Raw genomic sequence first — 57,671 nt, forward strand, 5'->3', positions numbered from 1 at the left:
ATGGTGCATCTATGGTGGGAAAATACATACATGATAGTGAAGTAATAAATAACACTTTTGACTGTCACTATTTAAATCTTGCATTAGCAAAAGACCTAAACGACATAGGAAAAGGTGGCATGAGAAAGCTGAAAGATTTCTATAAACAGCTGAAACAGGTCAGACTACTAATAAAATCTATAAAACCACAACAATGTTACGTGACCCCTAATGCAAAAGGTGGTGCATTCTACAAAGATTTTCTTGTAGTTATGCTCTTAAAAATAATGCGACAAAACGTAATTGTTCACTACCATAACAAAGGCGTTGCAACAAGACAAAACAGATGTTTTGATAACTTATTATACAAAATGTTCTTCAAAAATCTGAAAGTTATTCTGTTATCAGAGAATTTATATCAAGACATAAAGAAATATGTAAAGTATAAAGATGTCTATATTTGCCCTAACGGAATACCTATTCACGAAAATCTGCCTATAGTTCCTCAAAAAGAATTCAACATTCTATTTCTATCAAATATGATGAAAGAAAAGGGTGTGTGGGATTTATTAGAGGCATGTACGATATTAAAGAAAAAAGGGAAACCTATAAAATGCCATTTTGTAGGCAAATGGAGTGATATCAAAGAAGAACTGTTTACAGATGAAATTAACAAAAGGGAACTCACAGAATACGTATTTGCTCATGGAGCTAAATACGGTAATGAGAAAGATGTATTCCTACAAAAAACTGATGTATTTGTATTCCCAACCTATTACAATAACGAATGTTTCCCATTGGTATTGTTAGAAGCAATGGAACAAGGCCTTCCTTGTATCAGCACTAATGAAGGCGGTATTCCTTCCATTATAGAAAATGAGAAAACCGGATATATAATAGAAAAGCATTCGCCCAAAATAATTGCTGAAAAAATAGAATATTTAATGGAACATCCCCAGCAATGTGCCAACATGGGAAAAGCAGGAAGAAAAAAGTTTCTTAACGAATTCACTCTAGACAAATTCGAAGTACGAATAAAAAATATTTTAGAAGATTGTATAATCACAGCGTAACATTTCAGTGAAAAAAAGATTATTTGATATACACCCTTGTGTAACCACTCATCACATCGGACAAAAATATATTTTACTAACCAACAAAGATACCAATACAGATCTCACCCAAATTGCCGTAACCCAACTAAAAGCTGGAGAAGTAGCAGAAGAGCACCTACACCCCACCATGGAAGAATTCTTCCTGTTTCAAAAAGGAGATGCAATGATGACAGTTGGCAAGGAACAGATAGCATGTAGCAGTGGAGACTTTATCAGCATACCTACTAATACCCTGCACGCTTTAAAAGCAATTACGGATATTGAAATCATAACTATAGGTTGTGCTGTTCATTGATATAAAAGCCAAGGCAGATAGGCTATGTTTAACTGCCCAATAACGTAGAAATAAAATAATCAATATATAGAATCGGTATTAGATATGTTAGAGAAAAACGCTAAGATTTTTATAGCCGGTCACCACGGACTAGTGGGTTCGGCTATTTGGAATAACCTGTTACAAAGAGGATATACAAACCTGGTAGGACGTTCGCACAAGGAGCTGGAGTTGCTGGACGGAGTGGCCGTAAAAAGATTTTTTGACGAAGAAAAACCGGACGCTGTGGTACTTGCCGCCGCCCATGTAGGGGGAATCATGGCCAACCTGCAATACCGGGCGGATTTCATTTATCAGAACTTGCAGATACAACAGAATGTTATAGGTGAGAGTTTCCGGCATGGTGTGAAAAAGCTACTCTTTTTGGGAAGTACCTGCATCTACCCGCGTGAAGCTCCGCAACCGATGAAAGAGGAAGTATTACTGACTTCTCCATTGGAATATACCAATGAACCGTATGCGATTGCAAAAATAGCTGGACTGAAGATGTGCGAAAGTTTCAACCTGCAGTACGGAACGAATTACATAGCGGTGATGCCAACCAACCTATACGGTCCGAATGATAATTTCCATTTGGAAAACAGCCATGTGCTGCCTGCCATGATACGTAAGATTTATTTAGCCAAATGCCTGAACGAAGGTAATTGGGATGCGGTAAGGAAAGACATTGATTTACGCCCGGTAGAAGGTGTGGACGGAAGTTATACCAATGAAGAAATAGTAGCGAAACTGGCAAAATTCGGAATTACACAAGAAGCTGTGACGCTGTGGGGTACAGGAACTCCGCTGCGTGAATTCCTATGGAGTGAGGAAATGGCGGATGCCAGCGTACACGTATTACTGAATGTTGATTTCAAGGATACTTATAATCCGGAAACAAAAGAAATACGTAACTGCCATATCAATGTAGGAACCGGAAAGGAACTCAGCATCAAGGAAGTAGCCGAGAAGATTATGGCTGAAATAGAATTTAAGGGCGAATTAAGATGGGATACAAGCAAACCGGACGGTACGCTGCGCAAACTGACGGATGTAACCAAATTACACAATTTAGGCTGGCACCATAAAGTGGAAATAGACGAAGGTATTCACAGACTGTATCAATGGTATCTGAAAGGTATCTGTATCAACCATAAAACAAACTGAGCCGGATAATACGATTACCGATAAATATATACATTTTCACATTTTTTCTTGCTTATAATATACATTTGACTTAATTTTGCCGCATAAATCATACTTAAATATTAGTGTCTGTCCTATTTACCTTCTGTGTGACAGGCAATAGCGTAGCGTACTCCACGGTAAACACATTTTTCCAATATACATGTTGAAATTAAGAACAGTTTCGCTTCTGGGCTGCAGAAGTGAGCTTGATGCGTTGCCTAAAGGCAAATTGCTGATAAATACAATCAATGCTCACTCGTATAATACAGCTCAGAAAGATACGGCATTTGCCGAAGCATTACTGAAAGGTGACGCCTTGATTCCCGATGGTGCAAGCATTGTATTGGCCTTTAAGCTTTTAAGACATAAAAAGATAGAAAGAATTGCCGGCTGGGATTTATTTCTGCACGAAATGAATAAATTAAACCGGAAAGGCGGTACCTGTTTCTTCCTGGGCAGCAATGACGACACATTAAGGAAAATCAAAGTAAAAGCCGTCAGGCTATATCCCAACATTCAAGTCGAAACCTATTCCCCACCCTACAAAGCTGAATTTTCCGAAAAAGACAACCAACAGATGATAGAAGCCGTAAACCGTGTAAATCCGGATTTACTATGGGTGGGCATGACCGCTCCCAAGCAGGAAAAATGGGCATACACCCATCTGAAAGAGCTGAATGTAAACGGTACGATAGGTACCATAGGCGCCGTATTCGACTTCTTCGCTGAAAACATACAACGCGCTCCATTGTGGTGGCAGGAGCATAGTCTGGAATGGCTGTACCGCCTGATAAAGGAGCCCAAAAGAATGTGGAAAAGGTATATCATAGGCAATACCCTCTTTTTAGGATACTTATTAAAAGAAAAAATATCAAATTAATAAATACACAAAATGAAAAAAGTAGCACTGATTTCCGGTATCACCGGACAGGACGGTTCGTTCCTCGCCGAGTTTTTGATTGAAAAAGGTTATGAAGTTCACGGCATACTGCGCCGTTCGTCTTCTTTCAATACAGGACGTATAGAGCATCTGTATCTGGACGAATGGGTACGTGACATGAAGAAAGACCGTCTGGTAAATCTGCACTACGGAGATATGACGGACAGCAGTTCATTGATTCGCATCATCCAGCAGGTACAACCGGATGAAATATACAACCTCGCCGCGCAGAGCCATGTAAAAGTGTCTTTCGATGTACCCGAATATACGGCGGAAGCCGATGCGGTAGGTACACTGCGTATGCTGGAAGCCGTACGGATTCTGGGTATGGAGAAGAAGACAAGAATTTATCAGGCTTCTACCTCGGAACTGTTCGGTAAAGTGCAGGAAGTGCCGCAAAAAGAGACTACTCCTTTCTATCCGCGCAGCCCGTACGGTGTGGCCAAGCAGTACGGATTCTGGATTACGAAGAACTACCGCGAGAGTTACGACATGTATGCAGTAAACGGTATTCTCTTCAACCATGAGAGCGAACGCCGCGGCGAAACATTCGTAACCCGCAAAATTACACTGGCAGCCGCACGCATAGCGCAAGGATTCCAGGACAAGCTGTATTTAGGAAATCTGGATGCACGTCGTGACTGGGGTTACGCCAAAGATTATGTGGAATGCATGTGGCTTATCCTGCAACATGACAAACCGGAAGATTTCGTGATTGCCACCGGTGAAATGCATACAGTGCGCGAATTTGCCACCCTCGCTTTCAAAGAAGCCGGTATAGAACTGCGCTGGGAAGGTGAAGGCGTGAATGAAAAGGGTATCGATGTGAAAACCGGCAAAGCGTTGGTGGAAGTAGATCCGAAATATTTCCGTCCCTGTGAAGTGGAACAGTTATTGGGTGATCCGACCAAAGCAAAGACATTGCTGGGCTGGAATCCTACAAAAACAAGCTTCCCCGAACTTGTAAGAATCATGGTGGCTCATGATATGAAGTTCGCAAAGAAATTGTATCTGAAAGCACAAATGGAAGAATAAATACATTTTTCTCATTTTCCTTGTTTTGTACAAACAGAATGTATACATTTGTGTCGTTTTTCGTTTTCTTCAATTTGTCTGTCTGTGAAACCATTACCTATGTGACAGGCAAAAGCGTAGCATACTCTCCCGAGGTATAATGCCTATAAAAAAATACTTATTACTATTTTTCCTGTTTTTCTGTTGTACAGTGATACGGGCGCAGTATTCCATGGGAAATACCGGCTTGTTGAACATACCCACGGCGGACATGCGGGAAACAGGTACTTTCATGGGCGGGGCTAATTACCTGCCGGACGGAATGACCCCTTTTAAATTCAATACGGGTAATTACTTCGTTAATATCACGTTTCTATCCATCTTAGAACTGAGTTACAGATGTACGTTATTGAAAACCACCCGGTATGACGGAAAAAGAGGATATTTCCAACAAGACCGTTCAATGACGGCGCGTGTGCGCCCGTTGAAAGAAGGAAAGTATCATCCTTCCATAGTGATAGGTACCAATGACCCGTTCAAAGATATGGGCACCAACTATTTCGCTACCGTTTACGGAGTGCTTACCAAGAGTTTCTCGATAGTGAAAGGCGACAGGCTGGCGCTGACTGCCGGATATTACTTCCCGCTGAACAAACACAGTGTGCAGGACGGACCGTTCGGCGGCATCAGCTACTCTCCCGCCCGATGCAGAGAAATCAGTTTCATGGCGGAATACGACTCCGATGGGTTTAACGTAGGCAGCGCCGTCAGGTTATGGAAGCATTTGTCCGTACATGTTTTTACCAGAGAGTTCAACTGCATAGCAGGCGGAATCAGGTATGAATGTACGCTGATACATTAACGACAAGGCTACCGGTCAGAATGAAAAGAATATACATCGTTGCATTTCTGATGCTACTGTGCACCACGGCAGATGCCCAAATCATGGCGAAGCTGAAGGAAATCGGCATGGAGAATATCCGGTGCGTACAGACGCCGGAAACGACAACAGTGGCTTTTGAGAATAATGTATACCGGGGAACATACACCGGCATAGGAAAAGCCGTTACAGCCTGCCTTGACGGTATACCCGGCGGTAACTTGCAGATGGTGGTACTGGAAAACAGAATCCCCCGTTTATATATCGATATGCCGGACTCACTGGTACATGCCTACAAAAAAGGAGACATCGGCCTTGCGCAAGTATACCAACGGATGCGGATATCCGTTGATACAGACAACGCCATGAAGGTATTGGAGAAAAGCGAAAAACCGGAAAATACCTCGGCATGGAAAGTGGACGTCGTTATCTATCCGGACCTTTTTCTCGAGAACAATACCTTTGATGAGCTTTATACCTATGCGATAAACCTGAATCCGGCAGTGGAAATGGCTCTATGGAAAGGAGCCAAAGCGACCGCACAGGTGATACTTCCCATAGCGACCAATCTGACCGGAGAAATGAAACGGGTACGGCCGGGGATAATCACCATATCGCAGGATGTACGGTTGAAGCATAACTTATTCGGACGTCTCACTGTGGGAAACTTCACCGATAACCGCATAGGCGCCCAACTGGCGATAAAATACCGTACCGACAACGGACGTGCAGAGGTCGGGGCCCAAATGGGAGTAACCGGGTTTTCTGCCGTAACAGCCGATGAGGGTTGGTACATCGGTACCAAAATGCGTGTGAACGCATCGGTCACGGCATCTTATTACGAACCGCATACCAACCTGCAGTTCGACCTGAGCGCCAACCGCTACGTATTTGGCGACTACGGCATAAGAGGTGATTGCACACGGCATTTCGGGGAATATGCAATCGGTCTTTTCGGAATATATACAAGCGGAGAAATAAACGGCGGCTTCCATTTTGCAATCCCTTTGCCCGGAAAGAAATGGAACCGAAAAGGATTCTTCCGGGTGAAACCCGCCGACTATTTTGCATGGACTTACAGCATGGTGGCGCATGGGAAATATATCGACGAACAAATGGGAAAAAGCTATTATACCCGCCCTGACGAAAACAGAAGCGGCGGATTCTACCAACCTGATTATATCCGTTATTTCCTGATTAAGGAAGCGAAGAAAGCCCAATCAAAATCAATAAAATAAATAAATCAAATAAATTAGTTTTTAAAGACAAAATCATGAAACAGAAAAGTTTTTTATTCGGAAGCCTTTTGTTATGCGCAATGGCTTTCAGTACAACCGGTTGTAGTATCGGCGGAGATGACAAAACAAATGAAATTGTAGACGATCCTCTAAAAGATAAAACCGAATACTACATTGTAGGACAAGTGAGCGACAGTAAAGGAGTAGTGGCAAACGCTAAAGTGGAAACCGGCAACGTTTCTGCGACAACAGACAGTAAAGGAGTATATAAACTGACTGTGAACGACGCCACCGCATACAAAGTAAAATTTACAGCAAGCGGCCTGCAGACTTTCGAAGCAGAGACAAGCATCGCATCTTCTGCCAAAAACCGTAGCCAGGTGACCTTGAATGTAAGAATGGCAAAAGAGATTGTATATGATGAGAATCATACCGAAACCGCAACACCTGCTGCTGATGCGGTAGTTACGGCACCGAACATTGTAGACACCAATGCCGATCCTGCCACTATCACTATTCCGGCAGGTACGGTAACAGAAAATACAAAAGTTGCGGCGGTTGTATATGAAGAAGCTAAAATCGCAACAGGAAATGAGACTCAAGTACCGGTAAGCAATGTAGCCGTTAAAACAGATCCGGCCGATATGGTGGCTAAACAAGCTGTTACCATCGCCGTGAATAACCTTGCTGATGATGCGACGGACGGTTATTTCGATACCGATTATATGTCTGCCGTTAAAAAAGACGAAGTTGCTACAAGAGCGGACAAATCTTTAGGTAAACCGGTATTCAACGCCGGGGACAACAGATATGAAATCACCATCCCTGCCGGAGAAAAAATAGCAGGAAAGTATGAGATGAATGTGAAATTCGACAAAAGCAGCAAAACATCGGGTACCGTGGAATACAATGCCGTGAACGGAAAAAGCGAAGTATTGAAACTGGAAAACAGAGAATTCAATGCCATGACCGGTGTGAAACTGAATGTAACGGTGAAAAACGGCTGGACATACACCACTTCTCCGGCCACGGCATTGGCTGCCAAAGGAGCTTCTCAGAAACTGGCCGCCGCAATAGAGCGATACATCGAACTGCAGGAAGGTAAGGAAGGCGTATATGAAACAGCAACCGAACTGACTACCAACATCAGCGGTAACCACGTATTGTATTACGGAAACAAAGCCAACATCCTGGCAAAGACTTACACATTCCATGTCATGATTAACGGCCAAAGCACTCCGGTGGAAGTTAACTTGAACAGCTACAACGGATACACGGAAGAATATACCAACGGCCCCATCAGCCAACACTCCGGCGGTAGTACCGGTAAATAACCGCATACACGAGAGTTAATCAAAACTATTATTTAAATAACACATACCTATGAGTTTACGTAATTTTTTATCAAGTAGAACCGGAAAACGTTTTTACAACTTTTGCTATTGTTGGGGTGCTTGTCTGGTAATTCTAGGTGCCATCTCCAAAATCGGTGATTTCCCATACGGTAACATACTTTTGGGTATAGGCCTGTACACCGAAGTATTTATCTTCTTCATCTCAGGATTCGACGAACCCACCAGAGAATATAAATGGGAAAGAGTATTTCCTATCCTGAACGACAAACTGGCGAATACCGACCCGAAAGTTGCTTCCGTGAACTTCAAACTGTCCGGAAACGGTGAAAACTACAAACAGGAAATGGCTAAGCTGGAAGAGAACGTGAGAGCATTGAACGAAGCCCATGAAGCCCAGTTGAAACAAGTGAAGCAACAAATGGACCTGCTGAACAAACAATACAAACAAATGCAGGATACAATGAACGTAAAAACAACAAAGTAAAATAGCTGTTATGTCAAAATATGTAATGCCGCCAAGGCAAAAAATGATTAACCTGATATATATCATCTTAATCGCTATATTGGCCATCCATATATCTAAAGATGCCATAGAGGGTTATGATATTATCAGCAATGACTACCGCCCGCAAATAGCACAGCTCCAAACATACAACGAAGAATTAAGAGTACGCCTGGAGCAGGAAAAGCCGGAAGTCACGGGACAGGTACAATCTGTCAAAGAGAAAACCAATGCCATTCGGCAAGAGTTGAACGACCTGAAAGAAAACATCATACGGACAGCCGATAAAGACGAATATCAGAGCGGTATCCTCAAGAACCGCGATAACGAAAAGGCGACTCCTGATGTACTCCTCAGCAACAAACGGGGTAATAATCTTAAAAACAGCATCGCAACCTACAAGCAGGAAATGGAAAGTATGCTTGCCGGTGACGCGCAGAAAAAACTCGTAAGCAGTTATATGAACATCACTCCTCAAACCGACAACGCTTCATGGGAAGAGGAAACGTTCTCGCATCTGACTGCCAATGCAGGTATCACCATGCTTGACAAAATGGAGATGGAATTGCTGAGCTGCGAAAAGGAAGTGTTGCTCGCCATGACAAACGGAACGGGAATACAGACTTCGGAAGTAACCCCGGAAGCCGGCAAACCTCAAAAGGAAGCCGAAAAAGAAGTTGAAAAGGAACCGGCAGAGCTTTCGGATAACCAAATCTTCGTAAACGGAGTACCTACCGACATCCTGGCCGACGGAACCCTGAAGAAGCCTTTTGTACAAATGGCTCCCGAAGCCGCCGTATTATACAAAGGATACGACAATAAGCTGCAACTGACGAGCATCGGTATTCCTCAAGAGCAACTGAAAGTTTCCATGAAGAACGGTAAGGTAGTGATGCGCAACAACCGCTACATCGCCCTGCCCGACAACAACAGCCGTACCGCCGTCATTACCGTGAGCGATGGAGCCGATGTATTGGCACGTTATGAATACGAGGTCAGAAATCTGCCCGCTCCGCAACCTTACCTCTCTTATTCCCATAACGGTAAAAACACGTTATACAAGGGTGATGTACCTCTTGGCAAAAGTCATTTGCTCGGCATGAACGAACTGGTGGCGCAAGCCAATGAAGGCCCTCAGGTGAAATATAAAGTCGTATCTTTCGAAACGGTATTCATCGAAGCCGGAAGCAACAAGGTTATTACCCTTAAAAACAAAGGTAACAAATTCTCCGGCGAGCAGAAGAAAGCCATCGAACAGTTACAGGCAGGTGATAAATTCTACATCACATCCATTACCGTGTCCGGCGGACAAAAGACAGATGAGCAAATCGGCTCTATCAACGTAGTACTCTATTAAAAAAGTAAAGTTATGAAATTTGGATTTAAACACATTATATTGGCTGCTGCGCTGATGAGTGCCGGTAGTCTTACTGCACAGGAACAAAATGACAAAACATCGTTCCAAAAGTACAACTGGTTCGTAACCGGAGCCGTTAACGGAGAATGGCTGTCCAATACTACCGGAAACATGATTGTCGGCGGCAAAGTGGGAGCCGGTATCCAACTGACCCGCTACTCGGCATTCCGCATCAACGCGTTTGCCGGAAAGAACCGTGTAAAGACCATGCGCGCCCAGCAATACGGAGCCGAATTGGACTATATGCTGACCTTGGTGGGAAATAAAGGATACCAGCCTTTCAACCTGGCGGCTATCGTCGGAGCCAGCTACAACTACTTCAACACGAACAAGCTCGACATCGATAACAAGAACGTCAGCTCCATCGGTGGAAAGATAGCGTTACAGGCGTCGTACAACCTGAACAGAAAGCTCAGCCTATTCATTGAACCTTCGTTTACCATCCTGCCCAAATACTACAAGGGCAAAGATGCCGATGACGTATTTGTACAATCCGGCGTGAATATCGGTGTCACATACAGCTTCAAAGACAAGTACAAAACATCCCGGAAGGCTAAGAATGAGGCTTTCGCCGACAAAACCGACATACAGGAAATCAAAGACAAGATGAACCGTATGCTGGAAGAAATCAAGCAACTGAAACAGGAATCGCAAAACACTCAAAAGGTGGAAGCAGGAAAGAACATCGTTATCGAGCCTGCCCAACAGAAAGGTATCATTTCCGTAGATATCCACTTTGACGAGTTCAGTTCCTTCATCAGCGAAGAGCAAGCCGGCAAGCTGAACAATATCGGCGAATGGATGACCGAGAATCCTGCCGTTATCAAGATTGTAGCATTCAGCAATGACGTAAAGGACAAGAAAGCCGAAACCGAACTGCGCAACAAACGCACGGAAGCCATCAAGAAAATGTTGGTAGAGAAGTACAACATCGCTCCCGAAAGAATTGCATCCGCCGCTCCCGAATCCATGGGCTATGCAAACAAGACCGGAAACAACGCGATGATTATCTTCATTCCGAGCAACTTATAAACAGAAATTCACTTCTATGACTATCGCCATTGATTTTGACGGCACAATCGTAGAACACCGATACCCTAAAATCGGAAACGAAATACCTTTCGCCATCGATACGCTGAAAATGCTGATTAAGGCTCATCATCGGCTGATACTATGGACCGTACGTGAGGGGAAACTGCTGGACGAGGCTGTGGAATGGTGCAGGGAACGGGGCGTGGAATTTTATGCCATCAACCGTGACTACCCCGAAGAGGACACCGCCCATCACGGTTTCTCGCGCAAAGTAAAAGCGGACATCTTCATCGACGACCGCAACTTGGGCGGCCTGCCCGACTGGGGAGACATCTACCGCATGGTTCAGGAGAAGCTGACGTACGAGGAGCTGTATCGTGACAATGATAAAACTCCCCCCTCAAAAAAAGGCGGACTCTGGAGTTTCCTCAAAAAGTAACCGTTTTTTTGACTTATGTCAAATCGTACTCCGAAAAGACTCTTTAAATTTGCAGCGTCATTTAGAAAACGATAGAGTAAATTAGTTTTTATAAGAGAGAGAGATTAGTTTTTAGGGTACACTAAAAAAATTAGGCAACATCTGTTAACAGATGTTGCCTTTTTTGTTATATTTGTGCCTAATGAAAAACAACACCCATATTACGCCGTTTGCAATCAGCCTGTTCTCCCTGCTTTTCCTTAGCGCTTGCAAAGATAATCCCCCCAAGGAAGGCCTACACCTGCCCCAAGAATTATTCAGAGAAGGAGACATCGTATTCAGAAGAGGCACCGGATTCACCAGCCGCATAGTGCTGGCGGCCGACAGCGAGGGAAGATACTCGCATACCGGCATCCTGAAGAAAGAGTGCGGAGCATGGTACGTGATACACGCCGTTCCCGGCGAACCGGACTTTAAGGGAGATGCGGACAGGATAAAGATGGAACCCGTCGAGCGGTTCTTCGATGCGGGAAAAGCCGCGCGGGGTGCCGTGATGCATGTGCAAGCAGACTCCGCCCTTGCATGCAGAGCCGCCCGAAGCGCACTCGGACTTTTCCGCAAACACCTGTTGTTCGACCATGACTACGACTTGAACGATACCACCGAGATGTATTGCACGGAACTCATCGACTATGTGTACCGGAAAGAAGGGATAGACCTGTCCGAAGGCCGAACCACTTCCGTCAACATCCCCGGCATGAGCGGTGACTATCTGATGCCGAACGATATTGCGCAGAGCGGACGCCTCTGTTTGATATACTGTTTTTAACACACACATTATTCACTTAAAACAAAAAACGTATGAAAAAAGTATTCTACTTCACCATGATGGTAATGGCAGTCTTCGTAATGGCGGCTTGCTCTTCTTCCCCAAGCACTCCGGGCGACGCGTTGAAAAAGTACAGCGGGTATCTGCAAAGCGGCGATTATGAGAATTTCGTAGAAGGACTGGCTTTCGACGACAGTCAGGATGCCGCCAAGGTAAAGGAACAAAAAGAAGCGCTGGTATCCATGCTCAAAGAAAAAGTATCGAAGGAATACGAGAAGAAAGGCGGCATAAAGGACATCGAAATCCTCTCGGAACAAGTGGCCGAGGACGGCAATACCGCTGTGGTAAAGACCAAATACACTTACGGCAACGGCGAGACCGAAGAGGGTGAGCAGCAAATGGTGAAGAAAGACGGCAAATGGCTGATGTCCATAGGAAAGTAAAGCCCGAACAGCTCTGAAAAGATACCGGACAGCATACGGAGTAAAGGAAGGAATTCCTCTGCCGCAGCTGTCCGGATTTTATTTAGCTGTCTGTCGTTTTATATAGAAATCTTATCTCAGTAAAGTTCGTGCCGCCCCACTTCCTCAAAGAGCGTCGCCAGTTTCTCAATGACCGGTTTCAGATACCGCCCGCCTTTCTCCGCGGACGCCTTTCCGGGATTGCCCACCCCGCTATCCACAGTGGCTTTGTCCCAATGACGGGGTGCCCACGCCACCTTTTCATTCAGCGAGGCAATGGCAAACGGACGGGAGTCTCCGTTACCGGCCTCATCAAGATTCACCAGCTCGGGATGATAGTACATCATGGCCGAAGTCTCCGATTCACCGGCATGGTCATCTATGGCGGCCTCGAAATAATCCTTGGTGGGAACGATGCCGAACCAGTCCGTCGCCAGAATCAGGAAATCGGGATAGACGAAGGCAAGGTCGCGAATCATTCCTTTGAAATTATTCCCGCCGTGACCGCTGATGATAATCAGCTTGCGGATGCCCTGGGCGTGAAGGGAAGCCACAATATCTTCCAAGATGGCCTGCTGGGTGGCGTAACGGGTATGGATGCAGAAAGGAAGTTCCCGCTGTCCGGGATTATGGGCGCCGAAAGGTACGGGCGGCATCACCATGCAGCGCACGCCGGAACGTTCCAACGCCAAAGCGGCGGCATCCACGGCAATGTCATGCGGCAGGATGCAGTCCGTGAGATACGGCAGATGCAGGTTATGCGGCTCGGTGGCTCCCCAGGGAAGAATCACAACGTCATACTTCACGTCTTTCACCTTTCCATAGCAGGAAACGGTAAGGTCTATTTCTCTTTTTTCCATAGCTGTTATCTTTAGAAATTACTGCTTCCGGTATTCCTTGGGCGAGAGGCCGGTATGATGCTTAAAGTATTTGCCGAAGAACGACTGATTGGCGAAGTGCAACTCATCGGCTATCTCCTGAATGCTCTGCTCGGACGATTTCAGCATGGCTTTCGCTTCCAGAATCACCAGGCTGTCAATCCACTCGCCCGCCGTCTTTCCACTCACCTCTTTCACCACGGTGGAAAGATGCTTAGGGGTAAGGAACATCTTGTCGGCATAATAAGACACGCTCCTCTCCTCTTTATAGTGCTCGGAAACATACCGTATGAAGCGTTCAAACAAATCTTCCTTGCGGCTTTTCGGAGTGCGCTCCTTAGCGGTATTATGCCCCTGATAGATGTCGTATATCTCGTAGAACAGAGCCAGCAACAATCCCTGCGTAATCTCCTTGCGGTACGGGTTGTCTTTCAGCTTCACCTTGCTCCACAGGAAAGAGTGATATTCCTCGAACGCCTGCAACTCGTCGGCGGTGATATCGATGCAAGGCCGCTCCTTTATCATGAAGAACATGGGAAACAGCTGCTGCATGGTAGGTATCACCAAATCCATGAAATCTCTGGACACCGCTATAAAGCTGCCGGAGAAATCATCGGAACGTTCGCCCTGCTGCACGATTTGCTCGGGCAAGATGATACAAAGCACTCCCTCTTTCATTTCATATTCCTGCAGGTTGATGTTCATCTTACACCGGCCTTTCCGGCAGACAGCAAGGCAAGCGGCGTTCAGGCGCGTAGGATATGGCGTAAAAGGAATATCCCTTATATCATCAAAAATAGCGAAATCATTGCCGATAAAGTCAATCATGGGCAGATGCTGTATTCCGGAGATATCAACGTTGCGTATCTGTTTTGTATTCATTGTTCTTGTGCTTTGCCGGCAAATATAGGATTATTCACGGAATTATTAATTTAAAAATCGTGAATGTTATCCTAATTCATTATTTTAAAGCCGATAAAGAACGTACGCGGCTGTGTAGGTCCGTAAAAATAACCGGCATCGCGAAACTCTCCCTTATCCAAATCCTTCTGGAAACTGTTGAAAATGTTTTGCACGCCCGTATTCAACTGAAACTTGATATGGTCGTGCAGCACGAAGGTATAGTTCAGTTTCAGATTGAGGTCGAAGAAGTGGGGCGTATTCTCCATGCGGTCTTTCTCGATATACCCGGCGTAGTGCGGCACAATCATCTTGCCCGTATACGTGCCCGACAGAGAGAAGTCGAAATTCTTCACCGGGGTGGACGAGAACGTAAAGTAGCCGTAATAGTCGGGCGTGCGGGGCATACGTTTGGTGGTCAGGTCTTCACCGTCCACCTGCGTCCAAACCTCTTCCCGGGTATAGCGGCTGCGCTGCGCGGTAAAGCCCAGCTGGAACTGCGCTTCCTTGCCATGGGCAATCTTGGCGTCGAGGTTGGCGCCGTACACACGGGCGCCGTTACCGTTACGGCGCTCCTTAATCACATCGCCCATATCGTTCTTGCCGATGTCCTCGAGCACGAATACATGGCGCAGGTCGGTATAGAAACCCTCTACGAGGATATTGGCCTGCCAGTGTCCCAGCCGGGTGGTCCAGTCCACCGAACCGCTGTAACTGTTGGAACGTTCCTCGCGCAGGTTGTCCGCCAGCTTGATTTGCACACCTTCGCCGCCGACCGCGGTCACATGCAGGTCTTCGTCGTACGCTTGCGGCGCGCGGAAACCGGTGGAGTACGTTAGGCGCGCCTGAAAATCCTCGGCGGGCTTATAAAGCAGGTTGACGCGGGGACTGAATATCAGCTTGTCTATCAGGTTGTGCTTATCCAAACGGGCGCCTACGAGCATGGTCAGCACATTCATCTTCCATTCGTTCTGCACGAAGGCGCTGGCGATGCGTACATCCTGCCGCATGTCGCGGTGATAGCCCGTCATGACATCGTGCATGGAGTTGTTCTGATACTCCAGTCCGCCCGTAAAGGTGGCGGGGGCGAAGAGGCAGTTGTCCATATTGCCTACGTACATGCCGCCTGCCACCCAGGTCAGGTCGTTCGTCTTGCCGTAGGCGTTCATATCCTTCTGCGCGCCGTAGTAGCTGTTGCGGTCGGTGTGCTGGATAGAGCCGTACAACGATATTTTATGCTTATACTCGCGCCAGAAGAGGTCGTAGCTCAGTCCACCGCTGTTGATGATGTGCCTGGTCTGCTCGGTGATGTCCGTTTCGTGCGGCTGAAGGTCGAACTTGTTGCCGCCGCGGCGGAATTCGTTGGTAGTGTGATACTCCAGGTTGATGCGGCTGAAATGCGTGGGACGGTAATAGGCGCGGAAGCCGAAAGTATTCATGTTCAGCTTGCCCAGTTCGGAGAAACCGTCACCGTCGCGGTCGTAAGGATTGCGGTTGCGGTAGCTTTCGTAGAGGGCAATTCCATAGGAATTGTCTTTGGCCACCAGAGAGACGTTCCCGCCCATGTACTGCTCCCAGGACTTGCCGTCCATATTGGAGAACATGCTCGATACCTGGAAGGAGTTGTTGATGGGGTCTTTGGTGATGATATTGATGGTTCCGCCCACGGCATTGGCGCCGAACAACGCCGAACCGCCGCCGCGCACTACCTCTACCCTTTCAATCATATTCACCGGTATCTGCTCCAAGCCGTACACTCCGCTCAGCGCGCTGATGATGGGACGGCTGTTAATCAGGATTTGCGAGTAAGGGCCTTCCAGACCGTTGATACGCACTTGGGGGAAACCGCAGTTCTGGCAGTTGTTTTCCACACGCAAGCCCGACTGGTAGTTGAGCGTCTTGGCTAGGTCGGTGGAGTTCACCATTTCGAAGAGCTTGGCGCTCATCACGTTCACCACCACAGGAGCCGCCTTCCGGCTTACCTCATTGCGATTGGCGGAAACCACAACTTCATCGGTCATGAAGCTTTCTTCCTGCAACTGGAAATGTACCACCGCCGTAAAGTCCTTGTTGACTTCAATCTCCTTTTCCTGCGTCTTATAGCCTACCGCAGAGACGCGCAACGTATATTTACCGGCCGGCAGGTTCTTGAACTCAAACTGGCCTTCTTCGTTGGATACCGTTCCCTGTCCGCTACCCACAATCAAAACGGTGGCATACGGTATGTTCTCTTCCGAACCTTTCACAAGGACATGGCCGGAAATCATATTGCCTTCCCTTATCGGGTTTGCGGCAATAGCCGCACCGATACTCACCACGGTAAGCATCAACGCCAATATATAATGTTTCATTTGAATAATCGCTTTTATTTCTGTTACAGATTCAGCTCGTACGGGCTGACCTTCAACATTTACTCTTTAAAAAATCAGTTGTTTAACGGTACCATTCCGGTATCAACCGTAGGTACGGCAGATACCAGGCGTTGGTACGGCGAATACCAAGCATTGGTACGACAGATACCAAACGTCGGTACAACGAATACCAAGCGTTGGTACGGCAAATACCGGACGTTGGTACAGACAATATCAAAGGGTAACGGAATAAGGGGGAGCGCGGAGAGAAATCATCCGATACGCTTTTCCCTTGATGACGGACGTATCGGTTTCGTTTTCCACCACCCGCAGCAAAGAACGCATCGGGTGTTGTATTTCGCTGCAATCCGGTTTGTCCGAACTGAAGTGCGACAACAAACCGATAGCGATCAGCGAAGTAGCGGAGTGTGAATGTTGGTTATGAAAAGGGTGAGAGTGGGTAATCAATACCCCGTTGACGTAATGGACGTGAGTAAACGCCGTTACGCTTGCCTGGTACCCTACAAAGAGTACCAGCAAGCATAATGCGTATATGGTTCTTTTAATCCTTTTCACGTCTTATTATCCGCCTTTTGACTTTAAGGCCGCAAAGTTAGTAATTATTCCTGAACTTTACCAAACAAGAACTCATAATCACGTTTGGAAGCGGGAACAGCCCACTCCTCGGGAACAAATTTCCACTGGCCGAGCGCACGGGGTTCGATTACTTTCTTCCCCTCGATGTACTGCATCAGGTAGTAGCGCAAATCCTTGTCGGTAGAGCTGACGATGCGCTCTTTCAGTTCATCCTGCGGAATGCCGGCGCCTTTTGTCAGCAGCTCCCCACCGCCGTTGCCGCGGTAAGAGTTCAGGGCTACCGTGTACATCTTGTTCATATCGAACGGAGTACCGTCCGCCATGCTGAGAATGGCTACTTTCCGGCCGCTCGGCTTCGTAACGTCCACCGTGTAGATGATGCCTGCGGCGGAGTCGAAGTTGAAACTGAAATTCTTGAAAGCGGCTCTGTCCGCCGCACCTTCGCGGGGCTTGTCGCGGAACAGCAGGATATGGTCGTCGGGAGAAGTCATGCGGTTCGTCCAAAGGTCGTAGGACATCTCCAAAGCGTCGTGCACTTCCTTACCCGAGAGCTTCATGGTGTAGAGCATGTTTTCGTACTTGTACAGGTTGAACATATCGTACACGTAAACGTCCCCTTCCTTTATCCGGGTGTCGTATGACAGAGGGGCGGCCAGCGAAATCTCGGCGCCGCTGATATTCAGCTGCAAGGTATGGATAAGGTCGATGAAAGCGGACGAACCGAAATAGGCGGGACGGGTGGAGATGGTTTCCGTGAAACGCCCTATCTTCTTCGATACGAAATCCTGAATGGTGGCGTACTGTGACGCGAAATGTTTCATAAACTCGTCGCTGACGCCGTATGCTCCGGTTTCGGTCAGCACGCCGTCAATCTTCTTGTCCGTGACCTTGCCGTCGCGCAGCGTCACGGTGATGTCTATGTCGCTCACCACCACACCGTTGCTGGCGGGGTCGATAACCAGTACGGAGTCGCCTGCGATGTTCCGCACTTTCTTACATTCGCGGGCGTGGTCGTGTCCCATCAGTACGATATCGAAGCCCGGAACATTGCGGGCTACGTCCAGCGAGGCGTTCTCCCGATACTTGCCGCCCATCAGCAGGGCGTCCTGTCCGGCATGGAACATGCCGATTACGATGTCGGGACGCTCCTTTTCACGGATTATCTTCATCCACTTGCGCGCCGTTTCTTCCATGTCGTCAAAGCGGAGCCCTTTCCACAGGTTCTCGGACAGCCACACCGGAATGGCGGGGGTTATCATGCCGAGGACGACAATCCTCACTCCGTCGCGTTCGAGCGTCACGTACGGCGGGAAGTGGGTTTTGCCCGTAGCCGTTTCGATGATGTTGGCGCCCAGTACGGGAGCATGGCAGTCGCCCGCCCAACGGTCGAACACGGCGCGTCCCGTTTCCACGTCGTGGTTGCCCATGTTGCCGGCGTTATATCCCATGAAGTTCAGCATCTCGGCCGCTACGTGGGGGGATACCGTATCTATATAATTGTAATAATAGGCGGTGGGCTGCCCTTGCAGGATATCGCCGTTATCCAGCAGAATCAGATTGTCCTTATACGTCTCACGCTCTTTCTGCACGAAAGCGTACACGCGTGCCAGACTTCCGACGGCATCCCGTTGGAGAATGAAATCACGGGGATAAAAGTTCCCGTGTATGTCACTGGTCTGCACTATTTTCAATTTCACTTCTTTATCCTGCGCGGCAACCGTGCCGATAAGCAGGAAAATACATACAAAACAACAAGTCAGCTTTTTCATATATCTTTGGTTTATCATATAGCTCATCTGTTTCATAAATCCAGCGGGTGGGTAAACACAAAACGGGCGCCGCGGGTGTACTGCGAATCTATCCATATCCTGCCGCCCCACTTCTCCACAATCAGTTTGCAGATGGACAGCCCCAGGCCTGTGCCTTGCGCGTATTCGTTCAGTTTCTCGAACCGTTCGAAGACCCGCTTCCGCTTCTCCGGCGGTATGCCGCAGCCGGTGTCCGATACGGAGAACAGGGCGGTGCGGTTCCGCATGTCCGGTTCGAGTTTCAACGTTATCGTGCCGTTCTCCGTAAACTTGTCCGCATTGGACAGCAGGTTGATGACCACTTGCTGCAAACGCTGGATGTCCGTACGGATTTCCAGGCTGTCTGCGGCGCTTTCAAACACTATCCGGTTGGACGACCGGCGCGCCTGTGTCACGGAAGCCGTCACCTGCATGCAGACCTGCACCACATCGCACTTCTCCAGGGTGAGAGTAACGCGGTCGGCTTCCAGGCGGGACACATCCAGTATGTCGTTTATCAGCCGGAGCAGCAAGTCCGAGTTGGCTTTGATTATCTCGAAATATCCGCGCTGGTCGTCTATGGCGGTATCTCCGGCGGAAAGCACGTCCGAGAATCCCACAATGGCGTTCAGCGGCGTACGTATCTCATGGCTCATATTGGCGAGGAACGCGCTTTTCAGGCGGTTGGACTCTTCCGCCCTGTCCTTCGCCTCACGCAGGGCGGCTTCGGACACTTCCAGCTCGTCTTTCAGCCTCTTGGTGCGGTAGAAGAAATAGAGCGTGATGAGCAAGCCCGTCAGCAGGATGACCAGAACGGCAGCCACTCCCCATATATGGTACTTATATTGCTCATAGAAGCCCGGAGTGACATTCACCAGCCGGATGGGGCCGGGAATCGAAGCGATATCGAGCTTCCTCTCCTTCACCAGTTTGCCGTCCATGACGGTTTCGCAGGATATAATCTCTATCTCGGAGTTCTTCGGGTTTGCCAGCACACGGACAGCCTGCCGCGCCATATCCCTGCCCAGCGCACGGTAGACGGGCACTACTCCGCCCACAGCCCAGTAGCCGATGCCTACGGACGTAATGGAGAATGCGGGCAGGCCGGGAGCGGCTTCCATCATGGCATAAGTGGCGTTGCGCATGAAGTAGCCGTCGTTCATGTCCACGCGCCATGTGCCCATCAGCAGAACGGTGCGCGGGGGCAGCGAGTGCAGTTTGTCACTGATGGTATAAATCGTGTTGACACGCCCGTCCAAGAGGATAAGGCTTAATTCGGGGAATTTCTTCATCTCTTTTACCACATGCGCCTGCAAGGTTACGCCACCGTAGCTGTTGTCGGAGATGAAGGCGATATGTTCCGTTTGGGGGTACAACCGTTTTATCATGCGGATATTGGCGGCCACATCGTACTGATAGACAAAGCCGCTCTTAATCGGGGAGCCGGCGAAGTCGGCGAAGAAGTCCAGCGACTCCGGCATCCATGTCTTCAAGTCCGCGCCCTGCTCCGGCAAAAGCACTACATTGCGGCTGGCAAGCGCCGTCATTACCGGAACGTCGCCCCGGACGGAGTCTTCCAGAGACAGATAGGCAGCCCACGCTTCCTGTCCTATCAGTATGACGAGCGAGGGTTCTTTCGTATCCCGGTACTTGGACAGGATGCCCGCCATTCTCGTCTTCCACAAGGGAGACTCGGAGAAACTATTGCAGTTCATGTTCTCCAGCTCCACACCGCATGTACCGCCCAAACGCTGAAACTCTTCCATGAAGTTGGAAATGTTGTCCGAAGTTTGGCGCGAGTCCGGATTATAAGAACTGATAATCAGTACAGGATGGTCGCCCGTCGCAGAAAAGGCCGGGAACATGAGGGAGAAGAATGCCGTCAGGCAAAGCAGTGTTCTATAAAGTATTTTCTTGGATTGTCTCATTTAACGTCCTCTTGAACTGTCGCAAAGATACAATAAAACTCAAAAAAGGCGTAAAGAAAGATTGTTTTTCGTACTTTTGGCGCTCATTATTAAAAAGAAGCTGACATGACACAAATCTTTCACAGCATGATAGCTGCCATTCTCGGCATATCAGAAAAACAAATCGGGCAGACACTCGCCCTGCTCGATGACGGAGCGACCATCCCGTTTATCAGCCGCTACCGTAAGGAAATGACGGGCGGACTGGATGAAGTGCAGATAGAATCCATCCAAACCCACTACGAAAAGCTGAAGGAAACGGCCAGGCGGAAGGAGACCATCATCGGCACCATCCGCGAACAGGGGAAAATGACTCCCGAACTGCAAAGACGTATCGATGAGACATGGGACGGCACCGTCCTCGAAGATATTTACCTGCCTTACAAGCCCAAACGCAAAACCCGCGCGGAAGCCGCCCGCCAAAAGGGGCTCGAACCGCTTGCCACCCTATTGATGCTCCAACGCGAGCCTCATCCCCGGCAGCGCGCCGCCGACTTTGTGAAAGGGGATGTGAAAAGCCCGGACGACGCCCTGAAAGGCGCGCGCGACATCATCGCCGAACTGGTGAGCGAGAACGAGCGCGCCCGTAACACATTGCGCAACACTTTCGCCCGCCAAGCCGTACTGACCGCCAAGGTGATAAAAGGCAGAGAGGAAGAAGGAGCCAAATACAGGGATTATTTCGACTGTGCGGAACCCTTGAAGCGGTGCAGCTCGCACCGTCTGCTCGCCATTCGCCGCGCCGAAGCGGAAGGTTTGCTCAAAGTGAGTATCAGCCCCGACGATGAAGAGTGTGTGGAACGGTTGGAACGGCAGTTTGTACAGAGCGGCAACGCTTGCGGAAAGCAGGTGGCGGAAGCTGTGCAGGATGCTTACAAGCGTCTGCTCAAACCGTCCATCGAGACCGAGTTTGCCGCGCAAAGCAAGGAACGCGCCGATGATGAAGCCATCCGGGTATTCGCGGAAAACCTGCGGCAGTTGCTGCTCGCGTCGCCGTTAGGACAGAAAAGGGTGATGGGAATAGACCCGGGATTCCGTACCGGCTGCAAGGTGGTGTGTCTGGATGCGCAGGGTAACCTGCTGCACAACGAGAACATCTACCCGCACCCGCCGGTAAACCAGGGCAAAGAGGCGTTTGCCAAACTGCAGAAGATGATAGAAGCCTACAAAGTGGAAGCCATCGCCATCGGAAACGGTACCGCCAGCCGGGAAACGGAAGATTTTCTGAAACGGCATACGTTCAACCGGGAAGTGCAGATTTTCATTGTCAGCGAGCAGGGCGCTTCCATTTATTCCGCTTCCAAAATCGCCAGGGATGAGTTTCCCGAATACGACGTGACGGTGCGCGGCGCCGTATCCATCGCGCGCCGGCTGATGGACCCGCTGGCGGAGCTTGTCAAAATAGACCCGAAATCCATCGGCGTAGGGCAATATCAGCACGATGTAGACCAAAGCAAGCTGAAGAAGTCACTCGACCAGACCGTAGAGAACTGCGTAAACCTGGTCGGCGTCAATCTGAACACCGCCAGCAGTCATCTGCTTACATACATTTCGGGACTCGGCCCCCAACTGGCTCAAAACATCGTGAACTATCGTGCCGAGAACGGAGCATTCGCTTCCCGCAAGGAGTTGATGAAAGTTCCGCGTATGGGCGCAAAGGCCTTTGAGCAATGCGCCGGCTTCCTGCGCATACCGGATGCCAAGAACCCGCTGGACAATACGGCGGTGCACCCCGAGAGTTACCATATCGTAGAGCAGATGGCCGCCGATTTGGGATGCAGCGTAGCCGAACTGCTCGCCAACAAGGAACTGCGCCTGAAGATACAGCCCGAACGGTATCTCTCTCCCACCGTCGGAATGCCCACCTTGAAAGATATTCTGCAAGAGCTCGAAAAGCCGGGACGTGACCCTCGCGGCCCGATCAAAGTATTCGAGTTCGACAAGAATGTACGCACGATTGATGATTTGCGCATAGGTATGGAACTGCCGGGTATCGTGGGGAATATCACCAATTTCGGCGCTTTCGTCGACATCGGTATCAAAGAAAACGGCCTGATACACCTCTCGCAACTTGCGCAGAAGTATGTATCAGACCCTAATGAGATTGTGTCCATCCACCAGCAGGTACGCGTAAAGGTACTCAGCGTAGATACCGAACGGAAACGCATACAGTTGACGATGATCGGGGTGGAGCAAGGGAATGGATAAATGAGAATACCTCATTCTTCATTATTTTTTATAAGTCAGCTTGTCTTTGCCGTTACCGAAGAGGTTATCTCCTAAAGTTGTGATTTTATCGCCGGTGGCAAGGACGTAGCGAAGGTTGTCGCATCCCATGAATGCGCCGTATTCTATGGCTGTTACGCCGGGGGGAAGCTCCAATGTGCCGCATAACCGTCCGCATCCGCTAAATGCACGTTGGCCGATGCTCTTTAAGGCATGGGGCAATGTGATATTGAGCAGGTATTTCTTTTGAGTGAATGTATAGTCGGGAATGACCGTGGCGTTACATTTGGACAGGTCTACGCTTACCAGGTTGGGCATATAATTGCGTATCAATGTGAAGTCCGCTTCGTCCATTTTGCCCTCTACCGTAAGGAAGTTGACATCTTTGGGCTGTATGCCGGCGCGAATCAGTTCGCTGGCAAGGCTGCCCATCGTAGCTATCTGTACAGTGGCTCCCACCGGTTCGCCTTCTATGAAAGCAAATGTCTCCCACCGTTTGCCGCGGCGATACGAGTCGCTGCTGCCCAGAGGGACGAATATGGCTGTCACGCTGTCGGCCAGGGCTTCGGGCAGCAAGTTCGGGGGAGTTTTTTTGCGTATACGGCAAATCTTCAAATTGGTACATCCCTTGAATGCACCGTCTTCGATGTTCTTGGTCTTATCGGACAGGATGACCTGCGTCAAAGATGTCTTTCCGATAAAAGTACTGTCGCTAAGCTGCTTGCAAAAGGCGTAGGACGGAATGCAATTGGCCGGATAGATATAGAAGCGGTCGGGATGCGTACCGTTCTTTCCGGCATACATGCTGATAGACGCATTGGATATATCCAGTATTTGCAGTTTCTTGAACTCATCCCGCAGATGGCGGAAATCAATCGCGTTCAGTTTGCCTTGCAGGACAAGGTGCGTAATCTCATTCGCCTCATCTTCGGTCAGCATTTCCACCAAAGTGCCGGGCTTGGCAACGGTATAGCGCTTGGAAGTCTGGGCAGAGGTGTTCAATATCATCATGCCCAATCCGGCGGCCGCTAAAAGTATTTTTCTCAGGTTCATGTTTTAAGTGTCAGATTGATTTGATTTTCCAAATATAAGAAGAAACCGTCAACCTTGAATAATGATTTCTCTTTTTATTGCTATTTTTGTCGGATATTAATTAACTGAAATTATTTTTTACGCATGGAAACCATTGGAAATGAGCCCAAAGCCAAACGTTTTGGAAAAGTGGCAATCGATATCATATCTTTTGTCACGCTTGCTGTTATCATTATTACAATACTAGGTATACCTTTCTCGTCAGTATTGCAAAAGCTGGGTAAGGAAGGAGCCGATAAGATGTTCTATTTTGTCCTGAGCGAAACACTGATGCTGATAGGTATATTCCTCTCCGCTTGGATTGTATGGCATTTCCGAGGAGTTTCATTAGCCGGATTGGGACGCTCTTTGGCGATACGTAAGAAAGATTTGTTATCAGGAATATCACTGGCAATCGTTCTTTATGCGGTAGGATTCGGCGTATCCTTATTGGCAGGAGCGATAGAGATTGCAGGAGTTGTATTCAATCCTTCTTCCTTATTGATTAGCTTTGTTTTCTTTTTGCTGGTAGCCATTACAGAAGAATTCGCATTGCGGGGGTTTGTATTGGAGCGTATGCTGCAAGGCGGGGTGAATAAGTTTTGGGCATTGTTTCTCTCCGCCACCCTGTTCTCGCTGGTTCATATAGCCAATCCGAACTTCGACTTTCTGTCTTTTATCAACATCCTGCTGGCAGGCATTCTTTTAGGTTCTTCTTATATATACACGCGTAATCTCTGTTTCCCGATAGCTTTACACTGGTTCTGGAACTGGATACAAGGTCCGGTTTTGGGTTATGAAGTCAGTGGAAATAAATTTTGTGACGGTTTGCTGACGCTCTATCTGCCCGAGGCCAATCTGATAAACGGCGGAGCTTTCGGTTTTGAAGGTTCCATACTTTGTACGGTACTAATGGTAGCGGGAACAGCAGTGATTTTAAAAATGTTCAGAAAAAATTGATAACAGTTAGTGGTTAGCGATTAGTGGTTAGTGATTAGTATCTCACCATATATAGCGCAGCTTACTAATCACTAATCACTAATCACTAACCACTATTTATTATACATCTTCGCTCTCAATTCCTTGATATGGTCCGAAGTGATATATTCATCATACTCCATCATCTTGTCGATAATACCGTTCGGTGTCAGCTCGATGATACGGTTCGCCACGGTCTGGATAAACTCGTGGTCATGGGATGAGAACAGGATATTGCCTTTATACGTCTTCAGATTATTGTTGAATGCCTGAATAGACTCCAAGTCAAGATGATTGGTCGGAGTATCCAGAATCAAACAGTTGGCATTGCGCAACTGCATACGCGCAATCATACAACGCATCTTCTCACCACCCGACAATACGCTTGCTTTCTTCAACACCTCTTCGCCGGAGAAAAGCATACGGCCGAGGAAGCTCTTCATGTATACCTCATTGCCCTCGCCGAACTGACTCAACCAATCTACCAGATTCAAGTCCGTATTGAAGAAAGCGGTGTTATCCAGCGGCAGGTAAGCGGTGGTAATTGTTACGCCCCAGTTGAAAGTTCCCGCATCCGGCTTCATATTCTCGTTGATAATCTCGAACAAGGCGGTCATAGCACGCGGATCGTGTGAAAGGAATACGATTTTATCCCCTTTCTCCACATTGAAGTTCACATCGCGGAACAATACCGTACCGTCTTCCAACGTTTTTGTCAGTCCCGAAACTTCAAGAATCTGATTGCCCGGTTCGCGTTCGGGAGTGAAGATGATACCCGGATATTTACGTGACGACGGTTTGATTTCTTCCACATTCAGTTTCTCCAGCATCTTCTTACGGCTGGTAGTCTGCTTGCTCTTTGCCACATTGGCGCTGAAACGGCGGATAAACTCTTCCAGCTCTTTCTTCTTCTCCTCGGCTTTAGCCTTCTGGTTCTGTTGCTGACGGAGAGCCAACTGGCTGGATTCATACCAGAAACTATAATTACCGGCAAAGAGGTTAATCTTTCCGTAGTCGATATCCACCGTATGCGTACACACGGAGTCAAGGAAGTGGCGGTCGTGGCTCACTACCAAAACGGTATGTTCAAAATTGGCAAGGTACTCTTCCAACCAGGTTACGGTGTCCATGTCCAAGTCATTGGTAGGCTCGTCCAGCAGCAAGTTATCGGGATTGCCATACAAAGCCTGCGCCAGCATGACACGTACTTTTTCCTTATTGTTCAGCTCGCCCATCAGCACGTAATGCTTGTCTTCCTTGATGCCCAACCCGCTCAATAAAGCGGCAGCGTCACTTTCCGCATTCCAGCCGTCGAGCTCGGCGAATTTCTCTTCCAGTTCGGAAACTTTCAAACCGTCCTCATCCGTGAAGTCTTCCTTGGCATAGAGCGCCTCACGTTGTTTCATAATGTCCCATAACACCGTATGCCCCATCATTACGGTATCCATCACCGTATAGGCATCCCACTTAAAGTGGTCCTGACTCAATACAGACAGACGTTCGCCCGGTCCCAGCATGATAGAGCCGGTCGTCGGATCCAAATCTCCCGAAATGGTCCGCAAGAAAGTGGACTTTCCCGCACCGTTAGCACCGATTATACCATAACAATTACCACTTGTAAACTTCAAGTTTACATCATTAAACAACACTCTTTTACCAAACTGTACCGATACGTTCGAGACTGTAATCATCTTTATATTTACTATTTTATTATGTACTACTTACTATTTAATACCTATAACTCTGCGAATTGCGGGCACAAAGATACGAAATAATACGGTAAAACAGCTTACAACAAGTTAACTTATTGCATGATATGAAGTTAAGTAAACATCTGCAATGACGTTAACTTACTGCAACCTATCAAGTTAACTTACTCCCCGCACGATGTTAACTTCCTATTTATGGAATATTTCGCTGTCAATCTGACATAAAAGTATTACCTTTGCAACGTTTTTGGCAAAAGCCGTCAATTTGGCAAAGTTTTTGCTATCAAAACCGTATCATATTAACTTAAACCCTTGACAGCAATGAAAGCGAAATCATTTTATAAGAATAACAAGCATAACAATATGGACCCGAAAGAAAAAGAAAACATCAACGAAGAAGAGTTGAAAGAGCAAACCGTCCAAGATGAGAACGGCGAGGAAACAACTGAAAAAGAAGAGGTTGCCCTGACTGAAGAAGAGAAACTCGCTCAGGAATTGGAAAAGGCCAATGCAGAGATTGAAGACCAGAAAGACAAGTATCTGCGTCTCTCCGCCGAGTTCGACAACTACCGTAAACGTACAATGAAAGAAAAAGCCGAACTTATCCTGAATGGTGGAGAAAAGAGCATCAGCAGCATTCTTCCTATCGTGGACGACTTTGAACGCGCCCTGAAAAACATGGAGACCGCCACCGATGTAGCTGCCGTAAAAGAAGGTGTGGAGCTTATCTACAACAAGTTTATGACGGTATTGGGTCAGAACGGTGTCAAAGTAATCGAAACCAAAGAACAGCCGCTTGACACAGACTACCACGAAGCCATTGCCGTAATCCCGGCTCCCGACGAAGCTTTGAAAGGTAAAATTCTGGACTGCGTACAAACCGGTTACACGCTAAACGACAAAGTAATCCGCCATGCCAAAGTAGTGGTTGGAGAATAACATACACAGTTATATGGAAAAAAGAGATTATTACGAAGTACTGGAAGTCGAAAAAACAGCATCGGTAGAAGAGATAAAGAAAGCCTATCGCAAGAAAGCCATCCAATATCACCCCGACAAAAACCCCGGCGACAAGGTAGCCGAGGAGAAGTTTAAGGAAGCGGCGGAAGCATACGATGTATTAAGCAATCCGGACAAGCGTGCCCGTTACGACCAATTCGGCCATGCCGGAATGGGTGGTGCCGCCGGTAACGGCGGACCGTTCGGCGGTTTCAGCGGTGGTATGTCCATGGACGACATATTCTCCATGTTCGGCGATATATTCGGCGGACACAGCGGTGGCTTTGGCGGCGGTTTCAGTGGTTTCGGCGGATTCGGCGGCGGTGGCGCGCAACAGCAACGCCGTTATCGCGGCTCGGACTTGCGCGTTAAAGTGAAGCTGAACCTCAAGGAGATTTCTACCGGAGTAGAGAAGAAATTCAAACTGAAAAAGTATGTACCCTGCAGCCACTGTCACGGAACCGGTGCAGAGGGAGACGGCGGCGCGGAAACCTGTCCTACCTGTAAAGGCAGCGGTACGGTAATCCGCAACCAGCAGACCATTCTCGGAACGATGCAGACACGCACCACCTGTCCTACCTGTGGCGGCGAAGGTAAAGTTATCAAGAATAAATGTAAGGAATGTGCCGGTGAAGGAATCGTCTACGGTGAAGAAGTTGTTACCGTAAACATCCCGAAAGGCGTAGCCGAAGGCATGCAGCTCTCCATGGGCGGCAAAGGTAATGCCGGCAAGCACAACGGCGTACCGGGCGACTTGCTGATTCTTGTAGAGGAAGAACAGGATAAGGAACTGATTCGTGACGAAAACGACTTGATTTATAACCTGTTGCTCAGCTTCCCGACAGCGGCATTGGGCGGTGCGGTAGAAATACCCACCATCGACGGTAAGGTGAAGGTGAAAATCGAATCGGGTACACAACCGGGAAAGGTTCTCCGCTTACGCGGCAAGGGTTTGCCTAATGTAAACGGATACGGTACCGGGGATTTACTGGTGAATGTCAGTGTATATGTACCTGAAACTCTGAATAAAGAGGAGAAAAAAGCCTTGGAAGAAATGGAAGGTTCGGATAATTTCAAGCCGAATACTTCTATTAAGGAGAAGATTTTCAAGAAGTTCAAGAGTTTGTTTGACTAATACAAAAGTCGCATCTCTATAAACGGAAATCCCTATAAAGAATAGTACTTTATAGGGATTTCCGTTTATAGAAATAGCGTTTATACTTTACTCTTTAATTGCAATGCGGGTAATTCCCGGAGTACGAACTCCCGGTTTTAATTCTCCATTGATACAAAAGATATTTTTTCCGCATATCACCAATGCTGCGCCCGCACGAGCGGTATCCGGCGTACAAGCTATTGTTTGCCACTCTTGTAAGCGCACATCATACACAAGAATCCGCTTATTAAAACGATACCATTCCACCGGATGAGTCAAATAATCGGCAGCCGGTTTTTGAAGCGCACGCAAAAAGATGTCTTTATCAACACCACCCATACAGATAATCAGATTCTTACCCCAAGCAGTCGCCACGCCACCGCCTAAAGAAACTGTTTCGCCTGCCTCATTCACCACCTCGGGTAATGGTGTCCAAGTATCGGCAGCCGGTGAATATACATATCCATCAACCGAGAGAGAAGCGGCACGTCCTTCCACCGGCGCTGCAAAGCCACTCCACAGGTAGAAACATAATTGCCCATCAGCATCCAGTTGTGCGGCACTTACCGGTTGTACCCGAGGAGCGCCCGGAAAGGCGGGCAGTTCCCGCCACCCTTGAGGCAGTTGCTCCAAATCGAGACAATAAAATGCATTGGATGCCTTGCCGTTCTTGTTTCCCCCGGCAACATAGAGTTTATTTCCCAATAACGCGCCTGTCATATTATCCAGCGTGCAAGGCAATGAAGGTAATGTTTCCACAATAGCTTTCTTATCTGCCACACGTATACGATAAGTTACAGACAAAGCTCCCCGCTCATTCATCCCCCCTACACAGATGACTCCATCGGTAGTAGACACAGATACACCATAGGCCATTGCCTGCGGCAGCTGCCCCACTCTCTGCCAAACCAATATGGAGTCCTTCGGTATTAGCGCCGTATAAATATCGCGATAATATTTCTTAGCACCACCGGCATAGGCCGGTATTTCAGGAAAATTACAACCGCCGGCAATCAATAATTGCCCTGCCGCTATTCCTGCAAAGCAAGCCGAAACACCTTTGGCAAAATCCTTATCTTCCTGTGGAAAACCCTGCATCCGGCTGATTTTATCAATAGTGACATATGCGACAGGTGCGGCAGCACGGAAAGTCGAAGCCGGCAATCCCGCCTTATTCACCAGATTGGCACGGGTAAACGGTTGCCATCCATAGCGAATAAAACGGGGATTCTTAATATTGGTATTATACACTTTCAGACAGTCATCCTCAACTACGGCAGTAGCAAGTTCATAAACCCCGTCTTCCTCCGCCACTTCAAACGAACACAAAAGAGCCTCATCAACACTACCCAAACCATCGCCATAGTCGAACGAAACATATACAGCTCCATTTTTGAATTCCGCACAGCGAAACAACGGACCGGAAGGGAGTACATTTTCATGTCCATAAGTGCGGTTCAAAGCCCAATACGCCAATCTCTCGCCAATCGGTTTCTTATTGGCAGGGTGTACATCCAATGAATCTCCCTGATCACTGGATACAACCATTCCCGTATTGGAAACACATTTCATCAATCTTCGCTGACTATCGCGGAACCATGTCCACGACGGGCGGTCGATGCTTGACAGTTGCACATAATAAAAAGGCAGATCCGGTTCATCCCAGTTGGAACGCCAACTGTCAACCAATAGTTTAAAAAGTTTTTCATGCGCTTCCTTATTATGGGCATTCGATTCTCCCTGATACCAGACAATCCCTTTCAACGGATATTTATCCAAGGGACGAATACCGGATTCAAACAGATAACAAGGTTCGTAAGGATGACGTTGCCGCTTATCGGTAGCATATTTTATGTTCAAAGCAGCCCTTTCACGCACCCAGTCTTGAATAAGGTCATTCTTTGTCCAATCATGTAAGATAGCCGGAAACTCAAATTCCAATGTACGGCGGTCTATCCATGCTTCCGTAGGTGAACCGCCGACAGCATTGCATATCAAGCCCACCGGGACATTCAGACTATCACGAAGCATTTTACCGAAATGATAAGCAACAGCAGAAAAAGAAGCCGCCGTGCCAGAAGTACAAGATGTCCAGACAGTCGGTTTATAATATTGCAAATGATTCAGGGAGTCTAACACCGACGCATCCCACGCCACCGCATCCGTACGCCAGCGCGCTTTCATATCAAACAGACGAAGTTTGTCATCATTTGCTTCCGAAACATCAGTTTGCGCGGTAGCTGCCTGTTTCAACATAAACTCCATGTTGGATTGTCCGGAACATAACCAGACCTCACCAATCAATACATTTTTATAAGACAGGGTCTGTTTTCCAGTAGATATGGATAATGTATAAGGTCCGCCTGCCTGCAAAGGCATGAGTTGCACAGACCAGCAGCCGTTATCGTCTGCCCGGACAGTAATCTTCTGATGAGCGACACTTACTGAAACCGGTTCACCCGCATTCGCTTTCCCGTGTATTTTCAATGGAGTATCACGCTGCAACACCATATTGTCGGTATACAGGTCTGATACTTGCAAACAGACGGGATAAGACTCTTTCTCCCGATTTGCTATCTCTGCACCATAAGTAATACCATTTCCTATACCAGCCGCTTTCACTTTCTTTTGAGCCCAAAGACAAGTGCAGCAGAACAAGCTAAAGAATAAAAACAATACTTTCCTCATTTCTGTATGATATAAAGGTATAATTAACGATTTCAATTATTCTTTCAAGTGTTTTTTCAGCCAGGGAATGACTAACTCCGATTTAAAATAATGGTCAGGCGCATCTACATTCACCCTATTAAAATACTCATCCCTACTTAATCCTTCGGGCAGTTTATCAATCTTTTTGCGCTTTTGTGGGTCGGCAAATTTAGGATAATGGTACATCTCCACATTAGATGGATAACCGGATATTTCGTAAGCCTTACGAATTATATTGAAGTCGCGGTCTAATCCGCCTTCCGTCAGGATGACAGGACGCGGAGCCAACGAGGCTACAATATCCGGAAAGTTAAACTTGCGCCAGAAATTAGGAATCAAGTGCCGGATTGAGTTGGGAAAGATACGGGTTCCATTCTTATCGGGAGCGGTCATCACCAAAGCTCTTTCCTGGGTTTGACACAGAAAATCATTGTAGACAAAAGCGTATATAGAGGGATCCAGTACCCCCAAAACCATTAATGGTTCCGTACCCAAAGAAAATCCACTGACCACAATACGGTCTTTACGGATATAAGGCCGCGACTTCATCCACTCAAGTACCTGCATATCCAGATAAGCCGTATATCCCAAGTAACTCCATCCCATTTCCAGCAAGAAACGGGAAAACAAGTCATAGTTATAGTTTCTGCCTCGGACATACCGTTCCAGATCAGCCGCTTCACCTGCCGCCGGATTATCTACGGCCACCGCAATATATCCGGCTTTGGCAAAGTTTAGCGCCATAGTCACTTTTGGATTGCGGTAATCATCATCGAATTTAGCGGTTATCCCCGGTTCGCCGGCCAATCCTTCCTTAGAACCGCCCGAACCCGGAATACATAAAATGGCAGGTGACGGTTTCACCAAACTATCCGGTATTAGTACCAGAAATGTGGATACACATCCGGATAAAGGATAATATTCCCATTTTTCAAGTTGGTAACCGTCACGTTGTACAGTATGAATACACTTGGGAACCGAAGAGTTATCCTGTCGTTTCGGAAAGTTCATAATCTCTTGCATAGACTTACGGACTTTCTTCTGCCATTTGGAAAATTCCCTTTTACTCATGTCCGGACGAAAAGCACACTCCGGCTCTATATCGGATAACATGGTATGCACCACGCCATAAGAGCTGAGGAATCTTCCGTCGTCACGACCGGAGCGAATCACTTTGTGTTCATCCGGTGACCATCCCGTCACTTGGGCTGCAACCAATATGTACCAGCATAGAAGCAGACCAATCATTATATTTCTTTTTTTCATCTCTTCATGATTCAAAGCCTTGCAGCTATCTCTATCTTATTTCACAATATCCTTCAACTTCACTGCCTGAAAGGTCATCTGAGCAACACTGCTCTCATACAAAATACCGACGGTTTCTTTGTCAATCATTGTCAGGCATGAGTATCCCCAGTTATTGTCTTCATCCAGCAGTAACTGGTGTTGCGGCAGCCAGGTGACACCACCATCCAAACTGACTTTAATGGTAGTGCTATGACGTCCTTTCGTTGTATTAGGATTGGAAAATATCAGTATGTCTTTATCCAAGATGTTATCTTTAGCTTTCACGCTGATGAGACTTGCCATGCAAACAGGTTCCTGAAGCGCACTACGTGAAGACACGTGCTCCGTCCAAGTCAGCCCCAAATCTTTTGTTGTTGCAACGGCACGGCTTCCTTTACGGTTGTCACGCATGTTCAACATCAGTACTCCCGGTTCAACTTCGGCTACTTGCGCTTCCGTTGTATTGGTACGGGCATAATTATGCATTTTCCAGGTTTTTCCACCGTCTTTACTATACATAATTCCTGCATTGGGAATGCGGGTAGAATCTATGAACTGAGTAGGAAAGACCAATGTACCATCATCCATCGTAATACCTCTTCCGGGACCTTGCAACAAGAAATACCAGGAAGGATCTTTCACTTGGCCGGTTATATTGATTGGAGCAGACCACGTTTTACCATCGTCCGTACTTTTAGTCACCACCAATTGGGCGGTGCGGTTTAAGTCCATTCCCGGATGCGAGCTCCACCATGCACGCTGATTCCCCATCCCATGAGTCCATGCAGCTACAATCCATACGGTATTAGTCTTGTTATCCACCAAAATAGAAGGGTCACCCACCCCATTCTGTGCGGCAGGTAAACCGTCGTATTCACCAAAAGAGAGGGGTAAACGCATCTTCTCCCATGTTTGTCCGCCATCCGTACTGCGACTTAAACCTACATCCACATGTTCTTGCAAGTCTGCGCTATTATTATACCGGACATCATATACCCCCAGCAAAGTCCCTTTATTGGTAGTTACCAATCCCGGAATACGATAAGCGGTCGATTCATCATCACCGGCATGACGTACTCCAATACCGACACGATGCTCAACGCCTTTTGGTGATACTACTTGCAGAGGAGCTTTGTTATTATCCAAATTTACGGATACTACTTCCGCCGAAATCTTAGTAGCCAAAGAAGCTGAAGGTTTCACTTGCAAACTAATCCAAAAGTAATTTACACCGGGAAACAGTCTTTGATTTCCCACCAGTTTTATTTCTTTCTTTACAGGTTCAGTCACTTTCGATTTTAAAATGGAATAGGATGGATTCGCTGCCAATGTCTTTCCCGGTGAAGTGAAAGACAGATAAGATACAGGAGCAAAACGTTTTTTACCGTAATCTTGCAAAGCTTCCGTTCCACTATAATAGAGTTTTACAGACTGAATATTCTGCATCGAAGTGTTTTCCGTAAATTGTAGAACTACGTCGTTGAATGTCTGTGCCGTATCAGTTTCCAAACGTATATAGAAAAGTATGTTATCCTGCCGTTCCAAAAGAACCGGAATTTGCGCTTCCTTTACGAATACGGTATCGGCAGCTCGCAGATTACCAAACGATATAATACTATAAAGCAGAAATAAGAATCGGAGTTTTTTCATGGTAAATATGTTCTTTTATTATTCGGTATAATACCGATACGCTTATGCTATAAAAATAAATACGATATTAATCCTTCTCTGTTTCTTAAGCTGAAACAGTCAGTTCCAACGGGGGAACCATTAGTTTCCCGACATGGAACAGTTTGTTTCCTCAGGAGAAACAGTTTGTTCCACACCGGGAAACAAACTGTTTCGCTAAATGAAACTTTCTGTTTCATGCCAGGGAAACTCTTTTTTCTTCATAGGATAAAAGAAAAACTGCCTCAATACTCTTTTGCCATGTCTTGTCCAAAAGCTATCGGCAAAGCTAATGAAAAGTTTTATTATAGCAATTTCCGAGTGTTGAGGCAGCCTCATCGTTCTAAAGAGCTAATAGCTATTTAGTATCTTTCATGCAACGAACACAATAACCATAAGCGCGAGGATTTCCAGCGGGAGTACTACATCCGCCATTATCAAAAAAGAATCGAGCTCCACGATTAGCTGCATTAGCTGCATTACTCCAATTATTAATACCCACATTAGCCAATCCTTTGGATAACCGTTGCAAGGCTGGTCCCGTTGCAAAAGAAGCCGTATAAGCTATAAAGCCAGTAGCCGGATAAACATAAGTACTACTGAAAGTCGCTCCAGTTGTATTTTGGAGAGTTTTAATACCACCGTCAATCGTAGTAGTAAATCCTGCTGTCTTATGCTTGCCACCACCAGGTTCCGAGGTAAAGGTACTCCATACATAAGGATGTGGTACACGATAACCAGGAGGACATGGATCATAAATAGATTTTTCTCCGGCACCTTTTCCTTCAGCTCCATCAACCGCATACATCACAGAACTACCCCACAAATCACAAGCATCTTCTGCGAACCAGTTCTCTGAAATACCAGAAGCACCTCCATAAATAGTCATAGGATATTTAGCTATATCATCTCTTGTAATCGGAGTAGTGGTAGTAGCCCAATCCGTTGGTTCTATTGTATTATTATCTTTATCATAAACGACAGCAATAGAAGTGGCATTCTCCGAACTTGGACCAATAAGAGGATCTTTACGCCCCCATTGATAAAATAATCCATGAGCATCTTTACTATCTGTATCAGAATTCCACAATTCAGCACTTGTAGCACCCAAATTACGATCCATCATAACAGGTGACTGATAGGTTGCAAAATTAGCATAATTTTGATGTACTGTATAAGTTTGTACCTTTGCATCCAAGTCTGCATCTGTCACCCAAATATGCCAACTCCAAATAACAGCACCTGTATCATCATATGCAGCAATGACTGCATTACCCGATACTAATGGAGTTTCATCAGAACCATTCAGTGTGAAATACACATAATTGTTTTTTAATTTCACACCTGAAACTAAACTCCTGGCACTCTGCCATAAGATTGCCACAGATGACGGGGCTAATATAGAAGGAGTTATGCCAGGAAAAGTTGTGGTATTTGTTCCTGCCGGAGTTACTGCTCCATTACCCATAACCGTAGCATTGAAACGATATTCTTGTCCGGCCTTTCCCGCTATGTAGCAGTTCGCGGTTTCATTTGCACTCAAATCAACAGAATTATCACCCAGCACAGTTTCTGTAAGCGCATCCATATCTACTTCCAGAGTATTAAATTCGCCTGCAAGAATCTTCACAGAAGAAAGATTACCTTCCAAGCTTAAATCGTTATCTTCTCCTGCCTTTTCTATCACTACCGTTACTTTGCATTGCTTTGCCGACAAGTCCAAAGGATTTATAGACATATATCCGTGAAAGGCTTCATTCTGTACTAATTCCGGAGCATTATCCACTTTTACCTGTACTTTGGAAGAACCTTCGGCAATAGCAAACTGCCCTGTAGTCAAATCGAATTTATACTCACCCGCCAAAGGAACTCCGTCTTCCGTAGAGAATTCAATGGACTTTATCTTCCAGCCTGCATACTTCGCAGCTGTTTTACAACTGACATCCATATACCCTAACGCATGCTTGAAAGTCATGGGTACGGCGGTTTCTACTTCGGCAGAAGTAGCCGTGGCGTAAGTCAAAGCACTACTCATCAAATGAGTATTAGCCGTACCCGACTGCAACTGCGAATTACTTAATGTTCCGGCAATAGCTTTTGCGGAAGTATTATTCTTGTTATACGGTGCGTATACATAGAAAGTATGATCACCCGCCTCTTTATTCCATATTACCTGTGTGTAGAACAGACCTTCAGTCTGCCCTACGAAAGGAGCTGCAAGACCTACAGCCAGATTAACGGTTTCTGTCTGTTCGCAGAAGAAACCGATTTTACTGTCTGCCGCCCAAATTACCTTATTATTTTCATCCAGTTGTGACTGACAATTGAAGAAAATCTGATTCCCTCCTGCCGGCCGTGTAAAGTCATTTGTATAGTCGTCGTCACTGCATGCGGTAGTAAGAAGCCCTGCGCAGAGTCCTAAGACCAGAAATGTATATTGCTTTTTCATCTTCTTATGATTTAATTTTTCTAATGAATTATAATAAACTCACTTTCACCCGACCCACAGTTTAATAACCGGGTGTTTGTTCTACCTGAGGATCTTTAGACATTACGGTCGCATCAATAGGCCACAACAAATGTTTCTCTACCAAGTCGCCCGTAACGTTGATTTGAAGAGCCTTAGCCAAATCACCGTCTTTCATACGGCGAATGTCATACCAATGTTTACCCTCACCGACAAATTCTTTCGTGCGTTCTTCCAAAATGGCATCTTCAGCCGTTTCACCTGTCTGCGGATATTTATGAGTAACATAAGCATCACCATAAGCACGCTGGCGAATACTATTGATGTAAGTAGCAGGATCACCGCCTTGCATAGCCACTATTTCAGCTAACAGCAATTGTAAATCCGCATAGCGATAAATAGGCCAGTCATTAGTAAAACGACGGGTATTATTATCCATTTCACCCATAAACTTCGTCAAAAGAATAGCCGCATCGCCACCCTCTATTTTATACACATCAAAAAATGTAGTGCTACGGCGAATATCATCTTCACCGAACTCATCAAAGAGAGCTTTGGTATATTGAAAATTAGAAGCGGTACCATTCAGATTCAAAGGATTCACATTATCTCCAGTGTACGCTTTACCGTCAGCATCTTGAAAACCTACCAGATTGGTATTTGTAGGGTATAAAAATTTACTGAAGAAATTTTCTTTTTCGTTCAAAAGATAACGGATTACAAATATCATTTCCTTATTATCCTTTTTGGCAACATCAAATACATCCGCAAAGCTTGTTGTAGAGGCAAAGCCATACTTCTCCGAATCTATAACGTCTTGTAATGCTTGCTTGGCGGCAGTCAAATCGGCAGACACATCCTTAGAGTAAACATTAGCACCGCCAATCGGTCTCACCTTACATCCCCACAGCAGAATCTCGGCTTTAAGCATTTTTGTTGCCGCTTTACTCCAATAAGAGCTTTTGTCCGTGGAATTAATTGTATATTCGTCTTTCTCAAAATAATCGTCCGATGCTTTTATATCCTTCACCAAGAAAGTGTAAATTTCCTCTTCTGTGGCACGAGGCTGATTCAAATCGGCGGGAGTAAAGCTACCATCCATCACACGTGCCGTCTCTATCAACGGTACCCCACCATAAGTACGGAACAGATGGAAGTAATAAAAACTTCTCAACCCATGCAGTATACCCATATAGTAATTCTTTTCGGTCTCGTTCAAAGCACCGGTACCGGGAACCGACTGAATAGCATGGTTAATCTGCATAATATCCATATAGAAATTACCCCAGTTGGTAATAACGGAATTGGTTACCGTCAGGTTATTATTCACTGCCGCAACATCGCTGATAGATTGGTTGAAAAGAGAGGAACTCGCTCCCACAAATGTTCCCCCTCTGAGTTCGCCCATCTTGAAAAATACCTCCTGGCGTTCGCGAAGACGATAGTGTAAACCTCGAACATAACGTTCCACCTGGTCTTTTGTACTCCAATAATTACTGATACCATAGGAGTCTACCGGGCTTAATTCCAGGTAATCGCATGACTGTATGGCTCCTATCAACAATATCAAGAATATGTATTTTATTTTTTTCATAATACTATCTTTCTTTATGATTTAAATATTAGTAAAGTTAGAACACAACCTTTATTCCCATCAAGACAGTCTTCGGCAAGGCATATCCGCCCTTACCGTCATCCTTGGTATTATTTGCGGAATCATACTCGGGAGTATAGAGATTGTTGCTCGTCACATAGAACAGATTCTGCCCGGTGAGCGTTACCGTTACCTTCTCCATCATTGCTTTCTTTGTCCACTGGGAAGGCAAATCATAACTCAAGGAGATTTCACGAGCACACAGGTAAGCAGCATTTTCCCAGAATAAAGAAGTACTACGAGTATAGTTTTTCTTAAAATTAGTATCATTAGTCATTAATACCGGCAATCCTGCAGTAGGATTATCCTCTGTCCATGTTTCTTTAGCGAGCTCCGGCACATTAAAGGAACCGGACGTAATTCCCATGAAATATTGATAACCGCTATTCCACTTCTTATATCCCAGCGCATAGTCGAAACGGGCAAAAAGTGTCAGTCCTTTCCAGGAAGCAGAAGTATTAAAACCACCCATCCACTTAGGTATGGAGTTACCAAGCTTTACCTGGTCGTGCGTATCGATGATACCGTCACCATTTACATCGTACCATACAGCATCACCGGGAGCAAGTTGCTGGGCATTTCTCTGCTGTTCAACAGTTAACTGGGCATAGGCCGCCGGACCGTATACAGGCTGAGAAGGAACCTTGTCTACGTAATAAGCATAGTTTGCAAGGTCTGCCTCATCACGAACAACATGTGTCATCTTAAAACCATAAATATCGCCATAAGATTGTCCTTCCTGTGTACCGCCTCTCCACACTGTTTCATTGCTTCCTTTACCTTTGTAGACCTCTGTACCGCCTTGACGGTTGTTTTCATTACCGTTATCAGGCAATTTCAGCACTTTAGACTTAACAAACGTAATATTGGCACCTACATTCCACTTAAAATCTTTACGATCGAAAATACGATAATTCACTTCCAATTCCATACCCTGGCTGCGTACCGCACCGTTGTTGGTTTTCATAGAGCCCACACCGGATGAAGCAGACAAGGGTACATCAGCTATCAAATCGGTAGTTTTCTTATTGAAGTAACCTGCACTGAGATCTACCTTATTGAACAAACCTAACTCAATTGCCGCATCAAAAGAAGTTGTCTTTTCCCAACGTAATCCGGGGTAAGCGATGTCATTTATCAATAAACCATAAACACCATTATAATTACCGGCATTGGCGTAACTTCCCTGCAACTCATACAACCCGATACCATTTACATTACCATTCTGTCCATATCCCATACGTAACTTCATATTAGAGAATATATCCAGATATTTTTCCATAAATTCTTCACGATACACATTCCATGCAGCGCTTACACCCGGGAAGAATCCCCAACGGTTGTCCACCAACTTGGAATAACCGTCATAACGTCCGGAGAAAGAGAACAAATATTTGCTCTTATAGTCATAGGATGCATTGATGAAACCGGACATAATACGTTCTTGTGTGTGAGTAGTAGACATATTACGAGTGGATTTTCCATTAGCATCCAAAGGCTCTGTAAACTGCAGTCCGATAAAATCATCGGAAGTCGCTCCCTGACCGGACGCTTTAAGACCGAAATTATATTTATCTATCATTTCAAAACCACCTACGGCACTGATGTTATGATTGCCAAAAGAAGCATTATAGTTCAATATGGCATTATAGGTCTGATCCAAACGACGTGCATAATCGGCAGAAGCCTTTCGGTTGGAATCTACCTTACCCGGACCATTCGGAAGTTCCTTGTTGAAAGATTCTTTTTCAACCATGTGAAGATACCACATACCACTCATTTTCAAGCTCAGCCCTTTCATAAGGTCTATTTGGAATGAAGTTCCCAAGGTAGTCTTATAAGCCGTATTTCTACGATAGTAATAGTTCTTCATCTCATTCCAGTTGGCATTCTGAGTATTATTGATTAATTTAATAACCGTTCCATCCATGTTGGCACCTTTAAAAGTAGGTGGAACAGCAGGTACCACACTCCAGAAATTGGCATCGCTCATATAGTTGGGATTCGTTTCGGAACGAGAAAAGTTTACGAAGCCGGAAGCTTTCAACCAATTCTTAATTTTGTATTCACCATTCAAATTGAAAGATAAACGTTCATAACCGGATTCTAATGGGAAACCTGTTTCATCATAATATCCAATACTTGAATAATACTTTCCTTTTTCATTACCACCCGAGAAAGAAATATTGTAATCTTGCGTCCAAGCGTCCTGCATATTCAAATCACGCATATTGGTTTCCTTAAACAACAAATAGTTATCGGTAACAGGGTCTTTCATAGACTGCCAACCGTAATCCAACAAATATTTATTCTTATCGGTCAGAATTGTAGTACTGTAAATACCACTGGCTGTCTGATTGCCATCGGCCGTAATATCATTTCCCGTACCCCAACCGTTAACAAGATTCAGATCATCTCCACTACGATTTGCAGCCATACGTTCCCAATACAGATAATCACGGGCATTCAGGAAATTATAATTATCGCGGGCAAAACCTTTACCTACGTTTACATTCAAAGTGATAGTAGTTTTACCGACATGACCGCTCTTGGTGGTCACCAATACTACACCATTGTTGGCACGGGCACCATAAAGCGCCGTTGCAGCGGCATCTTTCAAAATTTCGATAGACGCAATATCATTACTATTAATATCGTTCATATCATCCTTTTGTACACCATCAATAATATATAGCGGACTACCTTTACCGTCCAAAGAAGCACCGGCACGAACTTGAATAGAAGGTCCCGTTCCCGGCTGACCGGAAGTCTGCGTAACACGTACACCTGTAACAGTACCGGCCAAAGCCGTCAACGGATTGGCACGTACCCCCCTCTCCAACACTTCAGAAGAAACTTTAGAAATAGCAGCCGTCAACTTATCTTTAGTTACGGTTTTTCCGTAACCCGTAACGATAACTTCTTGCAATCCTACAGCATCTTCTTTCATTACAACAATAATACTTTTACGCCCACTGACAGAAATCTCCTGTTTAGTATAGCCTATGTAAGAAAAAGCCAATACCGATTTGTTTTTTGTCAGAGTTAACGTATATTGTCCATCCAGATTAGTAATGGCACCATTGGATGTGCCAATTTCCAATACAGAAACGCCAATCAGCGGTTCTCCTTCAGTGTCCTTTACAACACCTGTCACTGTCTGTCCTACTTGCGCATACAAGCTGCTCAAGGAACAAAGCATTACCACTGCCATGAGAATTACTTTCTGACAGCTCTTTAAGTGTATTTTTCTCATATCAAAAAAACAGGTTATTTAGAAGATAATATAAACAAATCCAATCTTATCCAGCCTTCCGGTCTGGTTGAAGTTTTTGTAAATCCGGGTAAATCGCCAAGTTCCGCAACAATAACCAAATCACCATCAGGCATCAATGCCATACAAGTATATCCCGCTGCTTTATCATAAAGCACCATATGATCTGCAGCATTAAATGTATGCGAATGTCCGTCAAAGAATTTTGCTTTGGCAAGATATAGGATACCACGGTCATCGTGTGAACTGGTAGCGGTGATTCCTTTTGCTCCACAATAGTACAGCCAGTTATCTTTCACTATCACACTTCCTGCACAACCTTTCTCCGGAGTTGGTAATTGTGATGCCGGATAATCCGAGAATCCCGGCCACTTGGCACCACCATCTGTACTATAATAGTTTTGCCGATATCCATTATATCGAATATTGCCAATCAATGCACCGTCAGGAGCCTCAGTAACCGTCCACTCACCCGATTTATTAGGCTGACCTGTTTGCCAGGTAACACCATGATCATCTGAATACATAGCGGTATTTCCACCATTAGAAACAGTTCCTTTATCCGCATCGACCTTAAATGAACGCATAGGAACAATCAAACGGTCCTTATACATCTCATTTGTCATTTGTACACCGGAACCGGGACCAAAGCTGCCAATCATTCTTGTAAAACCACTATATATACCAATCTGCACTTCATCCGTGAGATCTTTCCTTGTCCAGGTTACACCATCATCTTCAGAGGTATACATGATAGCTCTGTTATTATAGCCTTGTTGAGCAGAAGGTTTACCAACTGCATCCCATAAAGAAGTAAAAAGGAAAATCTTTCCGGTAGTCTGGTCAACCACAACTGTCGGGTCCATGTAAGAGAGTTCTGAAGAAACGGCTTGCTCTGTTATATTCTTTTCTGTCCAGGTAGCTCCCTTATCCGTACTACGCTTCATAAAAATATCCGTACGTCCCGATTTATCCATCCAAGTACCATAACGAGTTTCACAAAAAACAAGTATCGTACCGGCTTTTGTAACTGCCACCGCAGGCACACGATAAGAAACGTCAGTACTTACTTTAGAATTAAATACAGTAGTCGTTGAAGTTACTTTCCACACCGGATCCGCATCAGGAGCAGGTGTCGGATCGTCCGGGTCAGGTGTCGGATCGGGTGTCGGTTCTTCTTGTTCCATCTCATCCGGATAGGGCACAGGTGAAAAATCATTGACACTATCATCTGAACAAGCTGTAAAAACAAGCAAGCTCATAACGATACTCATAGTATAAAAAAAGTTTTTCATAAATATAAAATTAAAGATTAATAATAGGTAGTATAAGCAAGTCCAGTCTCATCCAACCGGCCGGACGCTTGAGAGGTTTGATACCGGGCAATGATTTACGGGTAAATCCAGGAGTATCTGCCGTTTCAAATATAATCGCCATTCTGCCGTCCGGCAAGAAGGACATACAACTATAGCCTGAAGCTTCATCATATAATTGAATTCCATCGTTCCATGTCTTCCCGCCATCGCAGCTTTTATACAAAGCCAGACCTACGCGTTCATCATATTCCGGTGTTTCAGCTTTTCCTCTGATACCAGAAAAATAGAGTTGTCTTCCTTGTCCCAAAACGCTCGCCTGACATCCTTTAGAAACACCCGGTAGTGCCGGTTCTTTTACCGCTTTGCTCCAAGTACCCCCACCGTCAGCGCTATATGCCACCATACGCGCTCCCGGTATGCGAGCATTGTAAACCAATGTTCCGGCAGGAGATTCGGCTATTTGAAATTCATCACCGGTATCGCCTTTACCACCCATTGTCCATGTCCGGCCATGATTATCGGAATAGATTGCTACGTTATGAGCACTTTTTCTTTCGGAATCAACTACACGGGTCGGTAAAACCAATCGTTCCTTAAACTGTTTTCCCGACATCTGTAAACCTGCTCCCGGACCAAAACCGACAATATGATAGCCTGCTGGAATAATCGTAGATGTAACATCCACAGGCGAAGACCAAGTTTTTCCATTATCATCCGAAGTGATAAGAATAGCACGATTCTTTGTTCCGGAATGGTCTTCCGACGGCCAAAAAGTTGTAAATAAAAAGATGCGTCCGGTAATCGAATCAAGAATCGGAGTAGGATCCATATAAGCACCGGTAATACCTTGTGTCAAATCTTGCATAACAGACCATGTTTTTCCTGTATCCTCGCTTCGCTTCACTACAATATCCGTACGGCTTTTATCCCGCCAACTATCTCTACGCGCCTCACAAAAAACAAGCAAAGTACCATCTTTGGTTGTCAACAGTGAGGGAATACGATAGCTGTTCACATTATCATCCCCGGCAGAAAAGACAGTACACTTCTTCAGTCCGGAGAAATCTGATTGTTCTGTTGTTTGCGCTTCTCCTTTAATTGAGAAAAGAAAAGATAAAAAAACTACTATGAATAGATTCTTCAATATGTGCATATGATATTTTTATAAATGAAAATACAAACATCACTTACAGCAGTTCCTGACACAGCATATAACTACGAATCATCATTCGAGGTATATGGAAAGGACCCTTAAACAGATTACCTTTGGCAGGTTGGGCCACCGTGCCGTCACGGTGCAGATAACCATACCACTCACCATATTCCCTATCAGGGAAATGAGCATACGTCCAATCACTTATCTGCTTATGCATGGCAAGGTATTTTTCATCGTGAGTTGCCTGATAAGCATAAAGAGTGGCAATAACAGCTTCGGTCTGCGGCCACCAGAATTTCATATCCTGGGAATAATCCTGTGCGGGGAAATTACGACAGTCCCGGAAGTTTATTATACCGCCATATTCTTTATCCCATCCCCATTCCCAAGACCAGTCGAGAATCTGAAGAGCCGTTCGTACCAAATCTTTATCCCAGTCGCGATAGCGGGCTTCTTCTAAAATGAACCAGGAAGTCTCGATACAATGCCCCGGGTTAATGACACGCCCGTTACAGGTATCAATGAACTCTCCATCTTTTCCCACCATTTCAAGCAATGCTTTAAACTCGGGATGAATAAAGTACTTTCGGATAGCCGCAAGCGATTCATCAATTTGTGTGTCGAGTATCGGATCGGAAATAGCAGCACGGACACGAGAAGCCGTATTGATGAGAATCATCGTAATGGAATGTCCTCGAGCCTGTAGTGCAGGCAGATACTTGGGCTCCAGAAAACCGGGGGTGGAAAGAAACCTTTGTATACGTTTGAAAAGAGCTAAAGCCTTTTCTGCATAAGTTTTATCTCCTGATGCAATGGCGTATTCTGACATGGCAATGACGGCAAAACACTCGGAAAACACATAGCGACGTTTACGCAAAGGAGTACCGTTTTCAGTAACCTCAAAGTACATATGTCCGTCAGCATCAAAACAGTGCTTTTCTATAAAGTCTATACAACTCTTAGAAGCCGCAAGCCATTCCGGATTCTGTTCTATGTTATTATAAGCATAGGCTGCAATAAACCCAAAACGTCCCTGAAACCATACAGATTTCGTAGTGTCCATTAAACGGCCATCACGATCAATACAAGTATATACTCCGCCATGCTTACGGTCAAGACCGTAGCGCATCCAAAAAGGCATAATATTCTCAGTGAAATCATGTCGATAGGATGCTGACCATGAGGTTAAATAATCCGTTACATTCATAGTTTATCAGATTTTAGAATTTATTGCAACGTTCAAAGAAATGAATAGCCTCAAGCTCTGCTTTCATCTGGCATTCTTCCTCATCGGTCATATTTTGGAAAGGAGTACGATTCTTACCTAGGTCTAGACCGATAAGCTTCATTATACGCTTACCTCCCACTATATTTCCACGGAAATGGCAAATAACATTAATCACTTCTTGCGAGAAGTTCTGACGTTCACGCGCCAATTCAAGGTCACCGGCCTTCCAGGCATCAATGATACCTACCAGTTCCTTTCCATTATAATTGGTAGTACCGCCAATGCCACCCTGCGCACCTCCCATTGCCAAACAGGGAAGAATCGTTTCATCCTGACCGTGGAGCATATCGTACTTACCATTCTTATAAAGACGGCACTGATTGTATTCGTACATACTCTCGAAAGTATATTTAATGCCGGCGAAATTAGGTACTCGCCCATCAACCGCTTCCAATAACTTAACCATAGGCAGGAAAGCACCGTTGAAAGCGGGAATATGATAATAATAGAACGGAAGTTCGGGAGCACCCGCTGCAATTTCTTCAATATACTTTACCAATTCTTCCACACGACCAATTTTAGGAAACGGTGGAGCCATTGCTCCAATAGCTGTAGCTCCGATTTTCTGCGCATGCTCCGCCAACATACGGCTCGCTTTGACGCAGCAGCTCCCAACGTGAACAATTACCTTAAATCCTGCCGGCGCAACAGATACCCAACGCTCGGCAAGTTTCATACGCTCTTCTTCAGTCAACATATATCCTTCACCGGAAGAACCATTAATGAATACTCCTTGAAGGCCATTTTTCTGCAACATTTTTGCATAGGCTTCAATAGGTTCATAGTTTACTTCTCCATTTTCATAAAACGGAGTGAAAGGCGCATCAATCAAACCAATAATCTTTTCCATACTTTTTATTTCTTAATATCATTAATGTTATTATTATTCCATATTGTCTGTCTGAGGACGAAGAAAGTAAAGTTGCAAAGCCAACGCTACCAGTACTATAATACTGAGCATGGCAAATCCTTGTCCCAAGTTTCCTCCATCGGTCCATTTTCCTAATAACTCGGTAACGGCGGCACCGGCAAATACACCTGTCATATTCATAATACCATAGGCGGTACCACGATGTTTTGCCGAGACGAACTGACAAAGGATAGGCATATTATTAGCATCGAAAATACCAAAACCTATTCCGAAAAGCAGTCCGGCACCAATAACAGCTGCAAAGCTGTGTCCAAAACCCAGCAGCATTAACGCAGGAATCGTCAACCCTAATCCGATAGCCCCCGTATAAACACGCCCTCTGATATTTTTTTGTACCCACCGGTCAGATAAAATACCTCCTACGATAACCCCGATAAACGAAGAAAAAGCGATTGTTATAGTAGAGATCGGACCGGCTTCAGACATAGGAATATTCAAACTTTCGGAGAATAATGTCGGTAACCAGTTTTTAGTCGCCCAACCGGGAAGACTCGGAGCTGCAAAATAGAAAAGGATAATCCAGAAAGCCCAAGTAGAAAAAAGTACACTAAGCCCGCTAAATAAAGACGGTTTCTTTTCTCCCGATGCTATTGGCGTCTCTTTTACCAAAGCATGGGCCGGATTTTCACGCAATGTAACAACCAAAATCAATGAATACACAATACCTATGATACCGAACCAATGAAACGTGGAATGCCAAGAAAAGATAGCCGCCACCGTAGCGCCAAATCCACCGATAGCTTGCCCTACATAAAGTCCGGTCATATGTATCCCAATAGCCAATGAACGGGATTTACCTTGATGCCAATCAGCAATAAGAGATAAGGCAGAAGGTATATAAAGCGCTTCACTAATTCCCATCACTGCACGAAGCCAATATAATTCGTGAAAATTATCAGCATATCCCATCAAATAAGTGACAGCGGACCAAACAAACAAACTTCCGACAACCAACCACTTACGACTGAAACGGTCAGCAATCATACCGGCAACTGGGCTCATAAAACCGTAAATCCATAGAAAGATAGCCATTAGAGCTCCAAAGGCTTCCGCTTTATTCAATTCTACAATATCAACCTTCATAGCCTCCTGCATAGTAGAGAGCATTTGGCGATCCATGTAATTGAGTAGAGCAACCACCCATAATAAAGCAACTACTACCCAAGGATACAGATTTTTGTTTTTCATAATCTTTAGTTAAAGCTATATTAATTTATTTTGATGCAAATATATCAATCATTTTATTATATACAAAATATTTAATAAATTATTTTATTAAACACAAGACATTAATTAAAAACATATAGATAACAAATAAATATAAATAAAAATAGCGCAAGAGAATGAATTGCATTCAACTTACGTCATGCTTTTTACCCCACTAATCTAATACCAATTATTTTTCAAATCTTCACTTTAGCTATTAGCTTACGAATTTTCCCTTGACCAATTATAGGCGCATGAGGATCCTCCGGATATACAATCATAAACTGGCCTGGATATAAATCGACCCATGTAGTTGAACAGTCTGAATACAAGGCACAATCTCCTTCTTTCTCATAAGGCTTAACTTCCTGATTTACATCTTCAAAAGCCTTCCATCCAATTCTTTCTATACCTTGCAAAAGAATATGTACATCAATATAAGCACGATGGACTTCCAACACTTGTTTAGCTTGTGCAACACATTCAGGATTGATATTCATAATAAATAAATTATCACCGTCAATATCAATACGTCCTAATTCCGCATGAAGCAAATCATGGCTTTTTACATAGTCAAAAAGAGTTTTAAACAAAGGGTGGAGCACCTCTACCCTACTGCTATTCTGTAAATTCGATACAATCATTTTCGCTGTTTTTTTAGTTATATATGAAAATTCCGAGGCAAATATAGAAATTAATTTAATTACACGGGAGATATTAATAAATTATTTTAGTATATATAAAATATAAAGCTAAATTTATTATCTTTGTAGAAATTCAATCAGTAGAAGACATGAGACAGCAACTTTTAAAGGAAATAGAGTTAGGAAGCAAAAGTGCTCTCGTAAAAAAGAGAATTATTACACATTATATATATAATGGCAGTTCTACCATTACCGACCTATCCAAAGAATTAGACCTAAGTATACCTACCGTTACCAAATTTATCAGCGAGATGTGCGAAGACGGATATATCAATGATTACGGTAAATTAGAAACCAGTGGTGGGCGACATCCAAGTTTATATGGCCTTAATCCGGAATCCGGATACTTTATCGGCGTAGATATCAAAAAGTTTGCTGTCAACATCGGCTTGATTAATTTCAAAGGTGATATGATGGAATTGAAGATGAATATTCCCTACAAATTTGAAAATACACCGGAAGCCATGGAAGAGCTATGCAGACTTATCAGTTCTTTCATAAAGAAAACAAAAGTCAATACAGAGAAAATATTAAATATCAATATCAACATATCCGGACGAGTTAATCCTGAGTCAGGATATAGTTTCAGTCAGTTCAATTTCTCAGAGCGTCCGTTAGCAGAAGTCCTAACTGACAAAATAGGATGTCAAGTCTGTATTGATAATGATACCCGTGCCATGACCTATGGTGAATATTTGCAAGGTTGTGTAAAAGGAGAAAAGAACATTATATTCGTCAATATAAGCTGGGGACTTGGCATCGGAATTATCATAGACGGTAAAATATACACCGGAAAATCAGGTTTCTCCGGAGAATTCGGACATATCAATGTTTTTGATAACGAAATACTGTGTCACTGTGGCAAAAAAGGATGCCTGGAAACAGAAGCATCCGGTTCCGCGATATATAGAATTTTACAAGAACGCATTAAAAAAGGCGAGTGTTCCATACTGTCCGGTCGGGCAAACAACCAAGAGCTTCCGCTTACATTGGACGAAATTATTTCTGCCGTAAACAAAGAAGATTTGCTGTGTATTGAAATTGTAGAGGAAATCGGACAGAAGCTAGGTAAACAAATTGCAGGATTAATCAATATATTTAATCCTGAATTGGTTATTATTGGCGGAACCCTATCATTAACCGATGACTATATAGCCCAGCCTATTAAGACAGCAATAAGAAAATATTCGCTAAACCTCGTAAATCAGGATTCTGTTATTACAGTTTCAAAACTAAAAGACAGGGCAGGAATTGTAGGTGCTTGCATGCTGGCACGAAGCCGGATGTTCGAATATTAAAATATAACCTTCTACTCTTTCCCTAGCGTAGAATAGAAGGTTATCTTTTTTCTTTAGTTTTTCCCTTTAGTAATGGCGTAATGACTATTTCAGCAAATGCACAAACTTAGCTGGTAATTCAGCCTTATCGGCACAAACAGACAGATACTTTCCCTCAGCATCTACCAAAAGAGCCGCATGCTGTGAAGCGACAAAGGATGCTACGCCGGTTGTCTCTTCAACAAAAACACAACCGGGGAAAAGAGGCGCAAACACTTCTTTGGTTTGTCCTTTCCACTTCTTGAATACAATCTGCATAGGACAAAATGCTGTATATCCTGCTGCATTCAAACGCTGCATCAATTTACGCTCCGATTTTGGTGCTGTATGCAGAGCACACCAACGACTCATATTATTATTAGTCATCATATCGCCTTATTTGCTTTTCTCCAATCCTTAAATAAATCCTTCACAAATAATATCCAACCGACACAACCTACTCCCGCCAAGAATACAAAGCCTATAAGAATCATAATCTTATTAGGTTTGGCGGCACGTAACGGTACCGTAGCCGGTTGTACAACCGTATATACCGGAGTAATCTCCTGCACCTTGGCTCTTGCCATTTGCAATTGTCCGGAAACCTGCGTATAAACGGTATACGCCAACTCCACCTCATTCTTCAAACGCTCCTGCTCGGCACGATAGCTTAACAGAACCACATTCTGATTAGCATCTGCGAAAGTAGCATATTTTTTCTGAGCGTTCTGATAATCAGCTTTTGCTTCGTTATAAAGTTTTTCAGTAAAAGCTAAATCATGACGGGCTTTATTGGTACGGTAATCTGTGATATAATTCTGCAAACAACGCATGACGGTATCGGTCAGCGAAGCGGAAATCAAAGGATCCTGCATGGTAACCTCTAAAGTCGTAACTCCGGTTTTCTTATCAATCGTAACCAAAATACGTTTACTCAAAGCCTCCGCTACCCTTGTTTCGTCCAATGTTAAACGGAACGGATCGATTTTTCCTTCTTTTTTCTCCGGTTTATCCTTAAACAAAGACAATGTCCACCCCAAAGCCTTGAATGGCGCAGATACCACAGTACCCATCCATGATGAACGTTGGTATTTATCCAGATAAGCGTATAAAGTCGTGTCGATTTTTCCTTTTTGATCTTTGACCTTTACATCAAACAGCTCCAACAGAAAAGGAGTCGACTTGACAATATCAGGATACAATTCGGGTGACAAGGCATCCTCTCCGGCAGAAGCACCACCTAAATTGATTCCGGCCATGGCAGCCAATGCTCCCATGCTTCCGGCATTCATTTTACTGGCGCTTTCGGGAGCTAACGTCACCTCCGTAGAATATTCTTTAGGAATACTGAACCCCACAATCAGCCCTATCACTGCGGCAATACCACATACCTTATAGAGCATTTTGCGTTCAGCCCATACTTTCTGAGCCAATTCTATCAAATCAATTTCCTGTTCCTCCGGTTTCTGCGGAGTTTCTTGTATTTTACCTTCGCTCATTGTCTTTATTACTTAAAGAGATTAACCAAAGTAGCAATCATAGTACCCAAAGTGGCAACAGAAGTACCCATACCTACCATTTCAGCCACACTCATACGCTTGCTCGGGTCTTTGCTCGGAACTATAATCTCGCATCCCGGCTCGATTGCCGTTTTACTTCCGGAGCGTATGCGGGATACGGTACCATTCATGTAAACCACAAAAGCGTCGCGCTTCTTGGCATTCGTTGCATATCCGCCGGCCTGATTGATATAGAAGCGGCTGTTTTCACCTTCTTTATACAGCACCGTGTTAGGATACATCACGGCGCCATTGATTTTTACAGTACTTACATATTCAGGGATAAACAATATATCTCCCTCACGCAGTACCATATCATAATCCGACCCCGGATTCTTCAGAGCTTCATCCAAGTGAATACCTACCGTATATACATATAAAGTAGTTGAATCGGCACCAACCTTTACAGCCATACGGGTAGCATCTTCCTTTCTGCGAAGTTCTTCTTCTGACATTTTACGAATGAGACGGGCACCTCTTACATAAGCATCGGACGTAACCCCGCCGGCTTTAGCGACCAAGTCACTCAAACGTTCGTTCTTCTTGGACAAAGCGTAAGTACCGGTAAACAACGCCTCGCCTATTATCCCCACATTCTTCTGCTTGCGATAAGCGGGGCTTTTACGGACATAAACTTCATCAAAAGGTTCCAAATAGAAGTTCTCGCTTCCCTCACCTATCAGCAAACCGTCTTTCAAATCAAATGTAAAAGTCTGACCGACCACATTACTGTCATCCGTACTCTTAGGAGACTTGATGCGTCGTGAAACATCTATTTTAGTTGTCGAAGCTGCCTCAAGCAAACCGCCGGATTGCAGCACCAAGTCCTCAATGGTCATCTTATCCGCATAAAGATAAGTACCCGGATCTGCAACCTCACCGTGAATAGTCACCGTAGGATCTTCTCTCAAATCCTGAATGCTGGGAATATAAAGTATATCATTCTTCTGCAAAGGAATATCCGCAACCACACCTTTCAACAAGCCTTTCAGGTCTATTGAAATCACCTCACGAGTCAAATCCTCATGCTCACGATTGATTACGGCGCGATTTAAGAAAGCGTCCCCACGTACGCCTTCCGCTTTCTTTATCAATTGCTTCACGGTATTTACCTCTCCGCTCAACTGATACAGACCTTCACGATAAACAGCACCGCGAATCTCCACACGATTTTCGAAACGATTGAGAACCGAATCCACGGTAAGTACATCGCCATCCTCAAGACGGAATACCGAATAATCCATTTCGTCCACATTGAAAATCTGATGTTCACGTCCGCTCTTACGTACAAGACGGATAGCTTTTTTATATGCATCGCCCGTAAATCCACCGGCATATCTCAGCAAAGTGCCGATTGTTTCCGTAGGCTTCATCTCATAATACATGGGGCGTTTTACCTTACCCAATATCTGAACCAATGTCTGGTAGGGATTAACGAGAATCACATCACCGTCCTGCAAACGGATATCATCTTTCAACCGACCTTCCATGATAAAATCATAGATATCCAAATCGGCAACCGTCTTTCCGTCGCGTATCACCTTTATACTGCGAAGACTGCCGATTTTATTCACTCCGCCCGCCCAATACAAAGCATGGAAAACGGACGCGAATGAAGAAAGCGTATAAGTACCCGGCACGGCAACCTCACCCATAACGTTCACCTGAATGGAACGGATTTCACCCAATGTCAATTTTATTTGGGTATTGGGAGTTTCCCCCGTAACACCGGCATATATTTTAGCGAACTCACGCTTCAAATAATCATTGGCTTCCTTTACGGTCTTTCCACTCAGATAAACCGGGCCCAGATTCTCGATTTGCACAGTACCTTCAGGCGCGATTGTTTCACGAATCGTATTCTGGGAAGCTCCCCAAACGTCGATGATAACCTCATCGCCTGCACCCAGACGATAATTGCTCGGAGTCGCTACATTTATATTAGGTTCAAAAGTAAGATACTCGTTATCAAAGATATTATGCCCGAAAATCTGTTGGGTAGGATCGACTTCCATAGCGTCCAGGTTATTATACCCGGTTTGTTCACTGCCATTCAGCCCCATTCCATAACCGCTGCCTTGCTGGCTGGCTTTTGCCCGCAAACCCTTAATGCTTTGTTTTTTAGAGTTAAGCTCATCCAAACCGGACTCATCCTGGGAGATATTCTTATTTTTATTTTCGTAAGTTTTCTGCGTACGCAAGCGGGAACTTGCCTCTCCCATGAAGTCAGCATCATCCCCGGCGCTACCGTCCGATTTACCTGAATATTTAGACTGTATTCGCTGGATTTGCTCTTTCGTGACTCCTTTCTTCATCAATTCAACCAACATTTGTTGCTGTGTCTTCCCCTGACTCTGAGCCTCTTGCACATACAGAATGACTTGTTCATCCGTCATTTGTTGGGCAAATACCACACTTGACACTGTAAACATCAACAAACACAATAGTATAAATTTGCGCATAAGTAAGATATTTGATTAATCTTTTAGTTATCTAGTAATGTTTTTTAATTGGGGACAAAGGTAATACTTTATTTTCATAATATACATTTATTTCATTCTGAAGTTTCGGAAAAAGAATTAATTCCTTTCCTCAATACAGCCGGGGTTTCCATATGGCTGTCACTTACCGGAGAAGCCGTTTATCCCATCATCCCAACGAGGTTAAATGTTTTTACTTCATGCGCTACAACCGCAACGTGTTCGGTAACTTCTCATATTAAAGAAAGGCAGCTCACCGGAAATATTTCTAAAAAATCGAGCAAATCTTTTTGCAAATTCAAATAAAGATGTACCTTTGCACCCCGTAAAGAAATACTATTGCCGCTATAGCTCAGTTGGTAGAGCAACGCATTCGTAACGCGTAGGTCGCCAGTTCAAGTCTGGCTAGCGGCTCGACGGAAGACCGATATTAATCATATCGGTCTTTTTATTTTTCCCACGAAGCCCTGCTCTATCCCTCACGAATAAAACAATAGAAGCATTCTCTTTATTCCAAAATCTTGCTAACTTTGCCCAACTCAAAAACAATCAAGATAATATGGACAAGAAGAAAAAAAGAATCCTTCTCGGAGCGCTGGCATTCATTCTGCTCATAGGCATTGCAGGCGCAGGAACAGTGTATTACTATTTGCTCGCCCCGCAATTTCATCCGCAAAAGACAACTTATATCTACGTAGACCGTGACGATACGGCAGACTCCATATATAATAAGGTGAAAGCACAAGGAAATCCCAACAGTTTCATCGGCTTCAAATGGATGTCCCAATGGCGCGATTACCCTCTCAACATCCACACCGGACGCTACGCGATACGTCCCGGCGAAAACGTATATCATGTATTCAGCCGCTTCTACAGAGGTTACCAAGAGCCTATGAATCTGACAATAGGAAGCGTACGTACCCTGGATAAACTTGCACGCAGCGTAGGCAAACAACTGATGATTGACTCCGCCGAAATAGCCGCAGTAATGAACGACTCGCTGTTCCGGCAACGACTGGGATACGAAAAAGAGACGATAGCCTGCCTTTTTATTCCCGAAACCTACCAGGTATATTGGGATATGAGCGTAGACGACTTCTTTAAGCGGATGCAGAAAGAACACCAAAAATTCTGGAACCAAGAACGGCGTAACAAAGCCCAAGCCATCGGTATGACCCCGGAAGAAGTATGTACCCTTGCTTCCATCGTCGAAGAAGAAACCAATAATAACCCGGAGAAGCCCATGGTTGCAGGCCTGTACATCAACCGCCTGCACACCGGAATGCCGCTTCAAGCCGACCCTACCATAAAGTTTGCCCTGCAAGACTTCGGCCTGCGTCGGATCTCCAATGCGCATCTCGCTATCGATTCGCCCTACAACACTTACCGCAACCCCGGTTTGCCGCCCGGTCCCATCCGCATTCCCTCTCCCATAGGTCTGGATGCGGTATTGAACTACACCAGACACAACTATATTTACATGTGCGCCAAAGAAGATTTTTCCGGCACTCACAACTTTGCGTCCAACTATGCCGACCACATGAAAAATGCAAGAAAATACTGGAAAGCATTAAACGAAAGAAAGATTTTCAATTAATATTATAATAAAATAAAAGCAAAAAGCTATATTTGCGATTATTATTTAAACCGTGACTAACACTTAAACAATAAAAAATGAGCAAGCAACTCTTACTTGGCGATGAAGCCATTGCACAAGCTGCATTAGACGCCGGACTTTCCGGTGTATACGCCTATCCGGGCACTCCTTCGACGGAGATTACCGAATATATTCAAACAGCGCCGATTACTGCCGAAAAAGGTATCCACAACCGCTGGTGTTCCAACGAAAAGACCGCTATGGAAGCAGCCTTAGGAATGTCGTTCGCAGGAAAGCGTTCACTGGTCTGCATGAAACATGTAGGCATGAATGTGGCTGCCGACTGTTTTATCAATTCCGCCATTACCGGCGTTAAAGGCGGCACAATCGTCATTGCAGCCGACGACCCCAGCATGCATTCATCACAAAACGAACAAGATAGCCGATTCTATGGCGACTTCGCTTTAATTCCGATGTATGAACCGAGCAACCAGCAAGAAGCCTACGATATGGTTTACAACGGATTTGCCTTTTCCGAGCAAACCGGCGAACCTCTGCTGATGCGCATGGTGACCCGTTTGGCACACTCCCGTTCCGGCGTGGAGCGGAAAGCGCAACAGCCCCAGAACGAAATCTCTTTCAGCGATGACCCTCGCCAGTTCATCCTGCTTCCCGGCAATGCCCGCAAACGCTACAAACAGCTATTGCAGCGCCAGGACGAATTCATCAAAGCATCGGAGAATTCACCATACAATAAGTATATTGACGGCCCTAACAAAAAACTCGGCGTCATAGCTTGCGGTATCGGATACAATTACCTCATGGAGAACTACCCCGAAGGCTGCGAATATCCGGTATTAAAAATCGGTCAATACCCGCTTCCCAAGAAACAATTGACGCAACTTGTAGAAGCCTGTGATGAAATACTCGTACTGGAAGACGGGCAGCCGTTTGTAGAAAAACAACTGAAAGGCTATCTCGGTATCGGCGTACAAGTCAAAGGACGCTTGGACGGCACACTGTCACAAGACGGAGAATTGAATCCGGACAGCGTAGCACGCGCCTTAGGCAAAGAAAACAAAGCCGAATTCGCAGTTCCGTCACTCGTGGAAATGCGCCCGCCCGCCTTGTGCGAAGGTTGCGGACACCGCGACATGTATACCGTACTCACCGAAATTCTGCGTGCAGAATATCCCGGTCATAAGGTATTCAGCGATATCGGCTGTTACACTTTAGGAGCCAACGCTCCTTTCAACGCCATCAATTCCTGCGTAGACATGGGAGCTTCCATTACAATGGCCAAAGGCGCCTCGGATGCGGGAGTACATCCTGCGGTTGCCGTTATCGGCGACTCCACATTCACCCACTCCGGCATGACAGGATTACTGGACTGCGTAAATGAGAACGCCAACGTCACCATCGTAATCTCCGACAACGAAACCACTGCCATGACCGGCGGACAAGATTCAGCCGGAACAGGCCGCCTCGAAGCTATCTGCGCAGGTATCGGCGTAGCACCGGAACACATCCGCGTGGTAGTTCCATTGAAGAAGAACTACGAGGAAATGAGACAAATCATCCGGGAAGAAATCGAGTTCCGCGGAGTATCCGTCATTATCCCCCGAAGAGAATGTATTCAAACCTTAGCACGTAAGAAACGAAACAAGTAAAACCATGAAAAAAGACATTATACTTTCCGGCGTAGGTGGACAAGGTATCCTCTCTATCGCCACCGTAATCGGCCAGGCAGCCCTGAAAG

The 57,671-nt window shown here is 45.4% G+C and carries 45 protein-coding genes and 1 tRNA gene (2 of these 46 running past the window's edge); 23 read left to right on the forward strand and 23 right to left on the reverse strand.

Features of this window, described 5'->3' with window-relative positions:
• From BHV73_RS13515 to BHV73_RS13580, 14 genes are all read left to right on the forward strand, one after another.
• Positions 1-1,052 carry the 3' portion of a glycosyltransferase gene (locus BHV73_RS13515; protein ID WP_286738567.1) on the forward strand. Its footprint begins 49 nt before the window's first position, so the window shows 1,052 of its 1,101 coding nt (coding positions 50-1,101); its start codon lies beyond the left edge, outside the window; the stop codon is at positions 1,050-1,052.
• Between the two features lie 7 nt (positions 1,053-1,059).
• Positions 1,060-1,389 (forward strand): cupin domain-containing protein, encoded by a 330-nt coding sequence (locus BHV73_RS13520; protein ID WP_009120690.1) that lies wholly within the window; start codon positions 1,060-1,062, stop codon positions 1,387-1,389.
• A gap of 84 nt (positions 1,390-1,473) precedes the next feature.
• Positions 1,474-2,574 (forward strand): GDP-L-fucose synthase family protein, encoded by a 1,101-nt coding sequence (locus BHV73_RS13525; protein WP_286738570.1) that lies wholly within the window; start codon positions 1,474-1,476, stop codon positions 2,572-2,574.
• 181 nt (positions 2,575-2,755) lie between these two features.
• Positions 2,756-3,475: a WecB/TagA/CpsF family glycosyltransferase gene (locus BHV73_RS13530; protein WP_286738571.1), complete on the forward strand. Its 720-nt coding sequence runs from the start codon at positions 2,756-2,758 to the stop codon at positions 3,473-3,475.
• 12 nt (positions 3,476-3,487) lie between these two features.
• Positions 3,488-4,570, forward strand: coding sequence for a GDP-mannose 4,6-dehydratase (gmd, locus tag BHV73_RS13535; protein WP_009120687.1), 1,083 nt, complete (start codon positions 3,488-3,490; stop codon positions 4,568-4,570).
• Between the two features lie 139 nt (positions 4,571-4,709).
• A complete protein-coding gene (locus BHV73_RS13540; protein ID WP_039950213.1) occupies positions 4,710-5,411 on the forward strand; it encodes a YjbH domain-containing protein in 702 nt (233 codons plus the stop codon).
• Between the two features lie 20 nt (positions 5,412-5,431).
• Positions 5,432-6,667, forward strand: coding sequence for a YjbH domain-containing protein (locus tag BHV73_RS13545; RefSeq protein WP_039950211.1), 1,236 nt, complete (start codon positions 5,432-5,434; stop codon positions 6,665-6,667).
• Between the two features lie 35 nt (positions 6,668-6,702).
• Entirely contained in the window at positions 6,703-8,001 is a 1,299-nt protein-coding gene (locus BHV73_RS13550) for a carboxypeptidase-like regulatory domain-containing protein (RefSeq protein WP_286738574.1), read from the forward strand.
• Positions 8,002-8,050: 49 nt separating this feature from the next.
• On the forward strand, positions 8,051-8,506 hold the full coding sequence (porL, locus tag BHV73_RS13555) for a type IX secretion system motor protein PorL/GldL (RefSeq protein ID WP_009120683.1): 456 nt from the start codon (positions 8,051-8,053) through the stop codon (positions 8,504-8,506).
• 10 nt (positions 8,507-8,516) lie between these two features.
• A complete protein-coding gene (gene porM, locus BHV73_RS13560) occupies positions 8,517-9,881 on the forward strand; it encodes a type IX secretion system motor protein PorM/GldM (RefSeq protein WP_022218358.1) in 1,365 nt (454 codons plus the stop codon).
• Positions 9,882-9,893: 12 nt separating this feature from the next.
• Positions 9,894-10,973, forward strand: a complete 1,080-nt coding sequence (locus tag BHV73_RS13565) for an OmpA family protein (protein WP_087413006.1) — start codon at positions 9,894-9,896, stop codon at positions 10,971-10,973.
• Between the two features lie 16 nt (positions 10,974-10,989).
• A complete protein-coding gene (locus tag BHV73_RS13570) occupies positions 10,990-11,412 on the forward strand; it encodes a BT0820 family HAD-type phosphatase (RefSeq protein WP_009120680.1) in 423 nt (140 codons plus the stop codon).
• Between the two features lie 181 nt (positions 11,413-11,593).
• The gene (locus BHV73_RS13575; protein WP_195207229.1) at positions 11,594-12,220 is read left to right on the forward strand and encodes a C40 family peptidase; all 627 of its coding nucleotides are present in this window, start codon (positions 11,594-11,596) and stop codon (positions 12,218-12,220) included.
• A 32-nt stretch (positions 12,221-12,252) separates the two neighbouring features.
• Positions 12,253-12,663, forward strand: coding sequence for a DUF4878 domain-containing protein (locus BHV73_RS13580; RefSeq protein WP_009120678.1), 411 nt, complete (start codon positions 12,253-12,255; stop codon positions 12,661-12,663).
• A 116-nt stretch (positions 12,664-12,779) separates the two neighbouring features.
• Here BHV73_RS13580 and BHV73_RS13585 read toward each other — a convergent pair whose 3' ends face one another.
• From BHV73_RS13585 to BHV73_RS13610, 6 genes are all read right to left on the reverse strand, one after another.
• On the reverse strand, positions 12,780-13,541 hold the full coding sequence (locus BHV73_RS13585) for a creatininase family protein (protein WP_022218362.1): 762 nt from the start codon (positions 13,539-13,541) through the stop codon (positions 12,780-12,782).
• An 18-nt stretch (positions 13,542-13,559) separates the two neighbouring features.
• Positions 13,560-14,441, reverse strand: a complete 882-nt coding sequence (locus BHV73_RS13590) for a helix-turn-helix domain-containing protein (RefSeq protein WP_022218363.1) — start codon at positions 14,439-14,441, stop codon at positions 13,560-13,562.
• Between the two features lie 71 nt (positions 14,442-14,512).
• Entirely contained in the window at positions 14,513-16,810 is a 2,298-nt protein-coding gene (locus BHV73_RS13595) for a TonB-dependent receptor (protein ID WP_022218364.1), read from the reverse strand.
• Positions 16,811-17,044: 234 nt separating this feature from the next.
• Entirely contained in the window at positions 17,045-17,386 is a 342-nt protein-coding gene (locus BHV73_RS13600) for a DUF8478 family putative metalloprotein (protein WP_022218365.1), read from the reverse strand.
• A 44-nt stretch (positions 17,387-17,430) separates the two neighbouring features.
• Positions 17,431-19,176 carry a bifunctional metallophosphatase/5'-nucleotidase gene (locus BHV73_RS13605; protein WP_286738581.1) on the reverse strand — a complete coding sequence of 582 codons (1,746 nt, stop codon included), beginning with the start codon at positions 19,174-19,176 and terminating at the stop codon, positions 17,431-17,433.
• 32 nt (positions 19,177-19,208) lie between these two features.
• Positions 19,209-21,122 (reverse strand): sensor histidine kinase, encoded by a 1,914-nt coding sequence (locus BHV73_RS13610; RefSeq protein WP_286738582.1) that lies wholly within the window; start codon positions 21,120-21,122, stop codon positions 19,209-19,211.
• A 105-nt stretch (positions 21,123-21,227) separates the two neighbouring features.
• On the opposite strand from BHV73_RS13610, the gene BHV73_RS13615 reads away from it, so the two are divergent.
• The gene (locus BHV73_RS13615; RefSeq protein ID WP_286738584.1) at positions 21,228-23,369 is read left to right on the forward strand and encodes a Tex family protein; all 2,142 of its coding nucleotides are present in this window, start codon (positions 21,228-21,230) and stop codon (positions 23,367-23,369) included.
• 21 nt (positions 23,370-23,390) lie between these two features.
• Here BHV73_RS13615 and BHV73_RS13620 read toward each other — a convergent pair whose 3' ends face one another.
• Entirely contained in the window at positions 23,391-24,440 is a 1,050-nt protein-coding gene (locus BHV73_RS13620; RefSeq protein WP_087425789.1) for a leucine-rich repeat domain-containing protein, read from the reverse strand.
• A gap of 123 nt (positions 24,441-24,563) precedes the next feature.
• Between BHV73_RS13620 and BHV73_RS13625 the strand changes: the two genes are divergently transcribed.
• Positions 24,564-25,418 (forward strand): CPBP family intramembrane glutamic endopeptidase, encoded by an 855-nt coding sequence (locus BHV73_RS13625; RefSeq protein WP_087413022.1) that lies wholly within the window; start codon positions 24,564-24,566, stop codon positions 25,416-25,418.
• Between the two features lie 92 nt (positions 25,419-25,510).
• On the opposite strand, the gene BHV73_RS13630 is transcribed toward BHV73_RS13625, so the two are convergent.
• The gene (locus BHV73_RS13630; protein WP_009120669.1) at positions 25,511-27,127 is read right to left on the reverse strand and encodes an ABC-F family ATP-binding cassette domain-containing protein; all 1,617 of its coding nucleotides are present in this window, start codon (positions 27,125-27,127) and stop codon (positions 25,511-25,513) included.
• A 339-nt stretch (positions 27,128-27,466) separates the two neighbouring features.
• Between BHV73_RS13630 and BHV73_RS13635 the strand changes: the two genes are divergently transcribed.
• Complete coding sequence (locus BHV73_RS13635) at positions 27,467-28,084, forward strand: nucleotide exchange factor GrpE (protein WP_286738588.1); 618 nt, start codon at positions 27,467-27,469, stop codon at positions 28,082-28,084.
• Positions 28,085-28,097: 13 nt separating this feature from the next.
• Positions 28,098-29,279, forward strand: a complete 1,182-nt coding sequence (gene dnaJ / locus BHV73_RS13640) for a molecular chaperone DnaJ (protein ID WP_009120667.1) — start codon at positions 28,098-28,100, stop codon at positions 29,277-29,279.
• 87 nt (positions 29,280-29,366) lie between these two features.
• Here the strand turns inward: dnaJ and BHV73_RS14720 are convergent, their stop codons facing one another.
• The 12 genes from BHV73_RS14720 to BHV73_RS13705 all read right to left on the reverse strand — a co-directional run bounded on the left by BHV73_RS14720 (position 29,367) and on the right by BHV73_RS13705 (position 48,900).
• Positions 29,367-31,988, reverse strand: a complete 2,622-nt coding sequence (locus tag BHV73_RS14720) for a cyclically-permuted mutarotase family protein (RefSeq protein ID WP_009120666.1) — start codon at positions 31,986-31,988, stop codon at positions 29,367-29,369.
• A gap of 36 nt (positions 31,989-32,024) precedes the next feature.
• The gene (locus BHV73_RS13655; RefSeq protein WP_009120665.1) at positions 32,025-33,275 is read right to left on the reverse strand and encodes an alpha/beta hydrolase family protein; all 1,251 of its coding nucleotides are present in this window, start codon (positions 33,273-33,275) and stop codon (positions 32,025-32,027) included.
• Between the two features lie 36 nt (positions 33,276-33,311).
• Positions 33,312-34,946 carry a sialidase family protein gene (locus BHV73_RS13660; protein WP_118467836.1) on the reverse strand — a complete coding sequence of 545 codons (1,635 nt, stop codon included), beginning with the start codon at positions 34,944-34,946 and terminating at the stop codon, positions 33,312-33,314.
• Between the two features lie 376 nt (positions 34,947-35,322).
• Positions 35,323-37,413: a fimbrillin family protein gene (locus tag BHV73_RS13665; RefSeq protein WP_009120662.1), complete on the reverse strand. Its 2,091-nt coding sequence runs from the start codon at positions 37,411-37,413 to the stop codon at positions 35,323-35,325.
• Positions 37,414-37,474: 61 nt separating this feature from the next.
• On the reverse strand, positions 37,475-39,025 hold the full coding sequence (locus BHV73_RS13670; protein WP_009120661.1) for a RagB/SusD family nutrient uptake outer membrane protein: 1,551 nt from the start codon (positions 39,023-39,025) through the stop codon (positions 37,475-37,477).
• A gap of 37 nt (positions 39,026-39,062) precedes the next feature.
• Complete coding sequence (locus BHV73_RS13675) at positions 39,063-42,299, reverse strand: SusC/RagA family TonB-linked outer membrane protein (RefSeq protein ID WP_286738591.1); 3,237 nt, start codon at positions 42,297-42,299, stop codon at positions 39,063-39,065.
• A 56-nt stretch (positions 42,300-42,355) separates the two neighbouring features.
• Positions 42,356-43,654, reverse strand: a complete 1,299-nt coding sequence (locus BHV73_RS13680; RefSeq protein ID WP_286738593.1) for a sialidase family protein — start codon at positions 43,652-43,654, stop codon at positions 42,356-42,358.
• 10 nt (positions 43,655-43,664) lie between these two features.
• The gene (locus BHV73_RS13685) at positions 43,665-44,828 is read right to left on the reverse strand and encodes a sialidase family protein (protein WP_009120658.1); all 1,164 of its coding nucleotides are present in this window, start codon (positions 44,826-44,828) and stop codon (positions 43,665-43,667) included.
• 34 nt (positions 44,829-44,862) lie between these two features.
• Entirely contained in the window at positions 44,863-46,038 is a 1,176-nt protein-coding gene (locus BHV73_RS13690) for an AGE family epimerase/isomerase (protein ID WP_022218376.1), read from the reverse strand.
• Positions 46,039-46,051: 13 nt separating this feature from the next.
• The gene (locus BHV73_RS13695) at positions 46,052-46,969 is read right to left on the reverse strand and encodes a dihydrodipicolinate synthase family protein (RefSeq protein ID WP_009120656.1); all 918 of its coding nucleotides are present in this window, start codon (positions 46,967-46,969) and stop codon (positions 46,052-46,054) included.
• 33 nt (positions 46,970-47,002) lie between these two features.
• Positions 47,003-48,238, reverse strand: coding sequence for an MFS transporter (locus tag BHV73_RS13700; protein WP_009120655.1), 1,236 nt, complete (start codon positions 48,236-48,238; stop codon positions 47,003-47,005).
• A gap of 215 nt (positions 48,239-48,453) precedes the next feature.
• Positions 48,454-48,900, reverse strand: a complete 447-nt coding sequence (locus BHV73_RS13705; RefSeq protein WP_009120654.1) for a NanQ anomerase/TabA/YiaL family protein — start codon at positions 48,898-48,900, stop codon at positions 48,454-48,456.
• Between the two features lie 149 nt (positions 48,901-49,049).
• Between BHV73_RS13705 and BHV73_RS13710 the strand changes: the two genes are divergently transcribed.
• A complete protein-coding gene (locus BHV73_RS13710) occupies positions 49,050-50,258 on the forward strand; it encodes an ROK family transcriptional regulator (protein WP_009120653.1) in 1,209 nt (402 codons plus the stop codon).
• Between the two features lie 84 nt (positions 50,259-50,342).
• Here BHV73_RS13710 and BHV73_RS13715 read toward each other — a convergent pair whose 3' ends face one another.
• Genes BHV73_RS13715 through BHV73_RS13725 form a run of 3 tightly spaced genes read right to left on the reverse strand, consistent with a single transcriptional unit; the run spans position 50,343 to position 54,297 of the window.
• Positions 50,343-50,666 carry a UpxY family transcription antiterminator gene (locus BHV73_RS13715; protein WP_009120652.1) on the reverse strand — a complete coding sequence of 108 codons (324 nt, stop codon included), beginning with the start codon at positions 50,664-50,666 and terminating at the stop codon, positions 50,343-50,345.
• Complete coding sequence (locus BHV73_RS13720; RefSeq protein WP_009120651.1) at positions 50,663-51,775, reverse strand: Wzz/FepE/Etk N-terminal domain-containing protein; 1,113 nt, start codon at positions 51,773-51,775, stop codon at positions 50,663-50,665. Before BHV73_RS13720 ends, BHV73_RS13715 begins: the two co-directional genes overlap by 4 nt.
• Before the next feature lie 8 nt (positions 51,776-51,783).
• A complete protein-coding gene (locus BHV73_RS13725; protein WP_087413029.1) occupies positions 51,784-54,297 on the reverse strand; it encodes an SLBB domain-containing protein in 2,514 nt (837 codons plus the stop codon).
• Positions 54,298-54,656: 359 nt separating this feature from the next.
• Here BHV73_RS13725 and BHV73_RS13730 point away from each other — a divergent pair.
• From BHV73_RS13730 to BHV73_RS13745, 4 genes are all read left to right on the forward strand, one after another.
• Positions 54,657-54,729, forward strand: a tRNA-Thr gene (locus BHV73_RS13730).
• 145 nt (positions 54,730-54,874) lie between these two features.
• Complete coding sequence (mltG, locus tag BHV73_RS13735; protein WP_087413030.1) at positions 54,875-55,912, forward strand: endolytic transglycosylase MltG; 1,038 nt, start codon at positions 54,875-54,877, stop codon at positions 55,910-55,912.
• Between the two features lie 77 nt (positions 55,913-55,989).
• A complete protein-coding gene (locus BHV73_RS13740) occupies positions 55,990-57,582 on the forward strand; it encodes a thiamine pyrophosphate-dependent enzyme (protein ID WP_087413031.1) in 1,593 nt (530 codons plus the stop codon).
• A 4-nt stretch (positions 57,583-57,586) separates the two neighbouring features.
• Positions 57,587-57,671: the 5' portion of an indolepyruvate oxidoreductase subunit beta gene (locus tag BHV73_RS13745; protein WP_009120647.1), read on the forward strand. Its footprint extends 497 nt past the window's final position; 85 of the gene's 582 nt are visible here — the first part of the coding sequence; the start codon lies at positions 57,587-57,589; the stop codon falls past the right edge of the window.

The sequence above is a fragment of the Bacteroides sp. 44_46 genome (assembly GCF_001915465.1).
GTDB classification, from domain to species: domain Bacteria; phylum Bacteroidota; class Bacteroidia; order Bacteroidales; family Bacteroidaceae; genus Bacteroides; species Bacteroides clarus.

Coding starts and splice junctions, on each gene's coding strand:
- BHV73_RS13660 (WP_118467836.1), bottom strand. CDS start 34,946: ATGAAAAAACTCCGATTCTTATTTCTGCTTTATAGTATTATATCGTTT.
- BHV73_RS13570 (WP_009120680.1), top strand. CDS start 10,990: ATGACTATCGCCATTGATTTTGACGGCACAATCGTAGAACACCGATAC.
- BHV73_RS13590 (WP_022218363.1), bottom strand. CDS start 14,441: ATGAATACAAAACAGATACGCAACGTTGATATCTCCGGAATACAGCAT.
- dnaJ (WP_009120667.1), top strand. CDS start 28,098: ATGGAAAAAAGAGATTATTACGAAGTACTGGAAGTCGAAAAAACAGCA.
- BHV73_RS13595 (WP_022218364.1), bottom strand. CDS start 16,810: ATGAAACATTATATATTGGCGTTGATGCTTACCGTGGTGAGTATCGGT.
- gmd (WP_009120687.1), top strand. CDS start 3,488: ATGAAAAAAGTAGCACTGATTTCCGGTATCACCGGACAGGACGGTTCG.
- BHV73_RS13720 (WP_009120651.1), bottom strand. CDS start 51,775: ATGAGCGAAGGTAAAATACAAGAAACTCCGCAGAAACCGGAGGAACAG.
- BHV73_RS13615 (WP_286738584.1), top strand. CDS start 21,228: ATGACACAAATCTTTCACAGCATGATAGCTGCCATTCTCGGCATATCA.
- BHV73_RS13740 (WP_087413031.1), top strand. CDS start 55,990: ATGAGCAAGCAACTCTTACTTGGCGATGAAGCCATTGCACAAGCTGCA.
- BHV73_RS13675 (WP_286738591.1), bottom strand. CDS start 42,299: ATGGCAGTGGTAATGCTTTGTTCCTTGAGCAGCTTGTATGCGCAAGTA.
- BHV73_RS13700 (WP_009120655.1), bottom strand. CDS start 48,238: ATGAAAAACAAAAATCTGTATCCTTGGGTAGTAGTTGCTTTATTATGG.
- BHV73_RS13685 (WP_009120658.1), bottom strand. CDS start 44,828: ATGCACATATTGAAGAATCTATTCATAGTAGTTTTTTTATCTTTTCTT.
- BHV73_RS13695 (WP_009120656.1), bottom strand. CDS start 46,969: ATGGAAAAGATTATTGGTTTGATTGATGCGCCTTTCACTCCGTTTTAT.
- porM (WP_022218358.1), top strand. CDS start 8,517: ATGTCAAAATATGTAATGCCGCCAAGGCAAAAAATGATTAACCTGATA.
- BHV73_RS13670 (WP_009120661.1), bottom strand. CDS start 39,025: ATGAAAAAAATAAAATACATATTCTTGATATTGTTGATAGGAGCCATA.
- BHV73_RS13580 (WP_009120678.1), top strand. CDS start 12,253: ATGAAAAAAGTATTCTACTTCACCATGATGGTAATGGCAGTCTTCGTA.
- mltG (WP_087413030.1), top strand. CDS start 54,875: ATGGACAAGAAGAAAAAAAGAATCCTTCTCGGAGCGCTGGCATTCATT.
- BHV73_RS14720 (WP_009120666.1), bottom strand. CDS start 31,988: ATGAGGAAAGTATTGTTTTTATTCTTTAGCTTGTTCTGCTGCACTTGT.
- BHV73_RS13715 (WP_009120652.1), bottom strand. CDS start 50,666: ATGATGACTAATAATAATATGAGTCGTTGGTGTGCTCTGCATACAGCA.
- BHV73_RS13530 (WP_286738571.1), top strand. CDS start 2,756: ATGTTGAAATTAAGAACAGTTTCGCTTCTGGGCTGCAGAAGTGAGCTT.
- BHV73_RS13690 (WP_022218376.1), bottom strand. CDS start 46,038: ATGAATGTAACGGATTATTTAACCTCATGGTCAGCATCCTATCGACAT.
- BHV73_RS13665 (WP_009120662.1), bottom strand. CDS start 37,413: ATGAAAAAGCAATATACATTTCTGGTCTTAGGACTCTGCGCAGGGCTT.
- BHV73_RS13620 (WP_087425789.1), bottom strand. CDS start 24,440: ATGAACCTGAGAAAAATACTTTTAGCGGCCGCCGGATTGGGCATGATG.
- BHV73_RS13725 (WP_087413029.1), bottom strand. CDS start 54,297: ATGCGCAAATTTATACTATTGTGTTTGTTGATGTTTACAGTGTCAAGT.
- BHV73_RS13630 (WP_009120669.1), bottom strand. CDS start 27,127: ATGATTACAGTCTCGAACGTATCGGTACAGTTTGGTAAAAGAGTGTTG.
- BHV73_RS13710 (WP_009120653.1), top strand. CDS start 49,050: ATGAGACAGCAACTTTTAAAGGAAATAGAGTTAGGAAGCAAAAGTGCT.
- BHV73_RS13610 (WP_286738582.1), bottom strand. CDS start 21,122: ATGAGACAATCCAAGAAAATACTTTATAGAACACTGCTTTGCCTGACG.
- BHV73_RS13655 (WP_009120665.1), bottom strand. CDS start 33,275: ATGAAAAAAAGAAATATAATGATTGGTCTGCTTCTATGCTGGTACATA.
- BHV73_RS13540 (WP_039950213.1), top strand. CDS start 4,710: ATGCCTATAAAAAAATACTTATTACTATTTTTCCTGTTTTTCTGTTGT.
- BHV73_RS13585 (WP_022218362.1), bottom strand. CDS start 13,541: ATGGAAAAAAGAGAAATAGACCTTACCGTTTCCTGCTATGGAAAGGTG.
- porL (WP_009120683.1), top strand. CDS start 8,051: ATGAGTTTACGTAATTTTTTATCAAGTAGAACCGGAAAACGTTTTTAC.
- BHV73_RS13680 (WP_286738593.1), bottom strand. CDS start 43,654: ATGAAAAACTTTTTTTATACTATGAGTATCGTTATGAGCTTGCTTGTT.
- BHV73_RS13635 (WP_286738588.1), top strand. CDS start 27,467: ATGAAAGCGAAATCATTTTATAAGAATAACAAGCATAACAATATGGAC.
- BHV73_RS13565 (WP_087413006.1), top strand. CDS start 9,894: ATGAAATTTGGATTTAAACACATTATATTGGCTGCTGCGCTGATGAGT.
- BHV73_RS13525 (WP_286738570.1), top strand. CDS start 1,474: ATGTTAGAGAAAAACGCTAAGATTTTTATAGCCGGTCACCACGGACTA.
- BHV73_RS13705 (WP_009120654.1), bottom strand. CDS start 48,900: ATGATTGTATCGAATTTACAGAATAGCAGTAGGGTAGAGGTGCTCCAC.
- BHV73_RS13575 (WP_195207229.1), top strand. CDS start 11,594: ATGAAAAACAACACCCATATTACGCCGTTTGCAATCAGCCTGTTCTCC.
- BHV73_RS13545 (WP_039950211.1), top strand. CDS start 5,432: ATGAAAAGAATATACATCGTTGCATTTCTGATGCTACTGTGCACCACG.
- BHV73_RS13625 (WP_087413022.1), top strand. CDS start 24,564: ATGGAAACCATTGGAAATGAGCCCAAAGCCAAACGTTTTGGAAAAGTG.
- BHV73_RS13605 (WP_286738581.1), bottom strand. CDS start 19,176: ATGAAAAAGCTGACTTGTTGTTTTGTATGTATTTTCCTGCTTATCGGC.
- BHV73_RS13550 (WP_286738574.1), top strand. CDS start 6,703: ATGAAACAGAAAAGTTTTTTATTCGGAAGCCTTTTGTTATGCGCAATG.